We start from the raw sequence: 57,671 nt of genomic DNA on the forward strand, positions 1-57,671 counted from the left end.
TTAGTGACAAGTTCTATTCTTGGATATATCCGTTCACAAAAATTTTTAGCAAGATAAGCATTCGCACGCTCACGACCCTGTTCTTTTAATAACGTATCAAAGCGTTTATTAACGGTAATTTGAACAATTTTAGGTTGTTCTGAAAGTAACGTTTGCGCATTTGCTAATGCTTTGGCTCTTTTTTCTTTTTCATGAAGTTCAGGATAAGTTGGAAACGGCCTTTCAATAGGCTGACTTGGCTTGTAATATAAGGTTTGATTAACTGTGTTGCTTGAAACTATAGTCATTAAAACCTCATGAAAAAGAAAAACTGGGGTGTTTTTTAATAAATTCAGCGGCATGTTATTGGCTATGCCGCTATTTGTTTTTAGCTACGAGGCGTTCGATGAATAAACCCGCTAACAATTGGTACGAAGACAACATCAAGTTTTTGTCTTCTGTAAGCGTTCCTCCAAACGAAGTAAGGCTCTTATCAAATGGCGAGTTGTACGAGGTTTGCGGCATTTTTCAGCGCGCCACTCGAAACCATATAGAAAGGCGTTGGCTTCCATCAAAAGATTGTCGAAATGCGTTGGCGCACCACCTGCGCACGATTTTTCCAAACGAATGGATAGAGCACGCAAAATGGACAGAACTAATTGAGCACGGATTGGAAAGTATGATTCATGGACGTAACCACCCCCGTATATCTGAATCTGAGTTTTGGGATTCTTTGGAAGAATTAGAGACAGACTTACACCTTGCGATTCGGACAACTTATAAGACAATTTTGCTTTTTCAGAGTGGAGACAACCGACATTTGACCGTAAAAACGGATGTTTTTGTTGTGCCTTCACGCATGAATGAGTTTCTAGCGTCTTTGGTGTCTGGTGATATTTATCCTGCTTGGGTTGCTCAGGTTGATTCTGGACTGACGCCAAAAGTGGAAAACGGGGTATACCCTCAATATACCCAGAGAAAAGAGTAATACTCATTACATAGTTCCTTTCATATTCTCAATGTGATTAATTTCACTTTCTAATAACTGACTGATAGCCACATAATCAGGTTTTTCAGTCAGCACATACCTTTGTAATTTACGCAGGCGTGACGCATAACGGTCATTACAAACTTGGCGTTCATCCTGACGATTCCAGTTAATACAATCATTAATTAAAAATGCATCTGTTGAAGCGGCATCTAATACAGGGGTAAATGTTGGTTCTGATAGATTCATTTATGTCATTCCTAAATTTAAAATGTAAATATCCCTGACGCGCAAACGTCATTTAATTGATTTAGAATTATTTATTTAAAAATTGAAGGGAGTTTTTTAGGAAACATGGCGACGCCACTTTTAATTATATTAATCGCATTAACAATTAATTTAATTTCTTCTTTTGTAAACTCTTCATATTTACAATCATGTCGATTTTTATTAATTCCTGCATAATATAAAATCATCCCTAAAAATTTTTTATTATTACTGGCATCATCATTAAATTTATCACGCATATTATCAATGAACTCTTGAAGTGCTTTATCTTCTGAACCAAATAGTTCATTTTTTAATTGATTAATTTTATGTAAACCGTAAGCACGTTGTTTAATAGGCATAGGGTTGTACTGCGTTTCTGATAATGCTGGATCATGTTGCATCGAAATCACCTATATTCTCGAAATTAAATAACCTATGGCGAATAAAATAACAGGAACAATATATTTCAAATCGTTGTTACGTTTATTTTTAAATGAATCGCCCGTTAATTTATATTTAAACTGCTGCTTATCTATCTGAGTCATTTGTATAATCTCCAAAATCTTTATTTATAACCTAATAAATTTCTCATAAAGCTATATCAAACCATTGATTGACTAAATCCCGCAACTGTATCTATTGCAGTAACTAACGCAGGAGATGAATGTAGACGAGCTGAAATTGTCACACCGACTAATGCTAAACAACGGATCGCATTATTCACACACTGTTTAATTTCAGCAGAACGGGCATTATTAATTCGACCTGCCAAAACTACTTGGCTTGCTAGCTTTCCAACTTCGGCTGTTGCATTTAAAATATATGTAGGGAAATTTCCCCCACTGGCATTATTTAAAGGTACTGACGGCTGACATTGAAGTTGCTCTAACAAACCATCAATTAAAGTTGCATCTTCTGTTGCATCCGTTACGCTTACAATATCAGCACAAGTAAATTGATGCGGTTGTTCAGGATTTAACTTGTTACGCAATATTTGCGCATTCATGCCGATTGCTTCCGCTATCTGAACAAGGTCACCTTTGTGAGCAATCGCAAAAGCGCGGCATGCATTATCAAAGTGATTTTGTTTGGAAGCCTGATAATCAAACATGGCTTTTATTCTCCTAAAGCGAATAATTAATTATGCATTAAGCGAAATATCACAGTCTGATAATGCTTCAACGGTTAGCTTTGCCATATTTATAAAAACACGACCATTTTTCATTTCTTTGTGCTTTTTGCGGACAGGTAAGCGACCATCCTTAATCATGTCTGTAACTGTACTTTTAGCCATTCCAAATCTTTCACAGTAGGCTTCTATAGTGAGATACGGCTCAGGAATGGTGATTGTAATATTAGGGCGCATAGTGCAAAATCTCCAATTCGGGTTTTATCCGGTGGTATCCGAGTTTATTCGTATTTAACTACAATATAAGGTGAGTCTATTTCGTATTTAACTACAAGTCAAGATATTTGTCGTATTTTACGAAGGTGACGGAATGAATATGGGAAAATTTCATCTAGAAATGTTTGGCAAGAGTGAGCCAGTTCTTGACCGCATTATTGAAGCTTATGGCTTTAACTCTAAAATTATGTTGGCACAACACTTTGAAATAGCATCAAGCAGTCTCGCAGGTCGATATAAAAGAGACAATTTCCCCGCCGATATGGTAGTTAGATGTGTAGCTGAAACAGGGGTTAGCTTACAATGGCTAGCAACTGGTCACGGTAAAAAATTTGACGATGAAGAGTTAGATATACTTCGTCTGAAAAAATATAAAATAATCGATGGTGAAGAGTTTGATGCTGGCATGGCCATGTTTGATAAAGTGCTGTTCAAACAAGGAGTACCATTTCCTAAGGAACCAATAGTGGTTCAAGATGGGCAAAATTATTTTATTGTTGACCGTAAATTTGGTGAAGTTTACGACGGCAAGTGGCTGGTACGAATTGACGATAAGATAAGCATAAGAGAACTTACTCGCATGCCTATGCAGCGTGTTCGAGTTTCTGGCGCAGGTATGGCTTTTGACTGTGAGCTAAAAGACATTTCTATTATTGGGCGTGTAGTTACTATTATTGATAATCAGTAATGTCTCGTTATGAAACAATCTTTATTATTTGTGTATGTTAATTCAAGAGAAATAGTATCAATACAAGCAATTGATGATATATCTCATAATGATACATATATTCAAGGAATAAGCCTTAATCCTGATGAAAAGGGTAAATTTAAAACTTTTAGAAAAGACCGTGTAATTGAATATTTCGATAGTTTAGATGAAGCACAACTATTCATTGATAACATGATTGAATGCGGTGATTTTGAAATAAAGGAACCAAAACCTGAAACTTTTGACGTCCATTTTACTGGATTTAAAAAAGACGATAAGTCTGAATTAGAAAAGCTAGCTAGTGATGCTGGTATGGATGTTAGAAAATCAGTAACTAAAGCTTTAAAATTACTTTGTTATGGATATAACGCAAGCCAAATGAAGATGGATAAAGCTCGCGAAATGGGAGTTATTATTTCAAGCGAAAAGCAATTTCGTGGCGTTTTAGATACAGGTGACTTTACTGAACATCGTTAATTTGGGGTTGTCATGACAGTTAAAAAACAGCCTGACGGGCGTTGGCTTGTTCAATGTTTTCCAAATGGTCGTGAGGGTAAAAGAGTTCGTAAGCTTTTTACAACCAAAGGTGAAGCCATTGCATTTGAACGCCATATTCTTGATGAAACACAAGATAAGCCGTGGCTGGGCGAAAAACAAGATAAACGTAAGCTTACTGAATTAGTTGAAACTTGGTTCCGTGCTCATGGTGTGACCCTTGGTGATGGTGAAAAGCGTAAATCTTTAATGATATTTGCCTGTGATGCCATGGGTGACCCTCTCGCTATTGAATTTAATGCAAAGGTTTTTTCTGTATATCGTGAAAAACGCTTAAGTGGCGAAATCACGCGAACAGATAGATTAAAAACTGTTACTCCGCGCACGGTTAATTTAGAACTTGCTTACTTTAGGGCTATGTTCAATGAACTAATTAGGCTGGATGAATGGACAAAAGAACACCCATTAGCAAAAGTCAGGTCATATAAAACTGACGAACAGGAAATGGCTTTCCTTGATGATGAGCAAATGAGACTACTAATAACTGAATGTGAGAAAAGTAGCTCAAAAGATTTGATTCATGTCGTTAAAATTTGCCTAGCAACTGGTGCGCGATGGTCAGAAGCCGAAAAACTGACAGCATCACAAATCAGAAATAACACAATCACATTTATCAAGACAAAAGGTAAGCGTAATAGGTCAGTTCCCATCAGTGAAGAGTTTGCAAAAACATTGCCAAAAGTGAAGGGCAACAATCCATTATTTAAATCTTGTTATTCTGCATTTCGCTCTGCCTTAGAACGTACAGATATTGAATTGCCTGAACGTCAATCATCTCACGTTTTACGACATACTTTTGCTTCGCACTTTATGATGTCCGGTGGCAATATTTTAGTATTGCAAAGAATACTAGGGCACACCGATATCAAGATGACAATGAGATATGCTCACTTTTCGCCTAATCATCTTTCTGAAGCAATAGAGTTCAATCCACTACAAAAACTAATTTAATGGCAGCAAAATGGCAGCAAAAAAAACTATCACCGCATTTATTCGTGTTTATTCGTTTATTAACTCATTGAAATTAAAGTAAATTATTGTTTTTGTTAGGCGATTTAAAGGACTCATAATCGCTTGGTCGCTGGTTCAAATCCAGCAGGGGCCACCAAATTTAAGCTGTGTTAGCAGCCAATTAACACCACTCTAATGAGTGGTGTTTTGCTATTGTAGCTAAATGCAGGAATGGTCTATTGCTGCAAGGTAGAAGCTACTGCGGCAATAATTATTGATGTTTTTTAGAGCAATTAAAACAGCCATTTCTGTAGCAAAACTAGCAATGAGTTCAGTTCATGTTGATGGATAATTAAATCTCAGCTAGCAAAATTCGAATGACGGTGTTTAAGAAACTAGTGTTGATAGGGCATTTTTACTGTTTTATGTTATTACAGTGGCTAAAAGTTTTACTAATGATCTGTTTGATTAATGATAGCTATCAATAAAAAAGCACCTATCAAGATAGGTGCTTTCTACTATTCTAAAGATAAATAATTGTTTTATTCATCTAAGAAACTACGCAGTACTTCTGAACGGCTTGGATGGCGCAGTTTACGTAACGCTTTTGCTTCAATTTGACGGATCCGCTCGCGGGTAACATCAAACTGTTTACCCACTTCCTCTAATGTGTGATCCGTATTCATATCAATACCAAAGCGCATACGCAGAACTTTTGCTTCACGGGTCGTCAAGCCAGCCAGAACTTCGTGGGTGGCTGAACGCAGACTTTCCGAGGTAGCAGAGTCTAAAGGTAGCTCTAAGGTCGTATCTTCAATGAAATCACCAAGATGTGAATCTTCATCATCGCCAATTGGTGTTTCCATTGAAATAGGCTCTTTGGCAATTTTTAGTACTTTACGGATTTTATCCTCAGGCATTAACATACGCTCTGCCAATTCTTCAGGTGAGGGTTCGCGTCCCATTTCCTGTAACATTTGGCGAGAAATACGGTTCAGTTTGTTGATCGTTTCGATCATGTGCACTGGGATACGGATAGTGCGTGCCTGATCAGCAATTGAACGAGTGATCGCCTGTCGGATCCACCAGGTTGCATAAGTTGAAAACTTATATCCACGACGATATTCAAATTTATCGACCGCTTTCATTAGACCAATGTTACCTTCCTGAATCAGATCAAGGAATTGCAAGCCTCGATTGGTGTATTTTTTAGCAATAGAGATAACTAAACGTAAGTTAGCTTCAACCATCTCTTTTTTCGCTCGACGCGCTTTTGCTTCACCAATAGACATCCGGCGATTAATATCTTTTACCTGTTCAATGGTTAAACCGGTCTCTTCTTCAATCTGTTGTAGTTTTTGCAAAGAGCGTTGGATCTCTTCTTCGACTTCAACTAATTTTTCAGACCAGGGTTTATTCATTGCTTTCGCCGCAGCTAACCAATTAACATTGGTCTCATTACCTGAGAATAAGGTAATGAAGTTTTTCTTTGGCATTTTGCATTGCTCAATACAGAGTTTCATGATGAGGCGCTCTTGAGAGCGAACACGCTCCATCATATCACGCATATTGTTGACTAAATAATCAAACTGTTTTGGTATTAAACGGAACTGTTTGAAAATCTCAGACAACTGCTCAATTTCTGCGATTGAATTAGCATGGTTACGGCCACTTTTTTGAATTTCAAGGGACGTGCGTTCATATTGTTCACGAAGCTCTGAAAATTTTTGCCGAGCGAGTTCTGGATCGACATTGTTTTCATCACTGTCGTCACTATCATCATCTTCGTCTTTATCTTCATCTTCGTCATCATTTAAGGCTTCTTCCGGTAACACTGAACCGATATGGGTTGCTGTCGGTGCTAAATCTATCTCAGCGTTAGGATCAACAAAGCCGGTAATAATATCAGATAGGCGGGTTTCACCTTTTTCTACACGTTCGTATTGGTTTAATAGATAAGCGATAGCCTCAGGATATTCAGCAACAGAACACTGAACCTGATTAATGCCATCTTCGATGCGTTTAGCAATATCAATTTCGCCTTCACGGGTCAGTAGTTCTACGGTACCCATTTCACGCATGTACATTCGCACAGGATCTGTTGTGCGGCCTATTTCACTTTCAACACTGGATAATACCTGGGCAGCAGCCTCAACAGCATCATCGTCAGTATCAGTGGCGGTTTCTGCCAGAATAAGATCGTCGGCATCAGGCGCTTCTTCCATCACTTGAATGCCCATATCATTAATCATTTGGATGATATCTTCAATCTGATCTGAATCGACGATATCTTCCGGCAGATGGTCGTTGACCTCAGCATAGGTCAGGTAGCCTTGCTCTTTACCTTTGGTAACTAGTAGCTTCAGCTGTGACTGCGGGTTTTGCTCCATAAGACGGTATCCACACTTCATAATTTGGGTTGGTGTTGGTCGGCGAAAACAAGTCAGCCAACAATAAAATTAAAGGGAATTTAATTATTTTTTGTGCCATGCCCTTTACATCATGGCAACTTACAGGCGTTTGCCCTACGTTATGCGGCACTCAAGCCGGATCTATTTTACTTTTTCAAGATTACTGTTTTATTCTTGCAACAGTAATTAAACGAACTTCTTCACGTTCTTCACTGGTTAAACCTTCTGTCCGCTCTTTTGCCATCAGAGATTCGAACCTTTCATCAAGCGCGGTAATAAATAAATGCTCCAAGGCATCCTTGAACATTTTTTCCGCTATCTCTTCTATCTCTATATCGTTCCAAGTTGCCAGTTTTTCAAGTTGTTTAACAAATTTATTATTACGATAGCATTCCAGTAATTGACCCGTAGTTATACCAGGATGAGATTGACAAAGTTCAACTAACTCTAAAAACAGCATTAATCCTGGTAACTGTGAGTGCTTAATGCCATCAAGAGTAGGAATTAGGCTCACAAAATTTGGATTTTGTACCAATAATGCGATCAATATTCGCATGGTTGTTGGTTTAATTTTTGGTGTCTGATAATTTGTTTTTTCAGCCGAACCTTTTTCAATCATGGCAAGAATACGCGAAGTATCAGGAATACCAATAAAATTACCCAATTCTTGTGCCAAATATAACTGTAAAGTATCACCTGGCACTTTTTTAATTAAAGGCATAGCTAGACGATTGAATTTTGCTTTACCTTCATGACTAGCTAAATCAACTTGTGCAACCAATGTATCAAACAAAAATGTAGACAAAGAGTGTGACTTATCCATTCGTTGTTCAAAATTTGCTTTACCTTCTTTACGTATTAGTGAATCAGGATCCTCACCATCAGGTAAAAACATAAATTGTAGCTGGCGGCCATCACTCAAATAGGGAAGTGCTGTTTCGAGCGTTCGCCATGCGGCTTCGCGACCTGCTTTATCCCCATCATAACAACAAATAACTGTATCCGTTGTGCGGAAAAGTAACTGGATATGCTCTGCCGTTGTTGATGTACCTAATGACGCTACGGCATAATTAATACCAAATTGCGCCAGAGCAACAACATCCATATAACCTTCGACAACTAATAGTTTAGAAAGTGCCAGATTATTTTGGCTTGCTTCATATAGGCCATATAATTGGCGGCCTTTATGAAAAATCTCAGTTTCTGGTGAATTGAGATATTTTGGTAACGTATTATCTAAAACACGACCACCAAAAGCCACAACACGTCCTCGACGATCCCGGATCGGAAACATGATCCGTTCACGAAAGCGATCGTAGGTACGACCATTATTATTGGTAACTAACATACCGGCAGCATTTAGCTGTTTACGGCTCTCAGCATTTTTTGCAAAATGCTTAAGTAGGTTGTCCCAGCCGGTTGGTGCAAAACCGATAGAAAAACGATGAATAATTTCATCACTTAAGCCGCGTTGTATTAAATATTGTTTTGCATTATGTGAGTCTAATTTATTCAATGAATGTTGATAAAATTGATTAATATCATTCATTAATTGATAAAGATTTTGTCGCTGATGCCGCTCTATTTGATTTGAACTGTTACCGGTTTCATAAGGAATTTCCAGCCCATGCATGGTAGCAAGCTCTTCAATTGTTTCGACAAAATCAAGCTTGTCATAATTCATCAAAAAATCAATGGCATTACCATGAGCACCACAGCCAAAGCAGTGATAAAATTGTTTATCGCCATTAACAGTAAATGAAGGTGTTTTTTCATTATGAAATGGGCAACACGCGTGATGGTTTTTGCCTTGCTTTTTTAGCGGCACTTTAGTATCAATAAGATCAACGATATCGGTTCTAGCCAATAAGTCATTGATAAATGTACGCGGAATTCGTCCAGCCATAAACTCTTCATTGAAGAAAGATAACAAGCCGTGCTTCTTATTAGGAAGCACGGCCTTTTTGTAATCACTTAATCACTGCTGTCGAATTGTTACGGTTATTGAACCGTAGCAATTAGTACAAACGAGTACGGCGTGCGTTCTCGCGAGCCAATTTTTTAGCGTGGCGCTTTACTGCTGATGCTTTTTCACGTTTACGTACAGTCGTTGGTTTCTCATAGAACTCACGACGGCGCACTTCAGCTAATATCCCTGCTTTTTCGCAAGAACGCTTAAAACGACGCAGTGCTACGTCAAATGGCTCGTTTTCACGTACTTTAATTACCGGCATGTGCCTTTCACCTCAAAAAAATCGGTTTTTGCTAGCAATATCATAGCCAGCTCTCTTCAAAATGGTGCGGAATTTTACTTCAATGTGTAGGGCTTTGTAAAGTGCTGTATAAAAACGAAACGCACAAAATCGGCCAATTAATTATTTTTAATAAAAAAATAGTTGGCATAATCTAGCTGATAATGGATAAGCCATACAAATTATTTATGTTAATTATAACTGATTTAATCCAGATAGACAGTTATTTATTTACTGAGAAGTTGCACCTTTTTTACATAAATAGTGATAAACTTGCGTTATTAGCGAAGGTGGTGAGTAATATATGCGTGTTTTAGGTATAGAGACATCTTGCGATGAAACGGGTATCGCGATTTATGATGATCAAGTCGGTTTATTAGCCAATCAATTATATAGTCAGGTAAAATTGCATGCCGATTATGGTGGTGTAGTGCCTGAATTAGCTTCTCGCGATCATATTCGTAAAACAATTCCTTTAATTAAAGCGGCATTGCAACAAGCGGATTTAACCGATAGTGATATTGATGCTGTTGCTTATACCGCAGGGCCAGGTTTGATCGGCGCTTTATTGGTGGGAGCAACAATAGGGCGTTCGTTGGCGTTTGCCTGGCGAGTGCCGGCTATCCCTATTCACCATATGGAGGGGCATTTACTGGCGCCAATGTTGGAAGAAAACCGTCCTGAATTCCCTTTTGTGGCGCTATTGGTTTCCGGTGGTCATACTCAGTTAATTAATGTCATGGCGATTGGTCAATATCAGTTATTAGGCGAATCAATTGATGATGCTGCAGGTGAAGCTTTTGATAAAACAGCAAAATTATTAGGATTAGATTATCCGGGTGGGCCGGCATTATCATTGATGGCTCAACAAGGACAGGTGGATCGTTTTATATTTCCTCGTCCGATGACAGATCGCCCTGGACTAGATTTTAGTTTTTCCGGTTTAAAAACGTTTGCTGCCAATACCATTCGTAATAATAGGATGGATCAACAAACCGCTGCGGATATTGCTCGGGCATTTGAGGATGCCGTTGTGGATACATTAGTGATCAAATGTAAACGCGCTTTAGAGCAAACGGGTGCTAAACGGTTGGTTATGGCGGGTGGTGTAAGTGCAAATCGTACATTACGACTGAAAATGGCAGAATCGATAACAAAAATTGGCGGACAGGTTTTTTATGCTCGCCCAGAATTCTGTACCGATAATGGCGCAATGATAGCACTAGCTGGTATGATCCGTTTAAAAAGTGGCGTCAGTGATAGTCTGGATATCACGGTTAAAGCGCGTTGGCCACTGGCAGATTTGTCACCGTTAACATTCAAATCGTTGCATAAATCGAATTAAAGCATAAAAATTAATAATGGGATCAATCATTTTTTTCTTGTTTTTTAGTGGCTTGAATAATTTCTTTATCAGTTTTTTCGCTTTTTTTCTTTATTTTTTGCCATATACGGCTCTCTTGTCCCCGCCATAGCCGCTGAATGTTATCATGATGACGAAAGAGTATTAGACATGAAAGCATCGCCACCGGGAAGGTGAACTCTGGTTTAAACCACCAAACATAAAAGGGAGCTAATATAGCAGTGACAATCGCGCCTAATGATGAATATCCGCTGAGTAGTACAGTGAGTAGCCAGGTACCAGCGATAACGCCAGATAACCCCCAGCCAATGGCGACAATGGAGCCAAAAGCTGTAGCAACGCCTTTTCCGCCTTTAAAATGAAAGAAAATCGGGTAAATATGGCCTAAACAGGCGGCAATGGCGATAATTCCAAGATAAAAGGGCGGGACATTTAAATAATAGGCTAGCCATACAGGGATCATTCCTTTTAGAATGTCGCAAATGAGCACGGCTACGGCAGCTGCTTTACCACCGATTCGTAACACGTTTGTTGCTCCAGGATTCTCGGAACCATGGTATCGAGGATCAGGAAGACCTATCAATCGGCAGATCAAGACGGCACTGGAGATTGAACCACAGAGATAGGCGAAGATAATCATGCCAAGTGCGATTGCACTCATATCATTACTCCAAATAATCAAGATCTTTTAACTTAAGGTATTAATAATAATTGTATTTTATCGAAGTATTATTTGCATACCGAATTTTGAAGATCAGGGTAATATCAGAACATTAATAAAATATACAGTATAGTAGTAAGTAAAACTAACAAATATCTATCTAGATTTATTTTTAAGTTATGATGAATTATTTTTTCAACCTTTGGGTTTCTAGCACTATTTGGCCGCATAATAATTTTTATTCCCCTATTATTACCGCAAATTTTACTAAAATGTGTGATCATAGGGTCATTTTCCCAATGAAAATAGACAAGTATCTGGATAGTATTTATTGGTATAGATTAAACATGAGAGAAGGGTAAATGGACATTATATTTATTGAGCAGTTATCAGTATTCACAACTATTGGAGCTTATGATTGGGAACAAACTATCCAACAAAAACTGTTACTAGATATCGAAATGGGATGGGATACTCAGCATGCGGCTAAAAATGATCAAGTGGAATATTGTTTAGATTATGCTCAGGTTAGCCAAGTGGTAATTGAACATATAGAAACTCAAAAATTTGCTTTGATAGAACGGGTTGCGCAGGAGGTTGCTGATATTATTTTAAATCAATTCAATAGCTGTTGGGTACGCGTTAAAGTCTTTAAACCTGGTGCGGTGGCACGTGCTAAGCAGGTTGGTGTGATTATTGAACGAACAAAATCGGCTTTAGGTTAACTTAAATGGGTAAAATGGTTTGTTGCCGCCGCCAATCAGTTAATGCCTGAATACGCTGTCGAGTAAGCTCATCCCTGATCGCGATACCTTTAATACCCTGTTCAATAAGATTTTTACTTGATACTTTTTGTACTGTTTCAAATGCCTCAATAACAAATTTTGCTTGTGGATAAGTGATATGCTCTCGTTCCAGCCAACTACGGGCATCGGCTTCACAGGCAATAACCAGTTGATTGATACGCTCTGGTTTTCGCCAACTATCTAATTGATTGAATAGATTGATCACACTTTCAGGTTGTAACTGATTAATTTGGTGGATTTGTTGATGAAAACGGGCAACTAATTTAGCTAATTCCTTGATTCTACTAGGAATACGCAATCGGTTACACATAGCCTCAATCAAGGGAATAGCCTTGATTGCATGATCCCCATGAGCAGGCCATTGTTCTGGCGGGGTCAATGCCTTACCAAAGTCATGGCAGAGGGCAGCGAAGCGAGTTTCGATATTGTCAGTTAATGATGCCGCCATTTTTAAGGTTAACAGCGTGTGTATTCCGGTATCCATTTCGGCATGTGATTCTGTTGCGCTGGGTATGCCAAATAATTGATTAATTTCAGGAAAAAGAATAGCTAGTGCGCCACAATCACGTAAGACATGAAAATAAGTTTCTGGCGCAGATGATTGTAATGCTTTTTCTGTTTCGCTCCACACTCTTTCTGCACTAATTGTACTAATTTCATGATTAGAAACCATTTTTTTCATCAAAGACTGTGTTTCATTGGCAATAGTAAATTTTTGCTTAGCCAGTCGAGCAGCAAAACGCGCCACTCTAAGTATGCGTAAAGGATCTTCTGCAAAAGCTGTGGAAACATGGCGTAATAAGCGGTTTTTTATATCTTGTTCACCTTGGAAAGGATCAATCAGTTTGCCATCTTCAGTTTGGGCAATGGCGTTAATTGTCAGATCTCGACGTAACAGATCCTCTTCTATCGTGACATCAGGTGCGGCATGGCAAGAAAAGCCGGTATAGCCTACACCGGTTTTGCGTTCTGTACGGGCAAGGGCATATTCTTCACGTGTTTTGGGATGGAGAAAAACGGGAAAATCCTTGCCTACTTGCTGGAAACCTAATTTGATTAAATCATCTGGAGTAGCGCCAACCACGACCCAGTCACGGTCAGAGACTGGCAATCCTAATAGCTGATCTCTTACCGCACCACCAACAAGATAAATCTGCATGCTATTTTCTTTAATTCATCCAGCGATCATTACGTTTTTTACGTCGAGGAATAATATGAGGTAATAACAAACCAAAAATTAAACCAGCACCGGCAACCCCACCGCCATACATAAACCACTGCAAAATGAGTTCACGGCGATTATCATCAAGATTAATTTGCGCAATTTCTAATTTTTTTCCTGAGCGAATTAATTCATTTTTTAGTTTTTCGTTTTCTGCAGTTAGGTTAGCAATAATTTGATCACTGGCGGCAACTTTGCTTTGCATTTCGCTGGTTTGATTATTCCAGTTACTATCAATGTTAGTTAATTTTTCACGTAATTCTTGATTTTCCTTTTCGAGTAAGGGAATACGTGCTTTTACACTGGGTGTTTGGCTAAGTTGATTTTTGGGTAACCAGGCGACTCGGCCTTTATAATCACGAATTTGAGCGTAGCCGGTTTCTTGATCTGTGCTTAATAATTGAACTTGATCACCGCTTTTTAGGCTACCAATAATACGATAATCGGTTCCAGGCCCTCGGTGGATAAAGGTGGGGAGTTCATCAGAAACATAAAGCGTTTCTTCCGCTTGTGTCGTCATTGAGAGGTTTAATCCTATCAATGCTAGAATAAATAAAGGAAATTTTCTCATTGTATTCAACTATCTTCAAACTGTGAAAAAAAGTGCTATTAGCTGATACTAATGCGTTAAATGTATTGATGCAAATCTAAAAAAGTAAAATAATGATTCTTTAAATTGATTTGCCATTATTAATAATATTTCATTTTTTATTATTTTCAGGCAAAAACATAGAATAAAATTCTCTATCAGTTATTTTTCTGGTATTTAGTTATTAATATAGTTTAATTCAATATTATAATTATTTTTTTTTAGCAAATATATGTTGCTGACGGTAAGAAAAGTGAACCCGCATTGATTGCCGTTTTCTAGCTTATTTATGTTAAACTTGTAGATCTTTTCAATCGTTAGTCATGAGGTTGTCCGTTAGTTTTTGTCAACAACATAGTAAATTGAAAATGATAATCTACATTAAGTATGAGTCTAGACAGTATAAATAAAAATTGTAACGTTTATTCTTAGGGATAGAAGATGTCAGAAAATCTGGACTAAATATGAGTCATCTAGAAATTGAATTAAAGTTGTCGGTTCGTCCGGAAGCTATTAAGCGGATCCGTGAAAAAATCATATCCTTTCCCTATACGCATTTTTCCTTACATAAGCTGTCAAATATCTATTTTGAGACAGTGGATCATCAATTACGTCGCTGGGATATGGGGTTAAGGATCCGCGGTTGCGATGGTCGTTACGAAATGACGATGAAAACCGCCGGTAAGGTTATGGGTGGTTTACATCAACGACCTGAATACAATATTGAAATTCATAAACCTGAGATCAATCTTTTAGCATTTCCGGCCGAAATATGGCCTAAGGATACCGATGTTAATCGTTTACAGTCTCAGTTAACAACCTTATTTTATACCAATTTTTCTCGTGAAAAATGGATTGTTACTTATCTAGGTAGTGAAATTGAAATTGTATTAGATCAAGGTAGTATTTATGCTGGCGCCAGAAAAAAACCTATTATGGAAATTGAACTGGAACTGAAAAGGGGCACTTTAATTGAGCTTTTAGCGTTAGCAAAAGAGTTTGTTAATATTGAAGGATTGCGCTTAGCAAATAAAAGTAAGGCTGAACGAGGCTATTCACTGATCCAAACTAGCGATCATGTAGACACTGAGCTCTTATTGCCTCCTTCTAATTGGTTTACTATGCCGATTGAACAGGGTTTAAGCCAGTTATTAGTATATTGGCAGTGCTATGAGGAGTGTTGGTTAGAGAATCAGTTGCAAGCAAAGCAAAATTTAAGTCATTTGTTAGTCATAATAGAGCAATTTTTAGTTCATTATGCTTATTCTGTACCTCATTTTATTCAAACACTGCCATTAAAGGAAATAACAATATTATCAATGGCTACCGATATACAACCGGAAATACTCTGTTATAGTGCGAATTGGTTGCGTTGCAAACTGGCTTTTACCCAATGGCTTACCGCGTTAACACTAGCCTAATGAAAGGCATTTTATGAAATTGCTGCCATCAATATTGGTTCAGCAGGCGCAATGGGTGGTAGATGATTTTCAGTGTCATGCGCCTGAACTTTTACCGCTATCGCCGCAAGAAAAAATATTTTTTGCCTTAAGTGATTTTGCCTATCAGCAGATCAAAAACCATCCAGCTTGGTGGACGGCTATTCGTCAACAGCCACCGCAAATAGGCGAATGGCAACATTATCATCAATGGTTAACCAAACAGCTAGCCAATATTGCTGGTGAGGAGGAGTTGCAGCGGATCCTAAGGCAATTTCGTCATCAAATGCTAATTAGGATCGCCTGGTTACAACTATTCCATGATGATAGCAATAGTAAGCTGCAGATATTACGGCATTTGAGTGAGTTAGCCGAAACGTTAATCATCGTTGCGAGAGATTGGCTGTATGCGGTGTGTTGTCGAAATTGGGGAACTCCTTGTGATCCAGAGGGACAACCACAACCATTACTGATCCTTGCTATGGGCAAATTAGGCGGTGGAGAGTTAAATTTCTCGTCCGATGTCGATTTGATTTTTGCCTTTCCTGAAAATGGTGCTACCCAAGGGGGACGCCGTCAGATGGAAAATAGCCAGTTTTTTACCCGATTAGGCCAAAAATTAATTAACTTATTGGCGCAGAAAACGATAGATGGTTTTGTCTATCGGGTTGATATGCGCCTTCGTCCGTTTGGTGATAGTGGGCCATTAGTTTTTAGTTTTGCTGCTTTAGAAGATTATTACCAGGAACAGGGACGCGACTGGGAACGTTATGCGATGATCAAAATGCGCATTATAGGTGATGATAACTCAGTTTATAGTGATGGATTAAAAAATATGTTGCGTTCCTTTGTTTTTCGCCGCTATATCGATTTTAGTGTTATTCAATCGTTGCGTAATATGAAAAACATGATTGAGCGTGAAGTCCGTCGCCAGGGTTGGCAAGATAATATTAAATTGGGTGCCGGTGGTATCCGTGAAATAGAGTTTATTGGCCAAGTTTTCCAGTTAATTCGAGGTGGCCGTGAACCTAGCTTACGCTCGCCGGCTTTGTTGCCTACATTAATCGCTATTGATGAGCTTTCATTGCTGACAACAGAACAGGTAACGCAATTAACGGATAATTATCTGTTTTTACGGCGAACAGAAAATATATTGCAATCTATTAATGATCAACAAACTCAGATGTTACCTAAGCAAGCTTTACAACAGGCGCGACTGGCATGGGCGATGGGGTTTAACGATTGGCCGGCATTTTATCAGCAACTTACAGCTAGAATGCAAAGTGTCCACGCGATATTTGTGCAAATTATTGGTCGAAATGATGAGAAAAGCGATGATACTCTGTTAACATTTTTTGTTTATTTCTGGCAACAAATTAGTAGTGAAAGTGAACTGGAAACCCTATTATCTGAGTGTAAAGACGAGAAAAAACAAAATATTATTAAACAGTTATGGCCATTTCGCCAAGATTTAGCTAAGCGAACCATTGGTCCCCGTGGTCGCGAGGTACTTGATCAATTAATGCCAAAATTGATAGCTAAAATCTATCATAGAGATGATATTAATCGGATTTTACAACGAATTATTCCCTTGCTTATCAGTATAGTTAGTAGGACAACTTATTTAGAATTAATTTTAGAATCTGAACAGGTATTAACGCATGTGATCCGTTTTTGTGCAGCATCACCAATGATTGCTGAGCAATTAGCTCGTCATCCATTATTACTAGATGAATTAATCGATCCCTTCTCACTTTACCAGCCATTACCCGTTACCGCTTATCGCGATGAATTACGCCAATATTTATTGCGCATTGATGAAAATGATGATGAACAGCAGCTTGAAGCATTGCGGCAATTCAAACAAGCTCAGCTTTTACGCATTGCTGCTGAAGATATTGCTGGCGTGCTTTCGGTTATGAAAGTGAGTGATCATTTGACCTATTTGGCCGAAGCTATTATTGAAGTAGTGGTACAACTGGCGTGGAATAAATTAACTAAGCGTTATGGTAAACCTGCTCATCTATCTCAACAACCAGTTGGCGTAACCGGTTTTGCCGTTGTAGGTTATGGTAAACTGGGTGGCTTTGAATTGGGGTATGGTTCTGATTTAGATTTAGTTTTTTTGTTTGATTGCCCATTAGGTATTGTCACCGATGGGCAACGCGTCATTGAAGGTCGCCAGTTTTATTTACGACTCGCCCAGCAAATTCTTCATCTCTTTAGTACCCGAACTTCTTCAGGTATCCTTTATCAGGTAGATGCTCGTTTGCGCCCATCAGGTGAATCTGGCATGTTGGTGAGTACATTCCAATCATTCGAGGATTATCAGAAAACGCAAGCCTGGACTTGGGAGCATCAAGCTTTGATCCGAGCGCGAATGGTTTTTGCTGAACCGCAATTAGAACAAGCGTTTAACCGAATTCGACGAGAAGCTCTGCTCATACCAAGAGAAGAAACGATATTGCGTCAGCAGGTCGTTAAGATGCGACAAAAAATGTATCAGCACCAAGCTAACCGGCAGCAGGCATATTTTGATTTAAAAACCGATCCTGGCGGTATCACTGATATTGAATTTATTGCTCAATATCTGGTATTACGTTACTGTGCAGATAATGTAGCATTACTTCGTTGGTCAGATAATGTGCGTATTTTTACCTTGTTAGCTGAATATGCGGTAATGTCTAACGAGGAAGCTGAACAGCTAATTAAGATTTATACTGAAATGCGAGACACATTGCATCATTTGTCATTACAGGCGTTGCCCAGCAAAGTGTTAGTCTCTCAGTTTAAACAACAACGTGAAAAAGTCCTGCTTATTTGGCAAAAATGGTTTTATGCCAATTAAGTTGAAATAGAATTGACTGGCCATACTTTTTAATATGATTGATAGGGCTGGGCTATGTTACTATTGGTAGCAATCTTGATTGCGGTAATTTATTTGTAATTGGAGTAAGGATGAAAATCACTCTCCCTGATTTTAAACAGGCTAATATTTTGGTGATCGGCGATGTTATGTTAGATCGTTATTGGTATGGATTAACTAACCGAATTTCGCCAGAAGCGCCCGTTCCAGTTGTCAAAGTGGAAATGAAAGAAGAACGGCCAGGTGGTGCAGCTAATGTTGCTATGAATATTGCTGCTTTAGGCGCTAATGTTCGTCTGGTAGGGCTGACAGGTATTGATGATGCTGCTGAAGTATTAACAGAGAAACTCAATCAAGCCAATGTATGTTGTGATTTTGTTACCTTATCAACGCATCCTACTATTACTAAGCTGAGAATTCTATCTCATAATCAACAACTTATTCGGCTTGATTTTGAAGAAGGCTTTGCTAGTGTCGATATAAATCCGCTGTTAGATCGTATTCGGCAAGCTTTGCCACATGTTGGGGCACTGGTATTGTCTGATTATGGTAAAGGTGCTTTAGCACAAATTTCACAGATCATTGCATTAGCAAATACTGCTCAAGTACCGGTACTTATTGATCCGAAAGGTAATGATTTTGAGCGTTATCGTGGAGCGACTTTATTGACCCCCAATATGTCTGAATTTGAAGCCATTGTTGGTAAATGTGCTAACAATGCTGAAATTGAGCAGAAAGGAATGAAGTTAATTGATTCCCTTGATCTTAAAGTATTACTGATCACTCGTTCAGAACGAGGGATGACATTATTACAACGTGAAAAACCGCCTTTACATTTACCGACCCAAGCGCAGGAAGTTTATGATGTTACCGGCGCCGGCGATACGGTTATTGCTGTGTTGGCCACGGCGTTAGCCGCGCGACAGGATTTTCATCAAGCTTGTGTATTAGCTAATGCGGCCGCTGGAGTTGTGGTTGGAAAACTAGGTACTTCAACTGTATCACCGATTGAGTTGGAGAATGCCATTCATGGTCGCGCTGATGATGGTTTTGGGGTGATGAATGAACAGCAACTAAAGCATGCGGTTGCTGCGGCTCGTAGTCGTGGTGAGAAGATCGTGATGACCAATGGTTGCTTTGATATTTTACATGCCGGGCATGTTATCTATTTAGCCAATGCGCGTAAACTAGGCGATCGATTGATTGTTGCTGTCAATAGTGATGCTTCAACTAAACGGCTAAAAGGTGATGATCGTCCTATTAATCCATTAGCTCAACGTATGACCGTATTAGGAGCGCTAGGTTCGGTAGATTGGGTGGTCTCGTTTGAAGAGGATACGCCTCAACGCCTGATCAGTGAAATCTTACCCGATGTATTAGTTAAAGGTGGTGATTATAAGCCGGAAGATATTGCCGGTAGCCAAGAGGTCTGGGCGGCAGGTGGCGAAGTTAAAGTGCTTAATTTTGAACAAGGGCTGTCTACAACAAATATCATTAATAGCATTATGAAAAATGATTAATATTTTGGCATAAAAAATAGCAATGCCACGATAGTAATATCGTGGCATTTTTGTTATTCATTTTTGTTTTCGTTAGCTACCTCTTTTTTTTCTAATTGTTCGATGCGTTTTTCCATTTCGATCATTTTTTCACGGGTGCGCAGTAAAACTTGTGTCTGAATATCAAATTCTTCACGCGAAACTAAATCGAATTTTCCTAATTGGGACTGTAATATTGCCCGTAGCTTTTTATCAAGATCTTCGCCTAAGTCACGTATCCCTTGCGGTAAGGTATCTTTGATCTGGCGAACAACTTGTTCAATTTTTTTCGCGTCAAGCATTACTATATCCTTTCAGGTCACAAATTATAATCTATCGGTTATTTAATAATAGATCTTAAAATAATCAGCTAGCTTTGACAAAATTATTTTTAATAAATTTGGTGATAAAAATGGCTCTAAATTAGCGGAAATAACCACATAAAACCAAGTTGGCTGACTATATAGATGATAATACTGTTTCAATCATATATTTTGCTGTTGTTGATTGCCACAGATCTATATTCACGATATAGTTTAGCTGTTTATCTCAGGGCGGGGTGAAATTCCCCACCGGCGGTGATATTTATTCTGCTAATTGAATAACCAAGTCCGCGAGCGTTCCGTTGTAGCAATGTGCGATGGAAGTCAGCAGATCCAGTGAGATTCTGGAACCGACGGTTATAGTCCGGATGGGAGAGAATAACGATATCTGTAGTTTTGCGATCTGCCAATTGTGCGCAGGTTTTTAAGATACTAGTTTGATTTTTTATACTCCCAAGCTCGCCCTGGTTCTGGTAATTTAGTATTTATTGATGAGGTTTTACCATGAATCAGACGTCACTTTCCGCATATGGCACTCCGATCGAACGTATAGAGCGCGCTCTTGAGGCATTACGTCAAGGTAAAGGTGTTATGGTACTTGACGACGAAAGCCGTGAAAACGAGGGTGATATTATTTTTGCCGCTGAAACAATGACAGTTGAACAGATGGCATTAACTATCCGCCATGGCAGTGGAATTGTTTGTCTTTGTATAACGGAAGAACGCCGTAAGCAGCTAGCATTACCAATGATGGTTGAAGAAAATTCCAGTCAGTTTCAAACCGCATTTACTATCACTATTGAGGCTTCTGAAGGGGTGACAACCGGGGTCTCGGCCAGTGATCGTTTAATGACTATTCGTAAAGCCATTGCCGATGATGCAAAGCCTACCGATCTTAATCGGCCAGGGCATGTTTTTCCGTTAAGAGCCCAACAAGGGGGAGTATTGCAGCGTCGCGGTCATACCGAAGCGACCATTGATTTGGTGACTTTAGCCGGTTTTAAGCCAGCAGGCGTTTTATGTGAGTTGACAAATGACGATGGTACCATGGCCCGTATGCCAGAAGTGCTTATCTTTGCCAAGCAACATGATATGCCGGTAATAACGATTGAAGATCTGGTAACCTATCGTCAGCAATTTACTCAAAAGGCCGGTTAGCCGACGGAATAAGCCATATTTCATGATGGAATTTTGTCCTATATGAGTTTTATGGTTAACCAGTGCTGTCATACTGGAAAGTGTTTATTAAATAACAAACACATTTTAAATCTATCGCTATAGAGTGGAAATATAGGCTGAGTGCTTAAACGAATAAATTTGCTTGGCTGAACTGAGGTGGAGTGCTCAGACAAAAAATAGTTGCTAATTAATTTGTCCGCCGGCTAATTTTATTGTCTATTTTTAATCTGCTAATCATAATAGTAACAACAGCAAGATAATGATTAGCTTGTCATTATCTTGCGCCTATGTTGCAAAAGTTAGTTTAGAATAATATGCGGATAAAAACGGGACAGATCCTGGGTAATTAATTGCTTGTCTTCTCGAATACCAATTCCTGCCGGTTGATCATTTACCAGCCAACTACCGATTAAGGTATAGTTATTTTCAAATTGAGGCAGGGGATAAAATTGTTGAATAATCATACCTTCTTCGCCATATGGGCCATCTATTGAGGCAATTTCACGTTCATTATCGATGATACGAATATTTGCCCCTTCGCGTGAAAAAATAGGTTTGATCACATAGCGATCCAGTTTCGGCGGATTAGCTTCAGCAAAATAAGCAGGTAACAGATTGGGATGATTAGGAAACATTTCCCATAACATAGGTAGTAATGCCTTGTTAGAAATAATGCTTTTCCAGGCTGGCTCTAACCACTTTACTCCGGCATCGGCTAACTTAGTAGAAAAAATCTCTCTAAACATAAACTCCCAAGGATATAATTTAAACAGATTGCTAATAACTTGATTATTAGGATCGGTAAATTGTCCTTTTTCACCTAAACCAATTTGATCAACATAGAGAAATTCGGTTGCAATATTGGCTTCGTAAGCACAGTCTTGTAAGTATTGGATAGTGCCGCGATCTTCGTCACTATCTTGACAGCAGGCAAAATGTAACCAGTTAAAGCCAAATGATTCACGTAGTTGCGTAAAGCGTTCAATAAGTTGCTCTTGTATACTATTAAATTGATCAGCATTGGCTGGTAAATTGCCAGCATTGATCTGATCTTCTAACCAGATCCACTGAAAAAATGCGCTTTCATATAAAGATGTGGGTGTATCTGCATTATTTTCTAATAATTTTGCCGGTGTTTTACCATCATAAGCTAAATCTAATCGGGAATAGAGTGAAGGTTGATTAGTTTTCCATGAGTGATTAACAAATTCCCAACAATGTTTAGGGATCTGAAATTTTAACAATAATTCCTCGTTATTCACTACTTTTTCCACCACTTGCAGGCACATTTGATGTATTTCAGCGGTGGTTGCTTCAAGATCTTCCACTTGTTGCATAGTAAATTGATAATAGGCATTTTCACACCAATAAGGTTCACCGTATAAGGTGTGAAAATGAAAACCAAATTCAGTTGCCTTTTCTTTCCAATCAGGGCGTTCAGTGATGGGCATCCTTATCATCGCCATTAACCTCCCATAGAACGCTGAGAAGACGAAGTGGCACTTTGACGCTGCATGTGAGCCTGTTGTTTAACAACTGATTCGCCGAAACCACCACGAGTGATAGTGGTCGTCGTTGCCGGTTTGGGGGCAAGAGCTGATGGCGGTACAGTCATTGTTCTGCCTCCCGCTACCGCCGGTCCATAGTTTTTGCCACTGGCATCCACAAATTTTCCATTGGCCGGACTTGCAGGATTGTTTGAGCTAAACAGAGGTTGCGCTGCAGGCGCTGGGGCATTTGCACCACCACCCATTAGGCGTCCCATCATATAACCTGCCATTAATGGCATCCAGAAACTACCACTTTGTCCACTGGCTTGATTTTCTGCCAAACCGGCTTGAGCTGGAGTTTGTGTTGCAGTTTGAGCTGTAGTTTGCGTTGCAATTTGGCTGGAAGCCTGAGTACATTTTTCTTCACCAAATTCAGCCACACAATCTTCACGTGTCGCATATTTAGGTGCAGTTTTTGCTGCTTCCTGCAATGCATTTTTATAAGCAAGCGAACATTGTTCACTTTGAGCGGGGTTTTTCTGGGCACAATCCTCTGCATTAGTATATAAAGATACGCTTTCGTCGCTTTGTTCACAAGCGGACAACATAAATACCGTACTAATCGCTAAGGCGACAGGTGCTAAGCGGTAGGCGCGCCAGCTTTTACGAAAAGCATCTTGATTAATATTCTTCGTGCGCTTTATTTTCATCATCATTTACCTATCCTAAAGGTCGAAATAAAAATCGTCAAACTAGGATAGAATAGGGTAATTACGGTGGAAATTAAAGCATAAAGCTGACAGAAATATGGCTATCAATCGGATTATTTATTTTAAGTGGTAAAAATACAACTTTTCTAATTAATTTTCGCTACACTAAAAAAACCCACAATATGTGGGCATTAATAAGCGAGTATTTATTTAATGTATTTGTGGAACATTCATCGGATTAATAATTGTATCCGGTGAGGTTGATAATGTTTTGCCTAAGCTATTATTTAAACGGATCAGATCGCTTTCATTTAACGTCCCACGAGCATACTGGATTTTCAGATCGTTAATCAGATAGTCATAACGTGCATTAGCTAGATTCTGTTTTGCCTGAAAAAGGGTTGTTGTTGCGTTCAACACGTCCACGATTGTTCGCGTGCCGACTTGATAGCCTGCTTCCATCGCATCTAACGAACTTTGTGCTGAAATGACTAATTGTTGGTAAGCCTTGATGCTACTAATAGAAGATATAACATTATTGTAGGAAGAGCGTACTATTTGAATAACATTGCGATAAGTACTTTCGAGCTGTTCGCTGGCACTAATATAACCATACTGTGCTTGTTCAACGCGTGAGTTAGTTTTGCCACCGGTATATAACGGCACACTTAACGTTAGTCCGACGCTATTTTGGCCAGTATAGCTAGTATCATTTCGGTTCCATAGATGATTAGCACTACCGTGATAATGAGTGTTGTTAACGCCCGTTGATGCTTCTAATCCAAGGGTAGGTAAATGTCCTGACTGTTCATAGCGAATATTTTCTCGCGCCAAATCTTGTGACAAACGCGCGCTGAGTAAACTTAAGTTGCGCGTTTCAGCATCTTTTAATAGTTTTTCTACTCGAGCAGGTGTTTGCGTGCGGAAGTGATCAATATTTAAAACGGCTAATTGGCTGTAATAGATGCCGCTAACTTGGCGTAATTTTTCCAACGCATTTTCTAATTGATTACGGCTCGATACTTCCTGCGCCAATACGCTGTCATAATTAGCACGGGCGTTTTGTACATCAGTAATAGCCACTAATCCTACGTTAAAACGTTGGGTTGTTTGATCTAACTGGCGATAAACGGCTTTTTTCTGGGCTTCAATATAGTCTAATAAGTCAATCGCGCGTAACACGTCAAAATAAGCTGTGGCAGTATCAAGAATTAATTTTTGTTGATTAGTTTGATAAGTAACATCAGCAATACCGGCGGTTTTTTCTTGTATGTCTAACTGTTGCCATTTTGACATATCAAAGATGGTTTGGGTGAGTTTAAGATTGGCGCCAAGTTGGTTGTTTTCTGTGTCTCGGTTATCACGATAACCGCTGTTATAGGTGAAATTTGCACCTAAACCTAATTGCGGCAGTAAAGGGCTTCGAGCTTCATTAATTTTTTCAAATGCTTGGTCGCGTTCTGCTAGTGATTTACGTAAATCTGGATTACTTTCTTTTGCTTTCTGATAGACTTGCAATAAATTTTCAGCTTGCCCTGTGGCACTTAGTCCCATTAGGCTAATGGTGATAAAAAGAGAGATAAATTTTTTCATTCTTATTCCTTGATTATGCAATTTATTATGCAATTTTTTGCTTTAGTTATCTCAGAAAAACATTAATACCGCTAATTTTAGCAGAATATGTCATTATTCCATGGTAGCTGTTTGTGCCATCTAGCATGTTAAATCTGGTCGATGTTACATTATTTATAAGTTAATTTCCTTAAAAAACGTTATATAAGTCTCACTTTTTTGTCAGTTAATGCATATAAATTCAGAGAGTTTTTATGAGTGATAAAAAAAATTTACCCTTCAAGTTTAGCCAAAATGATGTGGAAATTACGGCTAAGTTCGATCTTTATAGTGGTTTTTTTCGTTTTGTAGAATACCGTTTTCGACATAAGTTGTTTAACGGGGGTTGGAGCAAGGAAATTCGACGTGAAGTTTTAGAACGGGGCAATGCGGGCGTTATTTTACCTTATGATCCTTGTCTTGATAAGGTCGTGTTAGTTGAACAAGTACGGCTCCCGGCGATTGAAACTAGCAAAACACCGTGGCTATTAGAAACTATTGCTGGCATGGTAGAACAAAATGAAAACTTAGAACAGCTAGTTCGTCGTGAAGCTAAAGAAGAAGCGGGTATTACCATTTTGCGTTGTCACTATGCACTAAGTTATCTTACTAGCCCAGGCGGCACCACTGAGCGTATTTATGTACATATCGGTGAAATTGATGCATTAGCAATCAAACCCGGCACCATACATGGATTGAACAGCGAAAATGAAGATATTCGTGTCCATGTTGTTAGTCGCGAACAAGCTTATCAATGGGTGGAATTAGGGGTAATTGATAATGCGGCTACTGTAATCGCAATACAGTGGTTACAATTAAATCATCTTAGATTGAAAAACAATTGGTTGAATAACTTAAAATAACTACTTATTCATAGATATAAAAAAGAAGTGTGTATCAGCCAACAGTTATTGATAAAGTATTAATGTTAAAATAACGTATAAAGTAGGTAGAAACTAAGGAAATTGCTTGGATAGTCTGTTTAAATTAACAACAAAGCAAAAAAATTTAGTGAGGATCTTACAAATTACTGATACTCACCTTTTTGCTAATGTTGATGATACTCTACTTGGCGTCAATACTTTTGCTAGTTTTCATGCAGTGATTGATGCAATTTTAGCGCGCAATGAAAATGTTGATCTGGTTGTCGCTACCGGTGATTTGGCTCAAGATCAATCCGCCCAAGCCTATCAGCATTTTGCAGAAGGGATCAAACGGTTGGCTGCTCCTTGTGTTTGGTTGCCAGGCAATCATGATTATCAACCGGCAATGGTAGCTACTTTAGCGAAAGCAGGAATTTTACCCTCTAAACAGGTGCTAATTAATGATAATTGGCAAATCCTTATGTTGGACAGCCAAATTCAGGGTGCGGTACATGGGAAATTGTCCAATCAACAATTGTTATGGATGAAAAGCTGTTTTGATGCCTACAATGAGCGTAGTCATTTACTGATGTTACATCATCATCCTTTACCATCGGGTTGTACCTGGCTTGATCAACATTGCTTGCGTAATTCTCATATTGTGGCTGACTATTTAAAGCAATATCCGCAAATTAAAGCAATTTTATGTGGGCATATTCATCAAGAAATAGATGAATATTGGCAAGGGATCCGCATGATGGCAACACCATCAACTTGTATCCAATTTAAACCTCATTGTACTAATTTTACATTAGATATTCTGGCACCGGGATGGCGTTATCTTGATCTTTCTATCAATGATGACGGTGAAAATGTGTTGGATACCCAAGTTTTCAGATTGGCTAGTGATAAATACCGTCCAGATTTCGATTCAGGCGGTTATTAATGTCAACATTAATTTATATTCATGGTTTTAATAGTTCCCCTCTATCACAGAAGGCAAATAGCTTAAAAACTTGGTTAAGCGGGCAACACCCAGAAGTTAATATGCTGATACCCCAGCTTCCTTGTTATCCGGCAGAAACGATTGAGTTACTACAGAATCTCGTAACGGCCCATGCGGGAGAGCCGATTGGCGTGATAGGTTCTTCCTTGGGTGGTTATTTTGCTATTTGGTTATCGCAAAAATTTAGTTTACCCGCAGTTATTGTCAATCCAGCAGTACGCCCCTTTGATTTGTTTCAACAGTATTTAGGTGAGCAAGTCAATCCTTACACAAAGGAATGCTACATTTTGCAACCCCATCATTTAAATGAACTGCAAGAGATACAAATTAAGACATTAACGGCACCTGATCTGATTTGGTTATTACAACAAACTGGTGATGAAATATTGGACTATCGTCAAGCTGTTACCTATCTTATGGAGTGTAAGCAAACAATTGAGTCAGGAGGTAACCATGCTTTTGTTGGATTTGACTACTATTTTCCACAAATTATGCGTTTTTTAGCTTTGGCAAAGACAAAATAAGTAAAAAATTATTCAAAATAGCTGAATCACTGTTATTATCATCAGTATCTCAGCATTTATTTGCCTAATTAATCGTCAATTACCGCAGAAAATAATATGACTCAATCTAATTATAATGCAGAGGCAATCGAGGTCCTCAGTGGTTTAGAACCTGTACGTCGTCGCCCGGGCATGTACACCGATACCTCTCGACCAAATCATCTGGCGCAGGAAGTTATTGATAACAGTGTCGATGAGGCGCTTGCCGGTTATGCCAAACGTATCGATGTCATCTTGTATGAAGATCAGTCGCTGGAAGTGATTGATGATGGCCGAGGTATGCCCGTTGATATCCACCCGGAAAAGAAAGTGCCAGCTGTAGAGCTGATTTTGGGGCATTTACATGCTGGGGGAAAATTTTCTAATAAAAATTATCAATTCTCTGGCGGGCTACATGGTGTTGGTATTTCCGTAGTGAATGCGTTATCAAAACGTATTGAAGTAACTGTCAGTCGTGATAGCCAAATATACCGAATAGCTTTTGAAAATGGCGAAAAAGTTCAGGAACTCGAGGTAATTGGTAGTTGTGCTAAACGGACAACCGGGACTGGTGTGCGTTTTTGGCCCGATAGCCATTTTTTTGACAACCCACGATTTTCTATTTCACGTTTAGTACACATATTAAAAGCCAAGGCTGTGCTATGCCCTGGTGTTGAAATCATCTTTAAGGATAAAATAAATAATACTGAGCAGACATGGCGTTATAACGATGGCTTAACCGACTATCTAATGGAGGCAGTGAACGGTTTAGTTACTTTACCGGAAAAAGCGTTTGTTGGTAATTTTGCTGGCCAATTAGAAATGGTCGATTGGGCATTGCTCTGGTTACCAGAGGGTGGGGAACTATTAACCGAGAGTTATGTTAACCTTATTCCAACGGCACAAGGTGGTACCCATGTTAATGGATTACGTCAAGGTTTGCTGGATGCGATGAGGGAGTTTTGTGAATACCGTAATTTACTTCCCCGCGGTGTGAAATTAACGGGTGATGATATTTGGGAACGCTGTGCTTATGTTCTATCAGTTAAAATGCAAGATCCTCAATTTGCCGGCCAGACTAAAGAACGTCTTTCTTCTCGCCAGAGCGCTGCGTTTGTTTCCGGTGTGGTAAAAGATGCTTTTAGTTTGTGGTTAAACCAAAATGTTCAAGAAGCTGAGCAATTAGCGGAGCTCACCATCTCTAGTGCGCAAAGGCGTCTACGCGCAGCGAAAAAAGTTGTGCGCAAAAAACTGACCAGCGGGCCTGCGTTACCCGGTAAGCTAGCCGATTGTACATCTCAAGATCTTAATTTCACTGAACTATTTTTAGTTGAGGGTGATTCAGCCGGTGGATCGGCTAAGCAGGCTCGTGATCGTGAATATCAGGCGATTATGCCGTTAAGAGGCAAGATACTGAATACCTGGGAAGTTTCTTCCGATGAAGTTTTAGCTTCACAGGAAGTTCATGATATCTCAGTGGCTATTGGTATCGATCCAGACAGCAATGATCTTAGCCAGCTCCGTTACGGTAAGATTTGTGTTCTGGCCGATGCAGATTCGGATGGATTGCATATTGCAACATTACTCTGCGCGCTTTTTGTTCGCCACTTTCCCGCTTTAGTAAAAGCAGGCCATATTTATATTGCTATGCCACCTTTATATCGTATTGATCTAGGTAAAGAAGTCTATTATGCCCTCGATGAAGGTGAAAAGGCTGCTGTTCTCGATCGGCTAAGTTATAAGCGTGGCAAACCGAATGTCCAGCGCTTTAAAGGGTTAGGTGAGATGAATCCGACGCAATTACGTGAAACCACGCTTGATCCTAATACACGACGCTTAGTCCAACTCATTATTAATGATGATAATTATCAAGAAACACTAGCGATGATGGATATGCTACTGGCGAAAAAACGGGCAGAAGATCGTCGAAATTGGTTACAAGATAAAGGCGATGCGATAGAAATTGAAGTGTAATCGACACTGTTAATCAGAGACTGAGGAATTAAATGAATGAGTGAGATAACTCACGATGGTGTAGAGCAACAACCACTTTACACCTTTACCGAAAATGCCTATCTCAATTATTCCATGTACGTCATCATGGACAGAGCATTGCCATTTATTGGCGATGGGTTAAAACCTGTTCAACGCCGAATTGTTTATGCCATGTCTGAGCTTGGTTTGAGTAATGCGGCTAAATACAAAAAATCAGCACGTACAGTCGGTGATGTATTGGGGAAATATCATCCACATGGTGATAGTGCTTGTTATGAGGCTATGGTGTTGATGGCACAACCGTTTTCCTATCGTTATCCATTAGTTGATGGCCAGGGGAACTGGGGAGCACCCGATGATCCTAAGTCATTTGCTGCGATGCGCTACACTGAATCAAGATTGTCAAAATACGCGGAAACGCTACTTAGTGAATTAGGATTAGGAACAGTAGCCTGGACGCCTAACTTTGATGGAACATTAACTGAACCCAAAACCCTACCGGCAAGATTACCCAATATACTGTTAAATGGTACCACAGGGATTGCAGTTGGTATGGCGACCGATATTCCGCCACATAATGCTCCTGAAGTAGCAAGTGCATTAGTTGCTTTACTGGAAAATCCAAAAGCTGATCTTAATATGTTGATGAATTTTATTCCTGCTCCTGATTACCCAACAGAAGCAGAGATTATTTCATCAAAAGAAGATATTCAAAAAATTTACCAAACAGGCCGTGGTTCTATTCGGCTACGTGCCGTATGGGAAATGGATGATGGTAATGCTGTTATTACTGCACTGCCTCATCAGGTATCTGGTGCTAAAGTGTTAGAACAGATTGCTTCACAAATGCGCGCCAAAAAATTACCGATGGTAGAAGATTTACGCGATGAGTCAGATCATGAAAACCCGACACGTTTAGTGATTGTACCAAGAAGTAATCGGATTGATTTAGAACAAGTGATGACGCATTTATTTGCCACGACGGATCTAGAAAAAAGTTATCGGGTCAATTTGAATATGATTGGTTTGGATAATCGCCCAGCAGTTAAAGGACTGGTTGAAATTTTAAATGAATGGTTATTATTTCGACGAGAAACTGTGCGTAACCGCTTAAATCATCGTTTAGAAAAAGTATTAAAACGCTTACATATTCTTGACGGTTTATTAATAGCTTATCTGAATATAGATGAGGTTATCCATATTATCCGTAATGAAGATGAGCCTAAAGCCGTATTAGTGGCTCGTTTTGCTCTTTCAGAAACTCAGGCTGAATCTATCCTGGAATTGAAATTGCGTCATTTGGCTAAACTAGAGGAGTTTAAGTTACGTGGCGAGCAAGATGAATTAGCGAAAGAGCGTGATCAACTACAAGCTATTTTGGGTTCTGAACGTCGTTTAAACACCTTAATCAAGAAAGAAATTGAAACAGATGCACAGACCTATGGGGATGATCGTCGCTCACCGCTTAAGGAGCGTATTGAAGCAAAAGCCATGAATGAACATGATATTTTGCCTTCTGAGCCGGTTACTATTGTCCTTTCTGTTATGGGATGGGTGAGAAGCGCAAAAGGTCATGATATTGATCCGACTAACCTTAATTATAAAGCGGGTGATGGTTTCCGTAGTGCAGCAAAAGGTAAAACTAATCAACCGGTCGTTTTTCTTGATAGCACAGGGCGAAGTTATTCATTAGATCCGCTTGATCTTCCTTCTGCACGAGGGCAGGGAGAACCTCTTACTGGCAAATTGGCATTACCACCTGGCGCAACGACTGAACATGTATTGACAGCGCCTGAAGAGCAAAAATATTTGTTGGCATCGGATGCGGGGTATGGGTTTATCTGTACCTTTAGTGATTTAGTAGCAAAAAATAAAGCAGGTAAGGCATTAATTACCTTACCGAATAATGCTAAGGTATTAGCACCATTAGAAGTTAACAATGAACAGCAAGATTTATTATTAGCAATTACTAAAGCAGGCCGAATGCTAATATTTCCTGTTAGCGATCTCCCACAGCTTTCTAAAGGAAAAGGTAATAAAATTATTAATATTTCTGCTGCTCAATCAGCCAGCGGAGAGGATCTGCTAGTTTGGTTAATATTTTTGCAGCCTCAGTCTTCAATTACACTCTATTTGGGTAAACGAAAAATGAAATTAAATCCAGAAGATTTGCAAAAATATCGTGCTGAACGAGGTCGTAAAGGTTCTCCATTACCTCGTGGATTACAGAGTATTGAGCGTATAGAAGTAACACCTGCTAGTAATAAATAATCTTCGATTGTTTTTATAGATGGGTGAAGTTACTTATTACTTGAGGTAAATATGTTAGCTATAGTTCGTATTATTATTGTGATCCTATTTACGATATTGGTTTGCGTGTTAGGATGTTTTTTTTGCTTATTTAGTCCAAGAAATCCAAGCCATGTTATGCGCTTTGGCCGGCTGTTTGGTAAATTATCTTATGTTTTTGGTATTACCATTATTAGTCGAGTGCCAGCTGAAGCCAAAGATTACGGTCCCAGTATCTATATAGGTAATCATCAAAATAACTATGATATGGTGACGATGTCAAATGCAGTACAGCCAAATACCGTTACTGTTGGGAAAAAAAACTTAGTCTTTATTCCTTTTTTTGGTCCGCTATATTGGTTGTCTGGTAATATTCTTATTGATAGGGCTAATCGAACTAAAGCGCACAATACCATTTCGCAGGTTGTTCAACAGATCAAAAAAAGAAAAATTTCTGTTTGGATGTTTCCTGAGGGAACCCGTAGTCGTGGTCGAGGTTTACTGCCATTTAAAACCGGTGCATTTTATGCAGCAATTGCAGCAGGTGTGCCAATAATACCGGTCTGTTTATCTGAAACAGAAGGGCGCATTAAACTAAATCGTTGGAATAATGGAGTAGTGATCGTCGAAATGCTACCGTCTATTGACACAACAAAGTATAATCGAGAAAACGTGCGTGAATTGGCAGATTATTGCCATGATTTATTTAAAGCTAAAATTGCAGAATTAAATAAAGAAGTAGCAGAAATAGAGCAAAAAATGAAATAAAATTTAAGTTCATTTTCAAGCAAATTAGTTTCTAAATGATCATATTTAACAATATATTAATATTTGGCGTTGTAGCAATCTATTGTCTTAATTGAATAGAGTTATCAAATAATTGGGATAACACAATTACTAGCAGATAGTAGGATAAGTATATTTCCTTTATGAACAATAAATGGCGCTAGCTTATTAATGATTTTGTGGAGAGGCTATGTCACTAAGTCGGCGTCGATTTCTTAAGCTATCAAGTATAGCAATGAGTGTTTCTATGCTTCCTACTGCGGTTAGAGCAGAAAAAAATGCAGGATACCCATTATTACCAATCCCGCCTCTATTAGAATCTCATTTGGGTCAACCGTTGTTTCTTACGTTGAAAAAATCTTATTGGTCTTTTGATGGTAGCCATCGTACTACGACTATTGGTTGCAATGGTTATTATTTAGGGCCAACCATTCGAGTAGAAACGGATAGTGATTTGAAATTGGTATATAGTAATCGACTCTCTGAAGAAGTTGCTATGACAGTCAGTGGGTTACAAGTTCCAGGTACTCAAATTGGTGGGGCAGCCAGATTAATGTCACCCAATGTTGATTGGTCGCCGGTACTGCCGATCCGTCAACCCGCTGCGACCTGTTGGTATCATGCGAATACACCTGGCAAGATGGCAAGACAAATTCATGATGGTTTGGTTGGTATGTGGATTGTGTCTGATAAGACCAGTAAGAATTTAAATATTCCTAATCATTACGGCGTGGATGATTTTCCTATTATTATGCAAGATAAACGGCTAGATAGTTTTGGAACACCACACTATAAAGCGACAGCGGAAGGTTTTTTAGGTGATACTTTATTAGTTAATGGTGTGCAGGAGCCGTATATTAAAGTCGCTCGCGGCTGGATCCGCTTACGGTTACTTAATGCATCAAATTCAAGACGCTACGTATTGGAAATCAGTGATAAGCGACCATTTTTTTTGATAGCGAGTGATCAAGGGTTACTACCTGCTCCGGTGAGTATCGATAAATTACCTATGGCGCCTGGCGAGCGTCGAGAAGTATTAATTGATATGTCCAAAACAGAGTTATTGACGATAACGGCTGGCAGAGCGGCAGGTATTATGGATCGGATTAAAGGACTTTTCGAACCATCAACTTTATTAAATTCGACCAAGGTTTTAACCATTTGTTCATCAGGGCTATTATCATTGGTAACCGATAATTTACCAAAAACACTGGTTAATGACACTAGCCAAATCACATCGACTATTCGTAATCGTGAAGTGACCCTTAGTAAACCTTTTGGCATTAATGGTATGATGCGGGATGTAAATCGTATTGACTTAATCACTCAGCAGGGAGCATGGGAACGCTGGATAGTAAAAGCGCATGAGCCTCAAGCATTTCATATTGAAGGTGTTCGTTTCAAAGTTATTAATCATAATGGTGTTGTACCTGGCCCAGAGGATTATGGCTGGAAAGATACAGTATGGATAAATGGCTACAGTGAATTATTAGTTAATATGCTACAACCGTCTTATGATCATTTTCCTTTTTTGTATTTTAGTCAAAATTTAGAGAAAGCGGATAAAGGCTCAACTGCACAGATGGTGATCAACCCATCAGCTTAATTTATTTCTATAATATAGAATATTTTTGCGGCTGATTAATAAAAAAGTAATTTGTATTATTTTATGTTTTTATTATTTTGATTGTTATTTATTATTTAAAATTATCTATATAATAGTAATTAATGATTTGATTGTTTTTATAAAAATGTAGATTTATTGAAGAGTGATTGGATTTTTTAAATGTAAAATCCAATTTTCTATTATGCCAATATGGTGACCTAATGAATATTAGTTTAATCGCAGCAATGGCGGCGGATCAGGTAATTGGTTTGGAAAATAACATGCCATGGGTGTTATCCGGTGATTTAGCCTGGTTTAAGCGTAATACGTTAAATAAGCCAGTTATAATGGGACGTATAACTTATGAAGCTATAGGTAAACCTTTACCTCAACGTTTGAATATTATTCTTAGTCAAACACATTCGAGTAATGATAAAGGCGTTGTTTGGGTTAACTCAGTTGACGAGGCACTAGCCGCAGCTGGGGAAGTAGAAGAAATAATGATTATAGGCGGGGGGAAAATTTATGAATTATTCTTACCTCTGGCAAATCGTCTTTATTTAACGCATGTAGATGCAGAAGTGATTGGTGATACCTATTTTCCTGTTTATGAACCTGATGAGTGGGATTCCGTATTTACTGAATACCATGAAGCAGATGAAAAAAATTCTCATAATTATTGTTTTGAGATATTAGAACGTCGCTCACAAAGCTAAGTGAGACTCCTAGTGGTAATAAAAAATCGAAGGCTAACACTTCGGTTTTTTATTATTAATTTGAATTAGGTGATGTTAAATATATAAATAAAAATTAAATTTGTATTATTAATTAAATAATTTAAGTCAAATAGTTATAAATAGGGGTTTATTTAAATAGGTTTATAATCATTATTTTAGTAATATTAAAACAAAATTAATTAGTTTATTAGTTATATTCTATTATCTGCTGTTTAGCGACAAGTATAGTGTTAGTTATCTTTTAGTAAATGCAGGCTGGCTAAAATATTTTTTGTCCTCCCAACGAAGTAAAGTCAGTTTTCCTCCCCAGCAACAACCGGTATCAAGTCCATAAATCCCTTTAGGCGTTCCTTTCCCTTCCAGGGAAGCCCAGTGACCAAAAATAATGGCATATTCTGGTGGAATTTTTCGTGGCAGATCAAACCAAGGCTTTAAAGGCGGAGGGGTGTTTTCAGGTTTATTTTTCCAGGCCATATTTAACTGACCGTCAGGAAAACAATAGCGCATCCGGGTTAGGACATTGGTACTAAAACGTAAACGGGATAATCCTGTTAAATTGGGCGACCAGTTGTTCGGCATATCACCATAGATAGAGTCGATAAATAAAGGATAGGTATCACTACTAAGAACAGCCTCTACTTCTCTAGCACACATCTGGGCTGTTGCTAAGTCCCATTGCGGTGTGATCCCAGCATGTGCCATGATGATTTTTTCCTTATTGTCCACTTGTAATAGCGGCTGACGTCGTAACCAATTAACTAGTTCATTAGCATCAGGGGCGGTTAGTAATTTTTTCAGTTTGTCTTTAGGTTTATTATGACTAATGTTGGCATATACACCGATAAGATGGAGATCATGATTACCTAGTACCATTCTGACGGATGAGCCTAATGTTTTAATGTAACGTAAAACTTTTAGAGAATCCGGGCCACGGGCGACCAGATCACCGGTGAGCCATAAAACATCTTTTTGTGGCTCAAATTTTACTTGTTTGAGAAGTGCCTTAAGTTCACGATAGCAACCGTGAATATCTCCGATAAGATAAGTAGCCATAATTAGTTTATAAGTGTTGGGATAGCAAGACGAAAGACTGGGATATCAACATAAAAATTTTTACCATCATTATCTAACATTACATAATGGCCTTCCATAGTTCCCATTGGCGTTTCTATAATAGCGCCACTGGTATAACGATATTCGGCGCCGGGTTGAATGATGGGTTGTTCTCCTACAACACCCTGGCCTTGTACTTCGGTGCGTTTACCATCACTATTAGTAATTAGCCAATAGCGGCTGATTAACTGTACTGGTGTACGGCCAAGATTACGAATAGAAATCGTATAGGCAAAAACAAACCGGGCTTCTTCTGGTAAAGATTGATTTTCAATATAGACACTTTGAACTTGTATGCAGATGTTTGGTTCATTTAGCATAGTGCCCCCAAAGTTTATCACTATCAGATCGTGGTTTTAGCCAATTGGCAGGCTAACTTACAATAATTTTCTACTGAAATATTTTCCGCGCGACAGTTAGGATCAATACCTAATTGTTCAAAATCCTGCACGCTAAATAAATCACTTAAACTATTACGAATCGTCTTACGGCGTTGATTAAATGCCTGGGTAGTAATACGACTTAATAATTTGACATCACAAATAGCGTAAGGGTTTCGTTGATGAGGAATTAAACGTACTACAGCTGAATCCACTTTTGGTGCTGGGGTAAAAGCCGAGGGAGGTACGGCTAGAATAGGGATTATCTGACAATAATATTGCGCCATAACGCTAAGACGACCATATGCTTTAGTATTTGGTCCTGCGACTAAGCGATTAACAACCTCTTTTTGTAGCATAAAGTTCATGTCAGCGATAGCGGTAGTATAAGTGAAAAGATGGAACATTAATGGGGTTGAAATATTATAAGGCAGGTTACCGAACACTCTAAGGGGTTGACCTTTTTCTTTCGCTATTGCGCCAAAATCGATCGTCATGGCATCGTTTTGTATAATTGTTAGTTTCGCCCTAAGTGCAGGGTGGGCGGCTAAACGGGCAGCAAGATCACGATCTAACTCAATTACTGTCATATTCTCTATCTGGTCACTGATGGGTAACGTCAGGGCGCCTAAACCAGGACCGATTTCAACAATAGCTTGATTAGGTTTTGGGTTAAATGCAGTCACCATACTGTCAATAATAAATGGGTCAGTTAAAAAATTTTGCCCAAAGCGCTTACGGGCAAAGTGCCCTTGATGGATTCGTTTATTCATTGTTATTTTGTATCATGCTAATAGCTAATTTTAAGGCAGTTATAAAACTGTTTGCATTTGCTTGCCCACTTCCTGCCAGCTCGATGGCGGTACCATGGTCAACCGATGTACGGATAAAGGGTAAGCCTAAAGTAATGTTTACCGCGTGACCAAAACCTTGATATTTTAGCACAGGTAGACCTTGATCGTGATACATGGCTAAGATTGCATCAGCTTGGTTCAGATATTTTGGCTGGAATAGGCTATCCGCTGGGAAAGGGCCATAAAGTTGCAATCCTTCATGACGCAATTTCTGGATAACTGGGATAATAGTGTCGATTTCCTCATGTCCCATATGTCCGCCTTCGCCGGCATGAGGATTTAATCCACAGATATAGATAGCGGGTGTTTTAATGCCAAATTTAGATTTTAACTCATTATTTAAAATATAAATAACTTGTTGTAGGCTCTCAAAAGTAATGGCATCTGCAACCTGTTTGAGCGGTATATGGGTCGTTGCCAGCGCGACACGCAATGTTTCTGTCGCTAACATCATGACCACTTTTTGGGCTTTACTTCTATCAGCAAAAAATTCAGTATGACCGGTAAAAGAAATGCCTGCATCATTGATAATTCCTTTATGGACAGGGCCGGTAACTAATGCTGAAAATTCACCGGTCATACAGCCATCACATGCGCGACTAAGGGTTTCTATTACATACGGGCTATTTTGTTTATTTAGTTGGCCTGTTTTGACTTCTGTGGGTAATTTTATCGGTAAAACCGTCAGTGTTTTGGCAGCTTGGCCGTTATTCAGAGAATCAGGCGAATAGATAGTTAATTCTAATTCTAAACAAAGTTGATTAGCCCGAGTTAGTAGCAGGTCTGGATCAGCACAAGCAACTAATCTAACCGGCCAATTTTGTAGAGCCAGTTGGATCAAAAGATCAGGACCTACCCCGGCCGGTTCACCCGGGGTGAGAACGATAGCGTTAGTTATTTTTCCCATAAAAATTATTGTGCATCACTATCATTAAGAATTTTTACATAGGCAGATGCGCGTAGCTCTTGCATCCAAATTTGTGCTTCTTCATTAAATTTACGATTGAATAACAGACGGTAGGCATGATCTTTCTGTGCTACATCGGTTTTATCAACTTGGCGCGTATCTTCTAACTGAATAAGATGCCAACCAAAAGAAGAGTGGATTGGCTGACTTATTTCCCCTTTACTTAACCGCATTAAACCATCACGAAATGCTGGATCATAAACATTGGGCATATTCCAACCAAGTTCACCACCTCGTAACGCAGAACCAGGATCTTGTGAGTATTTTTTAGCTGCTTCGGCAAAAGTTATTTGACCCGTTTTAATTTGCTGCGCAATTTGTTGTATTTTTGCGTGCGCTTGTTCGTTATTCATAATAGGTGAGAGCTTAATAAGAATATGGCGAGCTTTTACTTCGGTGACTGAAATGGGCATATTGCCACGTTGTATATCATTAAGTTTTAAGATATGAAATCCGACACTAGAACGTATAGGCCCAATGATATCACCTTTTTTCGCATGCTGAACTTGTTGAGCAAAAACGGTTGGCAATTCTTCCGCTTTACTCCAGCCCATTTGCCCACCTTTTAAGGCATTAGGGTCGGCAGAGTAAGTAATGGCAAGTTTACCAAAATCAGCGCCTTGCTTTAATTGAGCAATAATTTTATTTACCGTATCCATTGCTGATTGACTTTGTGCATTGGTTGGATTTTCTGGTAATGGGATCAAAATATGACTTAAGTTTACATTAGCATCCTGGCCGGCTTGCGAATTAAGTTGCGCAGCTAATGAATCGACTTCTTGCGGCAGAATAGTGATCCTCCGACGAACTTCATTATTACGTACTTCTGCGATCATCATTTCTCTACGAACATCGCTACGGTAATTTTGTAAATTGATGCCATCCATCGACAATCGTTGTTGCAATTGGCCAAAAGTTAATCCATTTTGTGCTGCAATATTGGCGATAGTAACGTCTATGGCTTGATCAGGAATTTGGATCTGCATTTTTTCAGCTATTTGCATAATAATTTTATCTATGATCAAACGTTCTAATATTTGGTGACGTAATGCATTTTCATCGGGAATTTGTTGTCCTGCATTTCTGGCGTTTATTCTTACGATATCTAGCATACTATCTACGTCACTTTGTAGCACAACGCCATCGTTAACGATAGCAGTCACTTTATCCAATTGCTGTAGCGCTGCTAGTGTGGTGGTACTGACTGAGAACAACAAGCCAATAATCAGTTTTCTCCAATAATTCATAAAATTCTCATTTTGTTCGATTATATTACGGTTTGATCCTATTTCAGGTTTCTTCTATTTGATAGATAAAAATATCAATTTTATTAGAAGGCTCGTTGATAAGGTAAAATACCACTAGCAAGCATATCCTGACTTCCCAAATTATGATTATTATTTAGGCCTTTTAGTTCCACATTGATTGACCATCGATTATCATAGTCACTACTGAAGTTTTGTTGTTGCCATCCCACAATTTTACGCTCATAACCCATATTAATTGACCAGCAGCAAGTACTATATTGTAAACCGATCAATCGACTCGCGGGTTGGTTTTCTTTCAAATCATAATAGTATGAGCCAACGAAGCCCCACTGATCGCCTAAAGGCCAACTTACTACCGCGCCAATTTGGGAAATTCCTTTTTGAAAGGCTGGTGCGGCTTCTTTAAGAGTTGCTTGAATATAATCGCGATCGACGAAACGATAATTCAGCTGCAATAAGCGATCTGAATCCAGACGATATTCTGTTATCACATTACCCATAGTAATATCACCCAGACGTCTATCATACTGGAGTCCGCCACGTAATCCCCAGTTATCAGTTAGTCGTAAATAAGCATCGCCCGCCCATAATAGTGAGCCAGTATTACTTTTATCTTCAATAGGCAAATCGGAATCTTCGGTTCTTGGACGTTCAAAATAGTATATTTGGCCGACAGAAAAATTAAACCGTTCAGTTAATTCTTCATCATAAATACGTGTAGTAATACCGGTTGTCAATTGGTTAGCAGAAGCGATACGATCGAGTCCACTATAGATGCGGTTACGGAATAAACCGTTATAGTCAGCCTGTAGTAAGGAAGAATCATAATTATTAATATCACTTTGATCACGATAAGGCACGTAAAGATATTGAACCCGAGGTTCTAACGTTTGTACATAATTGCTATTGATCAATAGGTCGCGTTCAAAAACCAGTTTTGCATCAGAAGTTAACGCGGGTAAGATACGAGTAACCTGTTTTTTCAGATTGCTATTAGCCAGGTTGGCAGGGATATCCTGATCATAATAGGTCGCCATCACCTTTACCGTATTGTTAATACTTGCCCAATCATTAGATAATGGCAGATTAAGTTCTGGTTCGATGTGTAACCGTGTGGCATCCGGATTATTGGTTCCAACACTAGTAATACGCGCTGCTTGAGCATAAGTTTTTAGATCAAATGGCCCCAAATCATTTTTATAATAGTTAAGATCTAATTGAGGTTCAGTTTTATAGGCTTTACTATTAGGTGAATCAACAAAAACCTGAAATTGTTTATGTGTTAAGGTTGCATTCCAGTTTGGTTGTGCATAACCGACACTGAATTTTTGGGTGGCATAACCGTCAGTACTATTACCATATTTAGAAGTAAAATCGGTGAAATATTTTGAATCACTGACTTTTGTATAATCAAAATTAAAGCGCCATACCTGATCGAGTACGCCAGAATGGCCCCAATATAACAACCAGCGATCATCACTATCACGAGCGGGATACTTGCCACTATTTTTATCTTTAATATAGCTGCGATCGTGCTTTAGCCAATCAACGGCAAGGGTACCGGCTCCAGCAATAGTTAGATAACGAAATTCGTTATTCAGTTTTACGCCACGAAAAGTCATAAATTGTGGTGTAATGGTGGCATCGTAATTAGGTGCAATATTCCAGTAAAAGGGAAGCGCGAAATCTAATCCTGAACCTTTAGAATAACTACCATTAGGTAATAAAAAACCGGAACGACGCTTATTGCCAATAGGTAATTGTAAATAAGGGCTATAAAAAACCGGTACATTAGCAATACGAAAGCGCGCATTCCATATTTCGGCAACTTCTTCTTCGCGATCTAAAATAACTTCTGAGCCAACAACACTCCAGCTATCATTACCGGGGAGGCAAGCAGTAAACATGCCTTTTTCTAAAATGGTATAGCGATTTTCACCCCGCAATTTCATTTTATTTGCGTAGCCGCGTCCCTGACGGCCTACCATTAAATAATCACCTTTTTCAACATCGGTATCTTTATTATTCAGATTTGACCATGCTTTAGGCCCTTTTAGGATAATTTGTGGATCATCATAATGTACATTTCCCGTTGCGACCACCGTACGCACTGGGTTTTGGCTCGTCGTTTCTGTTTGGGTCAATTTAACTTCATCGGCAGTGAGGGTCTGGTTACCTTGTTGAATATCTACATTACCTTTATACGCGATGAAATGAGGATATTCACCAGCCCCATCTTTTGCGGTGATATGGACGGGTAGATCATTGGGATTACCTTTCACGATGGGTTTAGTATATACCGGTACCCCTAGCATGCATTGTTCTGTTAGATCAGCATGGGCATGTTGGCTATGAACAGCTATCCAAATCATGGTAGCAAGTAGTGTCGGGTGACTTTTTTTCATCATTCTGTATGTAGTTCCTTCATCGATATTATCGTGTAGGCAAAAGTTCAACAATTAACGTACTTAACGGTTCTTGTCTGTATAAAACCATCAGCTATATATTTCAGGTTATTAGGCACAGAGTAGAATGAGTAGTATGATAATGCAAAATTATACTCAGGGCATTGGGGAATTGAGAAGTTTATGCGGTATTGGGGAAAAATTATTGGTCTAATGTTGGGGATCATGTCTGGCACTCATATTTGGGGTGTTATCATCGGTTTCATTATCGGTCATGCATATGATAAAGCATCAGAACAGCAAAATTTAGAGAAAACAGGCGCTAAACAGAACCGTCAGGCACTTTTTTTCGTCAGCACATTTCAAATTTTAGGCCATCTGACTAAAGCAAAAGGTCGAGTCACTGAAGTTGATATTAAACTGGCAACAAACCTAATGGACAGAATGCAGTTGCATGGTGATGCCAGAATTTCAGCACAAAATGCTTTTAGAGAAGGTAAAGAGCAAAAATTTCCTCTAAGGGAAACGCTGAAAAAATTACGTCGAGCTTGTTTTGGTCGATTTGATCTTATTCAGATGTTTCTGGAAATTCAAATACAAGCTGCTTTTGCTGATGGCGCTTTACATCCTAATGAGCGAAAAGTGTTGTTTATTATTGCAGAAGAGTTAGGCATTTCACATAATCAGTTTGAACAGTTCTTGCATATGATGGAAGGTGGCCGACGGTTTGAACATAGTAGTAACTATTCTTATGGTTCCAATCGCTATCGACATACTGCCCAAGGACCAACATTAGCAGATGCTTGTAAGGTATTAGGTGTGCAACCTAATGATGAACAAACCAAAATTAAACGTGCCTATCGCAAATTAATGGCTGAACATCATCCAGATAAATTGGTGGCTAAAGGGTTACCACCAGAAATGATGGAAATTGCTAAACAAAAAGCACAATCAATTCAAGCTGCTTATGATTTGATCAAGAAAGAACGTCATTTCAAATAATTTATAGTGTTAAACGTTTGTTGAATAAGTTTTCCAACTGCTAAAAATCTGCTTTACAAGTAAAATGGATAGGCGATCCATAAATTGGGTGAGTAATGTAAAGCTCTTCTGCATGTAATTGCAGGCGTGAGGAGAGTATTAGCGCCGCGTTATGGGCATAAAATCGATCACCAATAATGGGATGGCCGAGTGAAAGCAGATGAACACGTAATTGGTGGGAACGACCTGTAATCGGAATAAGTTTGACCAGCGTTGTTTGTTCTTCGTAAGCTAACACTTCGTATTTAGTTTGTGCTGGTTTACCGGTTGTAAAGCACACTTTTTGTTTAGGTCGATTTGGCCAATCGCAGATCAGCGGCAGATCGATGAGTCCTTTTTTATTGCTAATATGACCCCAAACTCTTGCCTGATAAATTTTTTGCGGTTCTCTTTCGCGGAATTGACGTTTTAACTCTTTTTCTACGGTTTTATTCAATGCCACGACCATAATTCCGCTGGTTGCCATATCCAGGCGATGAACAGATTCTGCGGTTGGGAAATCCGCCTGAACTCGTGTCATTATACTATCTTTATGTTCGGCCGCTTTACCCGGTACTGATAACAGGCCACTAGGTTTGTTAACCACAATAATATGCTGATCTTGATAAAGAATATGCAGCCATGGATCGGTAGGCGGATGGTAAAACATCTCATTTGCTCCAACGTGGCCAGAAACTTTATTGTTTCTGGCAATTAATAATTACTGATGGGTAACAATCACCAGGCGTATAGCATCTAATCGCCAATTAGCTTGCTCAATATTGAGCAATTGCTGTTGGCGTTCATGTTCAATAGCGCTTAATTCATCAGGGCGAATATTCGGATTGACAGATTTTAATGCCTCTAATCGCGAATACTCTAATGATAATGTTTTATCCGCTTGCGCTTTTGCTTCAGTAATCAACCTACTTGCTTCTTTTTCTATCATGGTTTTAGAAAGTTGGAGTATATTATGTACCTCTTTTTGTACGGCATTTACTAACTTACTACCTGTATGGCGATTGACCGCTTTTAGCTGACGGTTAAAACTTTCAAATTCAACCTGCTTAGCAAGATCATTGCCTTTTAAATCCATTAGGATACGAATTGGTGTAGGTGGTAAAAAGCGAGTGACTTGTAGATTTTTGGGTGCTTGTGCTTCAACAACATAAATCAATTCAGTAAGCAGTGTTCCAACCGGTAAGGTTTTATTTTTTAATAGTGACACTGCACAACTGCCAATTTCGCCTGAAAGAATCAAATCCATCCCATTACGAATAATGGGATGTTCCCAGCTAATAAATTGGGTATCTTCTCTAGAGAGTGCCTGAGTACGATCAAAGGTAATAGTACAACCATCTTGAGGCAAGCCAGGAAAATCAGGTATCAACATATGTTCAGCAGGTGTAAGAACGATCAGATTATCGCTACGATCCTCTTGGTTAATACCAATGATATCGAACAAATTTAATGAAAAATTAATTAAATCGATACTATTATCTTGTTCTGCAATTTGATTGGCTAATATTTGACCAGCCTCGCCGCCATTAGAATTCATTTCTAATAAGCGATCACGTCCTTGCTCTAATTGGGTTTTCAGTTGATTATGTTTGGCTCGGCAGGACTTAATAAAATCCTCAAAATTATCAAGCAGGGTCGGTTTAGCCAAATAATCAATCAGTTGCGGATAATATTTATCATAAATAGCGCGTCCAGTTGGACAAGTATATTCAAAGGCATCAAGCCCCTCATGATACCAACGTAGCAAAATAGCTTGGGCCGTATTTTCAAGGTAAGTTACACTAATTTGGATATCCCTGTTTTGACCGATCCGATCCAAACGACCAATTCTTTGTTCAAGCAAATCGGGATTAAAAGGTAAGTCAAACATAACCAACTGGTTGGCGAATTGGAAATTACGTCCTTCAGAACCAATTTCTGAGCATAGTAATACCTGAGCGCCTTGTTCTTGGGAGGCAAAATAGGCTGCCGCCCGATCCCGTTCCAGTAATGTTAGATTTTCATGAAAAACGGCCGCTCTAATCGCTTCTTTTTCTCTTAATACCTGTTCCAATTGTATGGCAGTCGTCGCTTGAGAACAGATAACTAAAACTTTTTCTTGCCGATGGGTTGTTAAGAACTGCTTAAGCCATTCAACGCGAGGATCAAAATTCCACCAAGTTGCATTTTCACCTTCGAATGTCTGATAAATTTGCTCAGGGTAGAGCATCTCCCGAGCAGTGATATCAACGGATTTCTTAGCATTCATTATGCCAGCAACTTTAATTGCTGTTTGGTACTGTGGGGGTAACGGTAACTTAATAGCATGTAGTTCACGCCGAGGGAAGCCTTTAACACCATTACGGGTATTGCGAAATAGTAAACGGCTCGTTCCATGACGATCCATCAACATGCTAATCAATTCCTGGCGTGCCTTTTCACTTTCTTCATTATCACTATTACTGGCTTTAAGCAGAGGCTCAATATCTTGCTCTTTAATTAATTCTGTCAGTAAATTTTGCTGCCTATTATTTAATTTTTCACTTAAGAGCAACAAGCTAACGGCTTCGGCAACAGGACTATAATTTTGTTGTTCTTCAATGAAGTGTTGATAGCTATGAAAGCGATTAGGATCCAGTAAACGCAGACGAGCAAAATGGCTCTCTTGCCCCAATTGTTCAGGAGTTGCAGTTAATAACAGCACTGAAGAAATTTGTTGAGCGAGCGTGTCGATAGCTTGGTATTCACGGCTAGGCGACTGTTCACTCCAGACCAGGTGATGGGCTTCATCAACAACCATTATATCCCAATTAGCTTCCAGCAGATGATCAAAACGTTTTTTATTGCGGCGAACGAAATCAAGAGAACAGATAACCAACTGCTCTGTTTCAAAAGGATTCTCGCTATCGTGTAATGATTCACTATAACGGCTGTCATCAAACAGTGAAAAATGCAAATTAAAACGGCGCAGCATTTCGACTAGCCATTGGTGTTGCAAACTTTCAGGTACAATAATCAAGACCCGTTCAATACGCCCAGCAAGTAGTTGTTGATGAATGATCATTCCTGCTTCAATGGTTTTGCCTAATCCAACTTCGTCCGCTAACAAAACGCGTGGATGATGACGTTTACCCACTTCATGAGCAATATAAAGTTGGTGGGGGATCAAATTGGCGCGAATACCTCTTAGTCCACCGGTTTGGTGACCAAATTGTTGGTATTGGAAACTCAACGCGCGATAGCGTAATGCAAAACGATCCATTCGATCAAGTTGACCGGCAAACAAACGATCTTGTGGTTTATTAAATGTTAATTTGCTATCAAGAAACACTTCGCGCAGACTGACATTTTTTTCATCGGAATCGATACGAGTTCCTGTATAGACAAGTACTCCCTCCTCTTGTTGTACATAGTCAACTCTAAGCTGCCAGCCTTCATGGCTGGTGATCAGATCGCCTTCATTAAACATAACGCGTGTAATTGGTGCATCATTTATCGAATAAAGGCGATTTTCTCCGCTTGCGGGGAAAAGTAATGTAACCATGCGGTTATCAATAGCCACCACGGTACCTAATCCAAGTTCACTTTCTGTATCGCTTATCCAGCGTTGACCAAGAATAAATGGCATAAATTTTAACTCAGTTTATCCGTATGTTTGAGAAAATTATGGGTTGTTTGTTTTGAAGAGAGTAAATTATATTAATCATAAAATAATATCTTACTCTCTTTTTGAAAGGACTGTATGTTAATAAATGCGGTGCCAATAGTCACCTATAAAAATGCTTTTTGATAAGATATTATCATTTATTTGTGTTGTAACAGAGAATGTTAACGTATTAAGCAGATGAAAAAAAGAACAAATTACCATTTTTTATAAATCTATATCCTACCGTTTTGCCCATTAATTTATAATTAACTCATATATAAAGCAAATTATATAGATATTATCGTTAATTAAATATTGATAAAAAATAAAGTATAGAAATAAAAAAGTTATATTATGTGAAAATCTTGGCTGTAGTAAAATTTTTTATCATAGTTATTAAAATTATCTGCTTGATCCTTAAAACCCAACTTAATCTAATAAACTTTAGTATAAATAATACCTCAATATTAGATTAAGATTGGGTAGTTAATTAGTTTTTTTCAATAATTTGTGGAAAAATATAATTAATCGTCATTCTTTAAAAGTAAATTAAAGCGAAAGCCATCGACTCTCTCGAATTCTAATTCAAGAGGCAGGGTATCTGAATTGACTTCAATTTGATTTGTAGTAGCATTGTATTCAAAGTAAGTCGCAGTGTTAAATTTAACTAAATTATATTTATCATAAATGACGAGATGAGCAACATGTTGCATACCATCATCAAGAATTTTACCTACTGTAACAAAATCTTTGTCTGAATCGATATATGCTGCTTAGTCAATTCCATGCACACGGATAAACGCCCGGTAAGGAAAACCATCACCAGTTTTGTTTAAAAAACGAATGGCTAATTGTTCTTGATTATTTGACATATATAACCTCATTTATTGTTTGGTATATTAAAATTTGACTAATAAAATGCGTATTTATATTTCATATAAAACAAGAACTACATTGCTTTAAGAGATATATAAAATCAAATTCAAAATTTAGCATTTTCATTATTAAATTTCGCTATTGTTTTTTTATTTTTATAGAAAAAATAAATTTTCATTTAAAGAATAAAAAATAAAATTTATTCATGAAAAAATAAAACAGAGATATAACATTATAATGAAAATATCATACAATTAGTGAAGTTATTATAATAATTTAAATTTTTTATTATTATTTTTTAAAATATATATAAAATTACTTCAACGAAGTAGTTAACATCAATATTTTATAATATTTGAGTGGGTTAGTAAGCTAAAAATAGCTTGATTATTTCTAATTAATTAATTTTGCATATTAATAATTTTTATTTTCTTAGTCACTTAAAATTATTATTTAACTACTTGATTATTGTAATTAGTGAGCACCAATCTTATCTTTTGCTAAAGGAGTGATATATAGTAAAATGTCCAGTGTAGTTTGGCCGTTATATTTAATAAAATTTCACACTATTTTAAATATCCTATTTAACATACCAGTTGTTTTTATCAAATCCATATAACAATTGATTTAATATTTCATTAAGTAAATAGTGTGCTTAATAGCTTTTTTCAAATTTATTTTGTTGAAAGCGAGATGGGATAATGAATATCAATATAAGAAAAATGATGCGATAAGTTAATGTCAGTTTTATTTACAGAATTATTGCTTCTATATTATTAAAAAAGATAATTATTAAATATTGGTGAAATTTATGATATATTTGTGTTTCTTTAATTTATGGAAAAAATAAAATTTTTTGGTACTTGATATTTTTTAATATTTAAAACAGATTTTATTTAAATAAAAAATAAGCAGGTATGTCCCTAACAAAATTGTGGCAACATCTCTCTTTATTATAGCGAAAAATGATATTGCCTTTTGTTAATATAAGGCACCGCATTATAAATGTAAAAAATATCCTCCAATTATTTGATAAAGAGTGAATTAATGATTAATTAATTTTATAACTAATGTCAGGAATGAGATATACCTAGCAGTATGCTTGCTGGGGTTAAACCATTAATTAGACAGTCTGGTTGACCATCATAGGCGATTTTTCCTTCTGTAATGACGATAGCGCGAGTTGCTATTTGGCTCGTATCTTCCAAATTATGGGAAACCATCAGTAAGGTCAATTGGCGTTCATCACACACCTGTTTAAGTAATGTTAACATTTCATTACGTAAAGCCGGATCAAGGGCAGAAAAAGGTTCATCTAACAATAAAATTGGTTTTTGGCGGATCAAACAACGCGCTAACGCAGTACGTTGACGTTGTCCGCCGGATATTTGAGCGGGTAAACGAGTGATACAATTATTAAGCGAAACTTGTTCTATGATCTGTTTTACTGCGCGATGTTGCGCTTGATTCAAACGTAAATTTGGTGAAATACCTAGCGCAATATTTTGCCAAACAGTTAAATGAGAAAACAGATTATTTTCCTGGAAAAGCATGGAAACCGGCCGCTTGGCGGGTGAGGTAGCAGTATGATTTTGTCTATTTAGCCAAATTTCACCCTGCCTTGGATATTGAAATCCGGCGATCAAATCCAATAGCGTACTTTTGCCTGCGCCACTAGGGCCTAATATCGCCACCCTTTCGGCTTTATTTATTTGAAAATCAAACTGCATGGTTAGATTTTCATAACAATAGACAAGGTGATCTAATTTAATCATGCTCTTTTCCTGATAAATATTCTAATAAACTGAATAAGCTGAAACAAAGTAATAGCATTAACAATGCAGTAACTGCCGCATCATTATTACGGTAAGAGCCTAATTGTTGGTAGAGATAATAAGGTAGGGTGCGAAAGTTTTCATTACCAAACAATGCAATAACACCAAAATCACCTATTGAGAGTATACAGGCAAAAGCGAAGGCTTGTCCTATTGTACGTTTTAAGGCTTTTAATTCAATTAGAATGAGTCGATTTATACTTTTGATCTGTAATGAAAGGCATAATAAATTATAGCGTTCCGCTAAATCATACATCGGATTTTCTAATATTTTTAAAGCATAAGGAATAGCCATTAAAGCATTTGTTAAGATGATTAAAGTATAAGGTGAATAAGTTAAACTAAGGGTATTATTCAGCAATAAAAAGAAACCAGTTGCTAAAACTTTGCCTGGCATTGCAAGTATCAATAATCCACTCAATTCAAGAATTCGATAGGGGAGCATTGAGTGGCGCAGACGTAATTCGCGACTACTCCAAAGCAGCATCATAGTAAAAATAATACAAAGTACGCCAGCACTAATCGCGATAAAAACCGAATTAATAAATGCTTGCCATAAGCCAGGCTGTTGTAACACGTGTAATAGTGTTAAGTTTAAACCATCAATGATAATCGCCAATAAAGGTAGAAGTAGGAAAAATATTGTAATACTAATCAGTAGCTTGTCCCACCATTTTTGCCAGCGATTATCAGCTGGGTTTTTCCACTGAAATTGTCGACTAACGCCGACGGAAAAAATAACATTTAATTTTTGGCTTAATAATACTAAGCCTAAACAGCAAAAAAGTTGGATCAGGGCCAGCAAAGCGGCTTTATTTAGATCAAAATCATAACTTAACGATTGATAGAGAGCCAATTCAATAGTGGTTGCAGCAGGTCCCCCACCAAGCGTTAGTACAGTAGCAAAACTAGCAAAGCACAGCATAAAAATCAGGCTGGATGTTGGTAAAATCTGTCGCCTAAGATAAGGCCATTCAACAATACGAAAATGTTGCCATTGGTTCATACCTAGCTGAGCGGCAAGCTGGCGTTGCTCAACAGCTATACTTTCTAGTGCGAGCAATAACATTCGGCTAGCTAATGGTAAATTAAAAAAGATATGTGCTAATAAAATACCTTTTAGGCCATAAGGCGTAAATTGGTAATTAATACCTAACCATTGACAAAATTGAGCGATCCATCCCACTCGACCATAGACAGTTAATAAACCAAAAATAGCCACCAGAACAGGCAATACCAGTGTCATAGAGCATAAGCGTAAAAATAGTGTACGACCGGGAAAATGGCGCCGAAAAAGGGCTTTGGCTAAAAATATCGCTGGGATAACCGATAATAAGGTTGATAGTAATGCTTGCCAAAAAGTAAAACCAATGACATGCCATAAATAGCTATCATCAATAAATCCTCGCCAACTTATTTGAGGTGCGTGTAACCATAAAGTGCTGAACGTAACTACAGCAATAGTGATTAATAGGCCGGACACGACTACACCAGGCCAAAGTGAACTGCCTATTGGTGGCTGACGGCATTTTGCCATAAATAGATCCAATCATTGCGATGTTGAGTAATATCTTCTGCATTAAATTGTAATGATTTTTTCGGCACAGGTATTTGTTGATAAACGTTAGGTAAGGGGATATCAATAACCGGATACATCCAGTTGGTTGTCGGCAACGTTTTTTGGAAGGTTGGCGATAGCATAAATTGCATGAATTGTTGAGCTAGTTTAGGTTGTTTACTCGTTGCTAATTGGGCAGCAACTTCAATTTGCAGATAATGGCCCTCACTAAATATTGCCGCAGCATAATTATTTTTTTTATCATTTAACAGATGAAAACCGGGTGAAGAGCTATAACTGAGGACAAAGTCACTTTCACCTTTTAAGAACAGTCCATATGATTCGCTCCAACCTTTGGTAACAGTTACGGTTTTTGCGGCTATTTTTTGCCAAACTTGGGCACTATTTTCTGCATAAATTTTTTGTATCCAAAGTAACAACCCTAAGCCTGGTGTACTGGTACGTGGATCTTGATAAATAATTTTCCATGGTTGGGGACTATTAATCAGTTCATCGAGACTTTTTGGTACTTCAGTGACCCGCGTTTTATCATAAATAAAAGCAAAATAACCATAATCATAAGGGATAAAAATATTGTTATTACATTTTATAGGTAATTTCAGTTGACTCATGTCAATTTGACTTACAGTAAATAAGCCAGTTTTTTTTGCCAGATCAATTAAGTTATTATCAAGTCCAAGGACAATATCGGCAGGACTATTTCTTCCTTCCATTCTAAGTCGATTTAATAACGCGACTCCATCATTTAGACCAATTAGTTTGAGCTCACAGTTACATATTTGTTCAAAGGCAGGCTTGATTGTAGGCCCTGGCCCCCAATCTGCGATAAAGGAATCATAAGTGTAAACGGTTAATATCGGTTTTGCTTGGAGCGCGAAAGCTGAACAACAAATTAAGCTAGCACTAACTATTTTTAGCAGTACATTCTTCAATACTGAGTTCTCCTATATAATTAAATAATAGTGATGCTATAGGATCTGAGGAATAGACAGTAATGAAGCTATTTATTGATGAATAAATCATTAGAGTGGCTCAAATCCCTACGCCGATGTTAATCGGATCAGGTTCGACGAGTTTTTCTCAGCCAGCTATTAACAATATTGAGCATAGCTAACACCCCGTTGAGATGGCCTTATTGTAAGATGTTATCTTATAATTGCAAATACTATATTTGATAAAGGCTTACCATATAGAGTAGTATGAAACAATAAGCTATCTTTTAAATTTTTAACGAGGTAGTCAGATGGTTGACAATGATGGCTACCGCCCGAATGTAGGAATTGTAATTTGTAATCGACAAGGCCAGGTATTATGGGCTCGTCGCTATGGACAACATTCATGGCAGTTTCCTCAAGGGGGCATTAATTCTGAAGAATCGCCAGAACAGGCGATGTATCGGGAATTATTCGAAGAGGTTGGGTTGGATCGTAAAGATGTTAAAATATTGGCATCTACCCGGAACTGGTTACGTTACAAATTACCTAAACGTTTGGTGCGTTGGGACACAAAGCCAGTTTGTATTGGGCAAAAGCAACGTTGGTTTTTATTACAATTGGTTTGTAATGAACATAATATTAATGTGCAAACAAGTAAAACGCCTGAATTTGATAGTTGGCGTTGGGTGAGTTATTGGTACCCTGTTCGTCAGGTTGTTTCTTTTAAACGCGATGTTTATCGGCGTGTGATGAAAGAATTTGCTCCGATCGTTATGTCACTGCAAAGTAGTGTAGTGACATCATATAAGAGTCATAACTATAGGCGTAAACGTGGCTAAATAAATTTAACAAAAGTAGGTTAATATTTTAATGGCCGATTTTAGTTGCTTATAAAGCAAAGTGAGAGTAGTGAAAACTACTCTTGTTTGTTTTTTGACAGAATTTGCTTGCCAAAATAGGCATTGAATAGATTGGTTAATGTATTTAATCAATAGGATACCATTAGATTTTAAACCGCATGCAGTCATGCAATTCTATCAAACTCTATAAAACTAAAGAGTGGAGACGATGAATAATAGTTATATTGTGTTTCCTAATATTGATCCTGTTATATTCTCGATTGATCCAGTAGCCCTTCATTGGTATGGTTTAATGTATTTGGTGGGATTTGTTTTTGCTTTATGGCTGGCAAAGCGAAGGGCTGGTAAAGCGAATAGCGGTTGGACGAAAAATGAAGTTGAAAATCTGCTCTATATCGGTTTCTTAGGCGTCTTTATTGGCGGGCGTCTAGGCTATGTTTTATTTTATAATTTGCCTGTCTTCTTGAACAATCCGTTGTATCTATTTAAAGTCTGGGACGGAGGAATGTCTTTTCATGGCGGGTTAATTGGTGTGATATGTGCCATGTGGTGGTATGCTCGCAGAACCCATCGCCATTTTTTTCAAGTTGCCGATTTTGTTGCACCATTAATTCCCTTTGGATTAGGCATGGGACGTATTGGTAATTTTATTAATGGCGAGCTTTGGGGACGTATAACATTAGATACGCCATGGGCAATATTATTCCCAGGTTCACGAACAGAAGATATTCAAATCGTCAGTCAAGACCCTTCTTTATTACCAATTTTACAACAGTATGGTGTATTACCACGTCACCCTTCCCAACTTTATGAGATGTTTTTTGAAGGGATTATTTTATTTATTATTTTGAATTTGTTTATTCGTAAGCCCCGTCCAATGGGGAGTGTTTCAGGATTATTTTTGATTGGTTATGGTGCTTTCCGTATTTTTATTGAATTTTTCCGGCAGCCAGATGCGCAGTTGGGGCTATTTGGTGGTATAAGTATGGGACAAATTCTATCAATCCCTATGATTATTATTGGTATTTTTATGATGGTCTGGGCATATAAGAAGGATAGCCATTGTACAAATTATTCTATTACTAGCAAGGTAGAAAAGAGTAAGTAGCAGAGGATAACAATAGGTTTTTTTTATTTATAGGATTAAATAATAAATTTTTAGCGGGTAATAATAATGAAACAATATCTGGATTTATGTCAGCGTATTATTGATGAAGGTCAGTGGGTAGAAAATAAACGCACAGGTGTTCGGTGTTTAACAATTATTAATGCTGATCTTGAATACGATGTCGCAAATAACCAGTTTCCTTTAATTACAACTCGTAAAAGTTTTTATAAAGCAGCTATTGCTGAATTACTAGGTTACCTAAGAGGTTATTCAAGCGCTGCACAATTTCGAGATATTGGCTGTAATACATGGAATGCCAATGCAAATGAAAATCAGGCATGGCTCAATAATCCGAACCGTAAAGGTGAAGATGACATGGGGCGGGTTTATGGTGTTCAGGGGCGTTCGTGGCAACGGCCTGATGGTACTTATTTAGATCAGCTACAAAAAGTCATTAGTAACCTTTCGGTTGGGATAGATGATCGTGCGGAAATAATCACTTTTTACAATCCGGGTGAATTTGAATTAGGTTGTTTACGCCCTTGTATGCATACTCACACTTTTTCTCTGTTAGCTGACACACTCTATTTAACTTCATACCAACGTAGTTGTGATGTTCCTTTAGGACTGAACTTTAATCAAATTCAATGTTTTGTTTTACTGGCACTCATTGCCCAGATCACGGGTCACAAACCAGGTAAGGTTTATCATAAGATAGTGAATGCTCACATTTATGAAAATCAACTTTCAATCATGCGTGATATCCAGTTGAAGCGTGCTCCTTATTCTTTGCCACAATTGCGGATTAATCCTGACATTAAGACATTAAAAGATATTGAAAGCTGGGTAAGTAGTAATGATTTTGAGGTCATTGGTTATCAATTTCATGATGCAATTAAATATCCATTTACGGTATGACGACTTTTATCGGTTACTGTAATCATCCAATGTGCAATCAGTAACGATCCTCTCATGACTATTTTTAATTAATATTATGGTTGCATTAGTAAATAAATAGCTTCTGAAAACATTAAAATTTGGGAGGCGTTTCTATTTTTGTTTTCCAATTTTTTGTAATACAAAATTTTTAATAGACCTGTTTCCCTTCTATCTCATTTGACGATTTATTTTTTTATCCTAAATACATAACAATAGTCTGTGTTAATTGGGCTACATATGGCAAAAACAGATGCGCCAACAAGGGTTCACAGTGCTTGAAATTATCATTGCGATTGCCATAACTGCGTTGATTGCTGTTGTTAGTATTAAGGGATGGCGAAATTATCAACATAAAATACATTTAATTATTGTCACACAAAAAGTTGCTGCTTTTATTGCCCGTCACCAAATGCAGGCAGCATATTTGAATCAGGAGAGGAAATTAATAATTAAAACGGATAAAACCTCAAATTGGATGCTGATAGTAACAATTAAAGGTAAAAAGGATAGCCAACCAAGTAAAGAGATGAAGTTGATCAATAGGCATAATGAAATTGTGTTACAAAATTACAGCCGAGTATCGACCTTGTTGCTTGGCAAAAGAGGAACAGCATTACCAACTACTTTACGTTTTAGCAATCACTCAGAAGATATTTTGATCATTATTTCTGCTTTGGGGCGAGTGCGTTTATGTAGTCATCAAAGGCTGGGAGGAATAGCCAGGTGCTAAATAGACCAATTTCTTTTAGTCTAAAGCAACAAGGTTTTTCACTGATTGAAGTCCTAATCAGCTTAATGATAAGTAGTATTGTTTTTCTCGCTATTATAACGCTATATCCCTTATTAACGCAGCAAATTAATCGATTATATCAAACTTATCATCTTGATATGATGGCAAGACAATTCTTATTAATGTTGGAAAAGGATGCTCGACGTTCAGGTTATTGTTTTGGCGATTGTGTTGGAATGGCATTGAAAATCAGTGAAAAAAAAGGGGAAGCAGAGCATTCCTGCATCCATCTTATTTACGATTACAATTTAGATGGCAAATGGGAAAAAGCAAAAGATGAGACTTCTGATTTCTTTATCTATCGTATGCATCAAGGTAGGTTGCAAATACACCGTAGTAGAGAAGATTGTGAAGGACAAGGATGGATAAACCTATTTGATCCCAAAAAAATAGTGGTTTCGCAATTTGCATTAACAGCAGTAACAATGGATAAGAAACGTTTTTTAACTGTGTTTTTAAGTCTATTTCCACGAGCATATCCAGATCTATTAAGGGAATATAAACTGAAAATTTATTTAAGAAATCAATCAATATGAAACAAATAAATTGGTTTTTTTCCCACAAAATCCAACAGCAAGGGAGCATTTTATTAATGGCAATAATAATGCTGATTACTATGAGTTTATTAATGTTAAAAGCATTGCATCATCATCAGGATAATCTATTGCAGATGTTGGAAAGTGAACAACATTATTGGCTTTTTTTTGAGCAAGCAGAGTCTGCATTAGCATGGGGAAAGTATCAACCTTGGATTATTAATAAGGAAAAAAATTCTTCCTGGTCTTGTCAGCAGCCGTTAGGTGCTAATTTCAAAAGTTGTTTGCGCCACTATAAAAATGATTATTTTCTATTAGCCGGCCATGCTTATTTTGACAATAAAACGGTATTTTCACTTTATCTATGGCTCAAAGCAGATAAAAATGTAATGTCTGGTTTTATTCCTTTAAGGCAAGGATGGCTGGATTTTTGTCTAGTTAAAAGAACGGAATTTTGTCAATGAAACGCGCTAAACTCAATAGGCAATCTGGCATGGCAATAACCGAAGTGATGATTGCTATAGCGTTATTTGCTATTTCAGCTATAGCATTAATAAAATATGTTCATAATCTAAAGGCAGGCTTTTTTCTTGCCTGGCAAAAAACACAACAATTTAGATTGATGCACACTTTTTTTGAAAGTGAAGAAGCAATGCTAAGCATTGATTCTACTATCGCTGATATAACGAATAATACACTTAAAAATACTGATTTATCATATCATTATGTGAATGTTACAGATACTTGTAAGCAAATGTTAATTACATTTAAGATGCCTTACAATCATTTGACAACTGCATCAAGGTGGTACTGTTCGTCAGGGAGAGGGTATGCTACAAATTTATCATTCTAATCAATTAGAAATTCATAAAGAACTGATTTCTAGTTTGATCAAAAATGATCCCTTGGCCAATCCGTTTGAACAAGAAATTATTTTGGTTCAAAGTCCAGGTATGTCGCAATGGCTACAAATAGAGCTTGCACAAAGTTTAGGAATTGCTGCTAATATTTCTTTTCCTCTACCGGCAACTTTTATTTGGGACATGTTTACTCGGGTTTTACCTGATATTCCAAAAGAGAGTGCTTTTAGCAAAGGGGCAATGGCTTGGAAATTAATGACAATTTTACCATCCTTGCTACACGAGCCGGAGTTTGAACCACTAAGACAATATCTGAATGAGGATACGGGTAAACGCAAGTTGTATCAGTTATCCGGTCGTATTGCCGATTTGTTTGATCAATATTTAGTTTACCGTCCACAATGGTTAGAAAGCTGGCATAAGAAACAACTAATTGAGGGATTAAGTGATAATCAGCAATGGCAAAAACGCCTTTGGTTAGCATTAATTGAGTATACTGAAAAACTTAATCAACCTAAATGGCATCGCGCAAATCTCTATCAACAATTTATACAAAGTT

At 38.1% G+C, this 57,671-nt stretch carries 52 protein-coding genes, 1 pseudogene and 2 riboswitches (1 of these 55 running past the window's edge); of the genes and pseudogenes, 27 read left to right on the top strand and 26 right to left on the bottom strand.

Annotated elements, in window-relative coordinates:
- Nucleotides 1–287 (bottom strand): annotated as a pseudogene (locus H1X92_RS10530) (replication endonuclease); the annotation flags it as partial.
- Between the two features lie 98 nt (nt 288–385).
- On the opposite strand from H1X92_RS10530, the gene H1X92_RS10535 reads away from it, so the two are divergent.
- On the top strand, nt 386–967 hold the full coding sequence (locus H1X92_RS10535; RefSeq protein WP_180560107.1) for a hypothetical protein: 582 nt from the start codon (nt 386–388) through the stop codon (nt 965–967).
- A gap of 6 nt (nt 968–973) precedes the next feature.
- On the opposite strand, the gene H1X92_RS10540 is transcribed toward H1X92_RS10535, so the two are convergent.
- The 4 genes from H1X92_RS10540 to H1X92_RS10555 all read right to left on the bottom strand — a co-directional run bounded on the left by H1X92_RS10540 (nt 974) and on the right by H1X92_RS10555 (nt 2,603).
- Entirely contained in the window at nt 974–1,216 is a 243-nt protein-coding gene (locus H1X92_RS10540; protein WP_225507103.1) for a hypothetical protein, read from the bottom strand.
- Between the two features lie 71 nt (nt 1,217–1,287).
- On the bottom strand, nt 1,288–1,638 hold the full coding sequence (locus H1X92_RS10545) for a DUF5347 family protein (RefSeq protein ID WP_180560108.1): 351 nt from the start codon (nt 1,636–1,638) through the stop codon (nt 1,288–1,290).
- Between the two features lie 200 nt (nt 1,639–1,838).
- Nucleotides 1,839–2,348: a phage regulatory CII family protein gene (locus tag H1X92_RS10550; RefSeq protein WP_180560109.1), complete on the bottom strand. Its 510-nt coding sequence runs from the start codon at nt 2,346–2,348 to the stop codon at nt 1,839–1,841.
- Nucleotides 2,349–2,378: 30 nt separating this feature from the next.
- Complete coding sequence (locus H1X92_RS10555; protein ID WP_180560110.1) at nt 2,379–2,603, bottom strand: helix-turn-helix transcriptional regulator; 225 nt, start codon at nt 2,601–2,603, stop codon at nt 2,379–2,381.
- A 139-nt stretch (nt 2,604–2,742) separates the two neighbouring features.
- On the opposite strand from H1X92_RS10555, the gene H1X92_RS10560 reads away from it, so the two are divergent.
- Genes H1X92_RS10560 through H1X92_RS10570 form a run of 3 tightly spaced genes read left to right on the top strand, consistent with a single transcriptional unit; the run spans nt 2,743 to nt 4,857 of the window.
- On the top strand, nt 2,743–3,330 hold the full coding sequence (locus tag H1X92_RS10560) for a phage repressor protein CI (RefSeq protein WP_180560161.1): 588 nt from the start codon (nt 2,743–2,745) through the stop codon (nt 3,328–3,330).
- A gap of 9 nt (nt 3,331–3,339) precedes the next feature.
- A complete protein-coding gene (locus H1X92_RS10565; protein ID WP_180560111.1) occupies nt 3,340–3,828 on the top strand; it encodes a hypothetical protein in 489 nt (162 codons plus the stop codon).
- Between the two features lie 12 nt (nt 3,829–3,840).
- Entirely contained in the window at nt 3,841–4,857 is a 1,017-nt protein-coding gene (locus tag H1X92_RS10570; RefSeq protein ID WP_180560112.1) for a phage integrase, read from the top strand.
- Nucleotides 4,858–5,399: 542 nt separating this feature from the next.
- On the opposite strand, the gene rpoD is transcribed toward H1X92_RS10570, so the two are convergent.
- The 3 genes from rpoD to rpsU all read right to left on the bottom strand — a co-directional run bounded on the left by rpoD (nt 5,400) and on the right by rpsU (nt 9,502).
- A complete protein-coding gene (gene rpoD, locus H1X92_RS10575; protein ID WP_180560113.1) occupies nt 5,400–7,247 on the bottom strand; it encodes an RNA polymerase sigma factor RpoD in 1,848 nt (615 codons plus the stop codon).
- Nucleotides 7,248–7,428: 181 nt separating this feature from the next.
- Nucleotides 7,429–9,174 (bottom strand): DNA primase, encoded by a 1,746-nt coding sequence (gene dnaG / locus H1X92_RS10580; protein ID WP_180560114.1) that lies wholly within the window; start codon nt 9,172–9,174, stop codon nt 7,429–7,431.
- Between the two features lie 112 nt (nt 9,175–9,286).
- Complete coding sequence (gene rpsU, locus H1X92_RS10585) at nt 9,287–9,502, bottom strand: 30S ribosomal protein S21 (RefSeq protein ID WP_026821546.1); 216 nt, start codon at nt 9,500–9,502, stop codon at nt 9,287–9,289.
- A gap of 322 nt (nt 9,503–9,824) precedes the next feature.
- Here rpsU and tsaD point away from each other — a divergent pair, with 322 nt between their 5' ends.
- Nucleotides 9,825–10,865 carry a tRNA (adenosine(37)-N6)-threonylcarbamoyltransferase complex transferase subunit TsaD gene (gene tsaD / locus H1X92_RS10590; RefSeq protein ID WP_180560115.1) on the top strand — a complete coding sequence of 347 codons (1,041 nt, stop codon included), beginning with the start codon at nt 9,825–9,827 and terminating at the stop codon, nt 10,863–10,865.
- 22 nt (nt 10,866–10,887) lie between these two features.
- On the opposite strand, the gene plsY is transcribed toward tsaD, so the two are convergent.
- On the bottom strand, nt 10,888–11,544 hold the full coding sequence (gene plsY / locus H1X92_RS10595; RefSeq protein ID WP_180560116.1) for a glycerol-3-phosphate 1-O-acyltransferase PlsY: 657 nt from the start codon (nt 11,542–11,544) through the stop codon (nt 10,888–10,890).
- Nucleotides 11,545–11,906: 362 nt separating this feature from the next.
- On the opposite strand from plsY, the gene folB reads away from it, so the two are divergent.
- Complete coding sequence (gene folB, locus H1X92_RS10600; protein WP_180560117.1) at nt 11,907–12,269, top strand: bifunctional dihydroneopterin aldolase/7,8-dihydroneopterin epimerase; 363 nt, start codon at nt 11,907–11,909, stop codon at nt 12,267–12,269.
- 1 nt (nt 12,270) lies between these two features.
- On the opposite strand, the gene H1X92_RS10605 is transcribed toward folB, so the two are convergent.
- The gene (locus H1X92_RS10605; RefSeq protein WP_180560118.1) at nt 12,271–13,509 is read right to left on the bottom strand and encodes a multifunctional CCA addition/repair protein; all 1,239 of its coding nucleotides are present in this window, start codon (nt 13,507–13,509) and stop codon (nt 12,271–12,273) included.
- A 10-nt stretch (nt 13,510–13,519) separates the two neighbouring features.
- Nucleotides 13,520–14,143, bottom strand: coding sequence for a TIGR04211 family SH3 domain-containing protein (locus H1X92_RS10610; RefSeq protein ID WP_180560119.1), 624 nt, complete (start codon nt 14,141–14,143; stop codon nt 13,520–13,522).
- A gap of 482 nt (nt 14,144–14,625) precedes the next feature.
- On the opposite strand from H1X92_RS10610, the gene H1X92_RS10615 reads away from it, so the two are divergent.
- The 3 genes from H1X92_RS10615 to hldE all read left to right on the top strand — a co-directional run bounded on the left by H1X92_RS10615 (nt 14,626) and on the right by hldE (nt 19,986).
- The gene (locus H1X92_RS10615; protein ID WP_180560120.1) at nt 14,626–15,582 is read left to right on the top strand and encodes a CYTH domain-containing protein; all 957 of its coding nucleotides are present in this window, start codon (nt 14,626–14,628) and stop codon (nt 15,580–15,582) included.
- Nucleotides 15,583–15,595: 13 nt separating this feature from the next.
- On the top strand, nt 15,596–18,448 hold the full coding sequence (gene glnE / locus H1X92_RS10620) for a bifunctional [glutamate--ammonia ligase]-adenylyl-L-tyrosine phosphorylase/[glutamate--ammonia-ligase] adenylyltransferase (RefSeq protein ID WP_180560121.1): 2,853 nt from the start codon (nt 15,596–15,598) through the stop codon (nt 18,446–18,448).
- Nucleotides 18,449–18,558: 110 nt separating this feature from the next.
- Entirely contained in the window at nt 18,559–19,986 is a 1,428-nt protein-coding gene (hldE, locus tag H1X92_RS10625; RefSeq protein ID WP_180560122.1) for a bifunctional D-glycero-beta-D-manno-heptose-7-phosphate kinase/D-glycero-beta-D-manno-heptose 1-phosphate adenylyltransferase HldE, read from the top strand.
- A gap of 53 nt (nt 19,987–20,039) precedes the next feature.
- Here hldE and ubiK read toward each other — a convergent pair whose 3' ends face one another.
- Nucleotides 20,040–20,306: a ubiquinone biosynthesis accessory factor UbiK gene (ubiK, locus tag H1X92_RS10630; RefSeq protein WP_180560123.1), complete on the bottom strand. Its 267-nt coding sequence runs from the start codon at nt 20,304–20,306 to the stop codon at nt 20,040–20,042.
- Between the two features lie 239 nt (nt 20,307–20,545).
- Nucleotides 20,546–20,711: riboswitch (FMN riboswitch) on the top strand.
- 120 nt (nt 20,712–20,831) lie between these two features.
- Between ubiK and ribB the strand changes: the two genes are divergently transcribed.
- Nucleotides 20,832–21,485 carry a 3,4-dihydroxy-2-butanone-4-phosphate synthase gene (ribB, locus tag H1X92_RS10635; protein ID WP_180560124.1) on the top strand — a complete coding sequence of 218 codons (654 nt, stop codon included), beginning with the start codon at nt 20,832–20,834 and terminating at the stop codon, nt 21,483–21,485.
- A 320-nt stretch (nt 21,486–21,805) separates the two neighbouring features.
- Here the strand turns inward: ribB and H1X92_RS10640 are convergent, their stop codons facing one another.
- The 3 genes from H1X92_RS10640 to tolC form a co-directional block, all read right to left on the bottom strand.
- Nucleotides 21,806–22,966 carry a glutathionylspermidine synthase family protein gene (locus H1X92_RS10640; RefSeq protein ID WP_180560125.1) on the bottom strand — a complete coding sequence of 387 codons (1,161 nt, stop codon included), beginning with the start codon at nt 22,964–22,966 and terminating at the stop codon, nt 21,806–21,808.
- 5 nt (nt 22,967–22,971) lie between these two features.
- Nucleotides 22,972–23,706 carry a DUF1190 family protein gene (locus H1X92_RS10645; protein ID WP_180560162.1) on the bottom strand — a complete coding sequence of 245 codons (735 nt, stop codon included), beginning with the start codon at nt 23,704–23,706 and terminating at the stop codon, nt 22,972–22,974.
- Nucleotides 23,707–23,916: 210 nt separating this feature from the next.
- Nucleotides 23,917–25,299 (bottom strand): outer membrane channel protein TolC, encoded by a 1,383-nt coding sequence (gene tolC / locus H1X92_RS10650; RefSeq protein WP_180560126.1) that lies wholly within the window; start codon nt 25,297–25,299, stop codon nt 23,917–23,919.
- A gap of 233 nt (nt 25,300–25,532) precedes the next feature.
- On the opposite strand from tolC, the gene nudF reads away from it, so the two are divergent.
- The 8 genes from nudF (at nt 25,533) to folA (ending at nt 35,120) form a co-directional block, all read left to right on the top strand.
- Entirely contained in the window at nt 25,533–26,180 is a 648-nt protein-coding gene (nudF, locus tag H1X92_RS10655) for an ADP-ribose diphosphatase (protein ID WP_180560127.1), read from the top strand.
- Nucleotides 26,181–26,286: 106 nt separating this feature from the next.
- The gene (cpdA, locus tag H1X92_RS10660; protein ID WP_180560128.1) at nt 26,287–27,126 is read left to right on the top strand and encodes a 3',5'-cyclic-AMP phosphodiesterase; all 840 of its coding nucleotides are present in this window, start codon (nt 26,287–26,289) and stop codon (nt 27,124–27,126) included.
- A complete protein-coding gene (gene yqiA, locus H1X92_RS10665; protein ID WP_180560129.1) occupies nt 27,126–27,710 on the top strand; it encodes an esterase YqiA in 585 nt (194 codons plus the stop codon). The genes cpdA and yqiA overlap by 1 nt, the downstream gene beginning before the upstream one ends.
- Before the next feature lie 96 nt (nt 27,711–27,806).
- Nucleotides 27,807–29,702 (top strand): DNA topoisomerase IV subunit B, encoded by a 1,896-nt coding sequence (parE, locus tag H1X92_RS10670; protein ID WP_180560130.1) that lies wholly within the window; start codon nt 27,807–27,809, stop codon nt 29,700–29,702.
- A gap of 36 nt (nt 29,703–29,738) precedes the next feature.
- Nucleotides 29,739–31,994 carry a DNA topoisomerase IV subunit A gene (gene parC, locus H1X92_RS10675; protein WP_180560131.1) on the top strand — a complete coding sequence of 752 codons (2,256 nt, stop codon included), beginning with the start codon at nt 29,739–29,741 and terminating at the stop codon, nt 31,992–31,994.
- A 51-nt stretch (nt 31,995–32,045) separates the two neighbouring features.
- The gene (locus H1X92_RS10680; protein ID WP_180560132.1) at nt 32,046–32,780 is read left to right on the top strand and encodes a 1-acylglycerol-3-phosphate O-acyltransferase; all 735 of its coding nucleotides are present in this window, start codon (nt 32,046–32,048) and stop codon (nt 32,778–32,780) included.
- A 208-nt stretch (nt 32,781–32,988) separates the two neighbouring features.
- A complete protein-coding gene (gene ftsP / locus H1X92_RS10685; RefSeq protein WP_180560133.1) occupies nt 32,989–34,404 on the top strand; it encodes a cell division protein FtsP in 1,416 nt (471 codons plus the stop codon).
- 221 nt (nt 34,405–34,625) lie between these two features.
- Nucleotides 34,626–35,120 (top strand): type 3 dihydrofolate reductase, encoded by a 495-nt coding sequence (gene folA, locus H1X92_RS10690; RefSeq protein ID WP_180560134.1) that lies wholly within the window; start codon nt 34,626–34,628, stop codon nt 35,118–35,120.
- 255 nt (nt 35,121–35,375) lie between these two features.
- On the opposite strand, the gene apaH is transcribed toward folA, so the two are convergent.
- The 6 genes from apaH to lptD all read right to left on the bottom strand — a co-directional run bounded on the left by apaH (nt 35,376) and on the right by lptD (nt 42,128).
- Nucleotides 35,376–36,194 carry a bis(5'-nucleosyl)-tetraphosphatase (symmetrical) ApaH gene (gene apaH, locus H1X92_RS10695; RefSeq protein ID WP_180560135.1) on the bottom strand — a complete coding sequence of 273 codons (819 nt, stop codon included), beginning with the start codon at nt 36,192–36,194 and terminating at the stop codon, nt 35,376–35,378.
- A 2-nt stretch (nt 36,195–36,196) separates the two neighbouring features.
- A complete protein-coding gene (gene apaG, locus H1X92_RS10700; RefSeq protein WP_180560136.1) occupies nt 36,197–36,574 on the bottom strand; it encodes a Co2+/Mg2+ efflux protein ApaG in 378 nt (125 codons plus the stop codon).
- A 23-nt stretch (nt 36,575–36,597) separates the two neighbouring features.
- Entirely contained in the window at nt 36,598–37,407 is an 810-nt protein-coding gene (rsmA, locus tag H1X92_RS10705) for a 16S rRNA (adenine(1518)-N(6)/adenine(1519)-N(6))-dimethyltransferase RsmA (RefSeq protein ID WP_180560137.1), read from the bottom strand.
- Entirely contained in the window at nt 37,400–38,395 is a 996-nt protein-coding gene (gene pdxA, locus H1X92_RS10710) for a 4-hydroxythreonine-4-phosphate dehydrogenase PdxA (protein WP_180560138.1), read from the bottom strand. Before pdxA ends, rsmA begins: the two co-directional genes overlap by 8 nt.
- 5 nt (nt 38,396–38,400) lie before the next feature.
- Nucleotides 38,401–39,702 carry a peptidylprolyl isomerase SurA gene (gene surA / locus H1X92_RS10715; RefSeq protein WP_180560139.1) on the bottom strand — a complete coding sequence of 434 codons (1,302 nt, stop codon included), beginning with the start codon at nt 39,700–39,702 and terminating at the stop codon, nt 38,401–38,403.
- Between the two features lie 83 nt (nt 39,703–39,785).
- The gene (gene lptD / locus H1X92_RS10720; protein ID WP_180560163.1) at nt 39,786–42,128 is read right to left on the bottom strand and encodes an LPS assembly protein LptD; all 2,343 of its coding nucleotides are present in this window, start codon (nt 42,126–42,128) and stop codon (nt 39,786–39,788) included.
- 183 nt (nt 42,129–42,311) lie between these two features.
- On the opposite strand from lptD, the gene djlA reads away from it, so the two are divergent.
- On the top strand, nt 42,312–43,130 hold the full coding sequence (djlA, locus tag H1X92_RS10725; protein WP_180560140.1) for a co-chaperone DjlA: 819 nt from the start codon (nt 42,312–42,314) through the stop codon (nt 43,128–43,130).
- A 40-nt stretch (nt 43,131–43,170) separates the two neighbouring features.
- Here the strand turns inward: djlA and rluA are convergent, their stop codons facing one another.
- From rluA to thiB, 5 genes are all read right to left on the bottom strand, one after another.
- The gene (gene rluA, locus H1X92_RS10730; RefSeq protein WP_180560141.1) at nt 43,171–43,818 is read right to left on the bottom strand and encodes a bifunctional tRNA pseudouridine(32) synthase/23S rRNA pseudouridine(746) synthase RluA; all 648 of its coding nucleotides are present in this window, start codon (nt 43,816–43,818) and stop codon (nt 43,171–43,173) included.
- Between the two features lie 51 nt (nt 43,819–43,869).
- Nucleotides 43,870–46,776 (bottom strand): RNA polymerase-associated protein RapA, encoded by a 2,907-nt coding sequence (gene rapA, locus H1X92_RS10735; RefSeq protein WP_180560142.1) that lies wholly within the window; start codon nt 46,774–46,776, stop codon nt 43,870–43,872.
- A 1,967-nt stretch (nt 46,777–48,743) separates the two neighbouring features.
- Complete coding sequence (thiQ, locus tag H1X92_RS10745; protein WP_180560144.1) at nt 48,744–49,445, bottom strand: thiamine ABC transporter ATP-binding protein ThiQ; 702 nt, start codon at nt 49,443–49,445, stop codon at nt 48,744–48,746.
- Nucleotides 49,438–51,042 (bottom strand): thiamine/thiamine pyrophosphate ABC transporter permease ThiP, encoded by a 1,605-nt coding sequence (gene thiP / locus H1X92_RS10750; RefSeq protein WP_180560145.1) that lies wholly within the window; start codon nt 51,040–51,042, stop codon nt 49,438–49,440. Before thiP ends, thiQ begins: the two co-directional genes overlap by 8 nt.
- The gene (thiB, locus tag H1X92_RS10755) at nt 51,015–52,004 is read right to left on the bottom strand and encodes a thiamine ABC transporter substrate binding subunit (protein WP_202881810.1); all 990 of its coding nucleotides are present in this window, start codon (nt 52,002–52,004) and stop codon (nt 51,015–51,017) included. Before thiB ends, thiP begins: the two co-directional genes overlap by 28 nt.
- 99 nt (nt 52,005–52,103) lie before the next feature.
- Nucleotides 52,104–52,215, bottom strand: a riboswitch (TPP riboswitch).
- 112 nt (nt 52,216–52,327) lie between these two features.
- Here thiB and rppH point away from each other — a divergent pair.
- From rppH to recC, 8 genes are all read left to right on the top strand, one after another.
- On the top strand, nt 52,328–52,858 hold the full coding sequence (gene rppH / locus H1X92_RS10760; protein ID WP_180560147.1) for an RNA pyrophosphohydrolase: 531 nt from the start codon (nt 52,328–52,330) through the stop codon (nt 52,856–52,858).
- 229 nt (nt 52,859–53,087) lie between these two features.
- Entirely contained in the window at nt 53,088–53,987 is a 900-nt protein-coding gene (lgt, locus tag H1X92_RS10765) for a prolipoprotein diacylglyceryl transferase (protein ID WP_180560148.1), read from the top strand.
- Between the two features lie 66 nt (nt 53,988–54,053).
- Complete coding sequence (locus H1X92_RS10770) at nt 54,054–54,905, top strand: thymidylate synthase (protein ID WP_180560149.1); 852 nt, start codon at nt 54,054–54,056, stop codon at nt 54,903–54,905.
- Nucleotides 54,906–55,176: 271 nt separating this feature from the next.
- Entirely contained in the window at nt 55,177–55,656 is a 480-nt protein-coding gene (locus H1X92_RS10775; RefSeq protein WP_180560150.1) for a prepilin-type N-terminal cleavage/methylation domain-containing protein, read from the top strand.
- Nucleotides 55,650–56,252 carry a prepilin peptidase-dependent protein gene (locus H1X92_RS10780; RefSeq protein WP_180560151.1) on the top strand — a complete coding sequence of 201 codons (603 nt, stop codon included), beginning with the start codon at nt 55,650–55,652 and terminating at the stop codon, nt 56,250–56,252. Before H1X92_RS10775 ends, H1X92_RS10780 begins: the two co-directional genes overlap by 7 nt.
- Nucleotides 56,249–56,716 (top strand): YgdB family protein, encoded by a 468-nt coding sequence (locus H1X92_RS10785; protein ID WP_180560152.1) that lies wholly within the window; start codon nt 56,249–56,251, stop codon nt 56,714–56,716. The genes H1X92_RS10780 and H1X92_RS10785 overlap by 4 nt, the downstream gene beginning before the upstream one ends.
- Nucleotides 56,713–57,105 (top strand): type IV pilus modification PilV family protein, encoded by a 393-nt coding sequence (locus H1X92_RS10790; protein WP_180560153.1) that lies wholly within the window; start codon nt 56,713–56,715, stop codon nt 57,103–57,105. Before H1X92_RS10785 ends, H1X92_RS10790 begins: the two co-directional genes overlap by 4 nt.
- Nucleotides 57,083–57,671 carry the beginning of an exodeoxyribonuclease V subunit gamma gene (recC, locus tag H1X92_RS10795; protein WP_180560154.1) on the top strand. The gene runs 2,792 nt beyond the window's last position, so the window shows 589 of its 3,381 coding nt (coding positions 1–589); its start codon is at nt 57,083–57,085; the stop codon falls past the right edge of the window. The genes H1X92_RS10790 and recC overlap by 23 nt, the downstream gene beginning before the upstream one ends.

The organism is Arsenophonus endosymbiont of Apis mellifera, from assembly GCF_903968575.1.
GTDB lineage: Bacteria > Pseudomonadota > Gammaproteobacteria > Enterobacterales > Enterobacteriaceae > Arsenophonus > Arsenophonus apicola.

Bases quoted from the DNA above. Each gene is read 5' to 3' on its own strand.
- H1X92_RS10535 (WP_180560107.1), top strand. From the start codon at position 386: ATGAATAAACCCGCTAACAATTGGTACGAAGACAACATCAAGTTTTTG.
- H1X92_RS10540 (WP_225507103.1), bottom strand. From the start codon at position 1,216: ATGAATCTATCAGAACCAACATTTACCCCTGTATTAGATGCCGCTTCA.
- H1X92_RS10545 (WP_180560108.1), bottom strand. From the start codon at position 1,638: ATGCAACATGATCCAGCATTATCAGAAACGCAGTACAACCCTATGCCT.
- H1X92_RS10550 (WP_180560109.1), bottom strand. From the start codon at position 2,348: ATGTTTGATTATCAGGCTTCCAAACAAAATCACTTTGATAATGCATGC.
- H1X92_RS10555 (WP_180560110.1), bottom strand. From the start codon at position 2,603: ATGCGCCCTAATATTACAATCACCATTCCTGAGCCGTATCTCACTATA.
- H1X92_RS10560 (WP_180560161.1), top strand. From the start codon at position 2,743: ATGGGAAAATTTCATCTAGAAATGTTTGGCAAGAGTGAGCCAGTTCTT.
- H1X92_RS10565 (WP_180560111.1), top strand. From the start codon at position 3,340: ATGAAACAATCTTTATTATTTGTGTATGTTAATTCAAGAGAAATAGTA.
- H1X92_RS10570 (WP_180560112.1), top strand. From the start codon at position 3,841: ATGACAGTTAAAAAACAGCCTGACGGGCGTTGGCTTGTTCAATGTTTT.
- rpoD (WP_180560113.1), bottom strand. From the start codon at position 7,247: ATGGAGCAAAACCCGCAGTCACAGCTGAAGCTACTAGTTACCAAAGGT.
- dnaG (WP_180560114.1), bottom strand. From the start codon at position 9,174: ATGGCTGGACGAATTCCGCGTACATTTATCAATGACTTATTGGCTAGA.
- rpsU (WP_026821546.1), bottom strand. From the start codon at position 9,502: ATGCCGGTAATTAAAGTACGTGAAAACGAGCCATTTGACGTAGCACTG.
- tsaD (WP_180560115.1), top strand. From the start codon at position 9,825: ATGCGTGTTTTAGGTATAGAGACATCTTGCGATGAAACGGGTATCGCG.
- plsY (WP_180560116.1), bottom strand. From the start codon at position 11,544: ATGAGTGCAATCGCACTTGGCATGATTATCTTCGCCTATCTCTGTGGT.
- folB (WP_180560117.1), top strand. From the start codon at position 11,907: ATGGACATTATATTTATTGAGCAGTTATCAGTATTCACAACTATTGGA.
- H1X92_RS10605 (WP_180560118.1), bottom strand. From the start codon at position 13,509: ATGCAGATTTATCTTGTTGGTGGTGCGGTAAGAGATCAGCTATTAGGA.
- H1X92_RS10610 (WP_180560119.1), bottom strand. From the start codon at position 14,143: ATGAGAAAATTTCCTTTATTTATTCTAGCATTGATAGGATTAAACCTC.
- H1X92_RS10615 (WP_180560120.1), top strand. From the start codon at position 14,626: ATGAGTCATCTAGAAATTGAATTAAAGTTGTCGGTTCGTCCGGAAGCT.
- glnE (WP_180560121.1), top strand. From the start codon at position 15,596: ATGAAATTGCTGCCATCAATATTGGTTCAGCAGGCGCAATGGGTGGTA.
- hldE (WP_180560122.1), top strand. From the start codon at position 18,559: ATGAAAATCACTCTCCCTGATTTTAAACAGGCTAATATTTTGGTGATC.
- ubiK (WP_180560123.1), bottom strand. From the start codon at position 20,306: ATGCTTGACGCGAAAAAAATTGAACAAGTTGTTCGCCAGATCAAAGAT.
- ribB (WP_180560124.1), top strand. From the start codon at position 20,832: ATGAATCAGACGTCACTTTCCGCATATGGCACTCCGATCGAACGTATA.
- H1X92_RS10640 (WP_180560125.1), bottom strand. From the start codon at position 22,966: ATGATAAGGATGCCCATCACTGAACGCCCTGATTGGAAAGAAAAGGCA.
- H1X92_RS10645 (WP_180560162.1), bottom strand. From the start codon at position 23,706: ATGAAAATAAAGCGCACGAAGAATATTAATCAAGATGCTTTTCGTAAA.
- tolC (WP_180560126.1), bottom strand. From the start codon at position 25,299: ATGAAAAAATTTATCTCTCTTTTTATCACCATTAGCCTAATGGGACTA.
- nudF (WP_180560127.1), top strand. From the start codon at position 25,533: ATGAGTGATAAAAAAAATTTACCCTTCAAGTTTAGCCAAAATGATGTG.
- yqiA (WP_180560129.1), top strand. From the start codon at position 27,126: ATGTCAACATTAATTTATATTCATGGTTTTAATAGTTCCCCTCTATCA.
- parE (WP_180560130.1), top strand. From the start codon at position 27,807: ATGACTCAATCTAATTATAATGCAGAGGCAATCGAGGTCCTCAGTGGT.
- parC (WP_180560131.1), top strand. From the start codon at position 29,739: ATGAGTGAGATAACTCACGATGGTGTAGAGCAACAACCACTTTACACC.
- H1X92_RS10680 (WP_180560132.1), top strand. From the start codon at position 32,046: ATGTTAGCTATAGTTCGTATTATTATTGTGATCCTATTTACGATATTG.
- ftsP (WP_180560133.1), top strand. From the start codon at position 32,989: ATGTCACTAAGTCGGCGTCGATTTCTTAAGCTATCAAGTATAGCAATG.
- folA (WP_180560134.1), top strand. From the start codon at position 34,626: ATGAATATTAGTTTAATCGCAGCAATGGCGGCGGATCAGGTAATTGGT.
- apaH (WP_180560135.1), bottom strand. From the start codon at position 36,194: ATGGCTACTTATCTTATCGGAGATATTCACGGTTGCTATCGTGAACTT.
- apaG (WP_180560136.1), bottom strand. From the start codon at position 36,574: ATGCTAAATGAACCAAACATCTGCATACAAGTTCAAAGTGTCTATATT.
- rsmA (WP_180560137.1), bottom strand. From the start codon at position 37,407: ATGAATAAACGAATCCATCAAGGGCACTTTGCCCGTAAGCGCTTTGGG.
- pdxA (WP_180560138.1), bottom strand. From the start codon at position 38,395: ATGGGAAAAATAACTAACGCTATCGTTCTCACCCCGGGTGAACCGGCC.
- surA (WP_180560139.1), bottom strand. From the start codon at position 39,702: ATGAATTATTGGAGAAAACTGATTATTGGCTTGTTGTTCTCAGTCAGT.
- lptD (WP_180560163.1), bottom strand. From the start codon at position 42,128: ATGAAAAAAAGTCACCCGACACTACTTGCTACCATGATTTGGATAGCT.
- djlA (WP_180560140.1), top strand. From the start codon at position 42,312: ATGCGGTATTGGGGAAAAATTATTGGTCTAATGTTGGGGATCATGTCT.
- rluA (WP_180560141.1), bottom strand. From the start codon at position 43,818: ATGTTTTACCATCCGCCTACCGATCCATGGCTGCATATTCTTTATCAA.
- rapA (WP_180560142.1), bottom strand. From the start codon at position 46,776: ATGCCATTTATTCTTGGTCAACGCTGGATAAGCGATACAGAAAGTGAA.
- thiQ (WP_180560144.1), bottom strand. From the start codon at position 49,445: ATGATTAAATTAGATCACCTTGTCTATTGTTATGAAAATCTAACCATG.
- thiP (WP_180560145.1), bottom strand. From the start codon at position 51,042: ATGGCAAAATGCCGTCAGCCACCAATAGGCAGTTCACTTTGGCCTGGT.
- rppH (WP_180560147.1), top strand. From the start codon at position 52,328: ATGGTTGACAATGATGGCTACCGCCCGAATGTAGGAATTGTAATTTGT.
- lgt (WP_180560148.1), top strand. From the start codon at position 53,088: ATGAATAATAGTTATATTGTGTTTCCTAATATTGATCCTGTTATATTC.
- H1X92_RS10770 (WP_180560149.1), top strand. From the start codon at position 54,054: ATGAAACAATATCTGGATTTATGTCAGCGTATTATTGATGAAGGTCAG.
- H1X92_RS10775 (WP_180560150.1), top strand. From the start codon at position 55,177: ATGCGCCAACAAGGGTTCACAGTGCTTGAAATTATCATTGCGATTGCC.
- H1X92_RS10785 (WP_180560152.1), top strand. From the start codon at position 56,249: ATGAAACAAATAAATTGGTTTTTTTCCCACAAAATCCAACAGCAAGGG.
- H1X92_RS10790 (WP_180560153.1), top strand. From the start codon at position 56,713: ATGAAACGCGCTAAACTCAATAGGCAATCTGGCATGGCAATAACCGAA.